We start from the raw sequence: 46,667 nt of genomic DNA, 5'->3' as shown, positions 1-46,667 counted from the left end.
GTCTCGATTAGTCCGAAAAACCTTATCGTTTTCCAAGTCCTTAGAGAATCACATTGGTGCCATTTGGTATTTTGTGCATGATTACAATGCATCATTACTTGTTTAGCACCACCCGCTTTTCTTAGCCCGTTTTAAAGCGACTGGGAAAATCAGATGTGTAGCTTCATTTTCCCAGTTATTCACCCCGCAGTTATTCGGTGGCTATCCAACGCACGTAGGGAAGCCCTGCTGACAAACTTCTAGATGTGATTTGAGTAGTTCCATCAGCCCAACCAAGATCTACGCGAAAATAAACTTTGCCATTGCCTAAGCGGAAGCGGTACGCCCGCAGTTCTGGGGAAGTTGCTTGACCGACACAGGAGGCGTAGGCTTTTTGTAATGGGGCTTCGTATTCTACGAACTTCTTACCCGAACTCGAAACCCTGGCAGATCCTGCGATCGCGCGAGTGTTTGCTACAACCGTATGCTCCGCGCCGCCTTCAAATGGAATTAATAATGTCGTCAACCCGACTTTTTGAGGACAGGTTCCATATTGGCGTTTTACAGTCAAGTTGGTGCTGCTTCGCGCTGGCGAACTAGCGGGCTGGGAAGGCTGGGCTAGAGTCGAAGTAGATGTACTAAACACTAGCACCGATAACAGTCCTAAAGTGCTGGCGAATTTCACCGGGTGAGAAAATTTACTTTTGGTCAAATTTAGAAGTTTCATCTTAGACGTAGGGAAGCGTACCAAGACTTAGTGAATAGTCTTTATATAGAATGACTTTATCCAGAGGCAATCAAACTCATACAAATGGATCATCCAATCGGGTGAAAAATAAAGTTTTTTCAGAAATATGAAGTTTCAATGATGAAGCATTGAAGAGGAATTTGTTCCCAGGTTCATCAATTTTAACTTTTGCCTTCTCGACTCCTAGTGAGTCTGGCGGCAATAAACTATTGTTGGCATGAATTATACCGGATTACCAGCAATATAGAAAGAGGCTTAAAGCATGAAAGAAACTATCGGTAACATTCAAAAACACTGCTTTAATTTGCAGGCTGGGGGTTCAGTAAACACTTCAACCAATCTAGTTAAGGCGGAAAGATTGCCTAATACTCAAACCAGACTAGAAGTTTTTTATAATGCAACATTTGAAGCCGTTTTGATTCATGAACAAGGGAAGATTTTAGATGTTAATCCTGCCGCAGAAACATTATTTGGCTATTCAACAGATGAATTGATTGGTAGGGCGCTTTTGGATGTCGCAGCCCTTCCTTCCCACGAAACGATTAGACAAAGATTGTGCTCACCTTCAGATCAACCTTTTGAAGCGATCGCGTTGAGAAAAGATGAAACAACTTTTATCGCAGAGGTTTCTGCTAAAAGTATTCTTTATCAAGGTAGATTGGTTCGGGCCGCTAGTGTTAGGGATATTACAGAACGCAAGGAAGCGGAAGAAAGGGTTAAAAAAAGTGAAGAGAAAAATCGCGCCCTTTTAAATGCGATTCCAGATTTGATGTTTATCTTCAGCAAAGACGGAAAATATCTGGATTTTAAAGCAGAGAAAGCCAGCGATTTGATAGTTCCGCCTGATGAAATCGTTGGAAAATTTTTGTGCGATTTAATGCCAACAGATGTAGCTCAATTATTCATGCACCATATTGAGCAAGCAATCTCGACACGAGAAACCCAAAACCTAGAGTACCATCTGCATCTGAACGGAACCAAGCGCTATTGGGAAGCGCGGCTGGTGTCTCTTGGAGAAGAGGAAATTGTGGCAATTGTGCGCGAAATCACTCAGCGCAAGCAGGTAGAAGAAGCGCTACGGGTTTCAGAAGAGAAATTTAAGAAAGCTTTTAGTTCTAGTCCTGAGTCGATTACGATTTCTACAGTTAAAGATGGGCGATATATTGACGTTAACGAAACTTTCTTAGATATTTCCGGCTACACACGCGAGCAGGTGATTGGTCATAATTTAACTGAATTGGAAATCTGGGTTAATCCAGAAGAACGCCTGCAAGTTATCAAGTTATTGCAGGAACATGGGGCGGTTCGTAACCAGGAGTACGAGTTTCGCAAGCAGTCAGGCGAAGTGGTAATAGGACTTTTTTCTGCGGAAATTATTAACTTGGGCGGCGAAGAATGTTTGCTTACTGTAGGGAACGACATTACTGAGCGCAAGCAGGCGGAAATCCAGCAACGTATGACGCAAAAACGCGATCGCTTATTAGCAGAAACTCTAGGGCGCATCCGTTCATCGCTGAACCTGGAGCAAATTCTCAACACCACAGTTGAAGAAGTTCGTTCATTTCTGCAAGCTGACCGCGTTTTCATCGGTCATGCAGATGGTAACGGTAAAGGAAAGGTGATTGTAGAATCGGTAGACTCAAATTATCCGTCAATTTTGGGTTGGGTACTTGATGATGAAAGTTCTCTCGCTGACTTGAGAACGATGTTTGAGGAGAATTGCGTCCGAATGGTTGAGGACACAAGTAAGGTACAAGTACCAGAAGCGATCGCATCTTACCACAACGATTATCAAGTTAAATCAGTCTTGGCTGTACCAATTAGCGTACACGGTCAAGGTCTGTTGGGGGCGTTGATTGTCAATCAATGCAGCAGTTCGAGACACTGGGAACCAATGGAAATCGACTTACTCGAACAGTTGGGAACCCAAGTAGCGATCGCAATCCAACAAGCGTCTTTATTCAACCAGGTACAAGCACTCAATGCCAACCTGGAATGCCAAGTGCAAGAACGCACCGCCCAATTAGAGCAAAAAATAGAGGAAGTTCAAGAACTCTATCAGCTTAAAGATATTTTCCTACACGCAGTTTCCCACGATCTGCGAACGCCGATCGTCGGCGGGTTACTTGTGTTGCAGAATTTGTTGATGGCTAATCGCAATGAAGAATTAGCCATTAGCCATCAACAAAACACAATTCCCGTTCCTCGCTCAATTTTAGAGCGAATGATTCAAAGTAGCGATCGCCAACTCCGTCTGATAAATTCCCTGCTAGAAGTTCATACTAGCGACGTGCGAGGCGTTGTCCTCCACCGCGAACCAACCCAAATTGGCTCTCTAGTACAAGCCATTGTCGAAGACTTCGAGCCGCTATGCGCTAAAAACCATGCTTTCCTGACAAATCAAGTCCAGGCTGAATTGCCCAGCATCAATGCAGATCCGCTTCAGCTGCGGCGCGTGTTTGAAAATCTGCTCACCAACGCCTTGAACCACAATCCACCTGGACTCAAAATGACCATCAAGGCGACAGTTGAGAATCAGATGATGCGCTGCACTATTGAAGATGACGGCGTGGGGATGAATCAAGAAAATTGCGATCGCGCCTTTGAACTTTATGCCCGTGGTTCCCAAGCTAGACGCTCAACTGGCATCGGTTTGGGATTATATCTTTGTCAGCAAATCATCATTGCTCACGGCGGCGAAATTGGTGTTATTAGTTCACCTGGAGACGGTGCAACTTTCTGGTTTACTTTACCTCTGGATTGAGTCTTTGGATTGTGGATATTAAATGAGCTTTTTCCACAATCACCCAATCGGGTGAATCGCCGGAAGGATGTGAACAAGCGATCGCTTATTGTAAATTAAAAAGATGAGATTTAAGAATCCCGACTGCATTTGTCCACGGTTTTAGGGAACACTAAAAGAAGGATGAAGTGTGAAGGAGGGACTGGGGACTCTTAAGACCTCACGAATAAATTTCTAGTTCCCAAGCTCAGCTTGGGAATGTATATTTGTGAGGCAGAGCCTTACACTACCTTTGTAATTTATGTCTTCCAAAAGAGGTAGGCCCTCAATAATCGCATTCCCATCCCCAGCCTGGAAACAAAGGCTTAAATTACCCTTTTCATTCCCACCAGAACCCAAAATTTTATCCTTAATAATTCATACTTTTTAACCTGTCAATTTGGTGCAACTCTTGAAAAATTATTGAGTTAAAACAAAGAGATGTGATTTCTAATGCCTGAATATCTACAAGCGATCAGAGAATGTTGTCGGGATGAAGCCGCCTTTGAAAGGCTCCAACAAATCTTGGCTGAAACTGGCATTCCGAATCTTGAGGAAACTAAAGACAAGCTACAAAATAGCGAGTTTAAATTCCCTAGAATGGCTGACAATTTACCAGGTATGATTTACCAATACCTGCGGACTCACGATGGTCACGAGTCGCTAGTCTGTGCTACTTCTGGCTATCGAGAATTGTTTGAGTTAGAACCAGAAAATATGGAGGCTAATTTTCAACTGCTCAAAGAGTTAATTCATCCGGATGATTTAAAAACTTATGAAGAATCTGGAGATATTTCTGCCGCCACTTTGCAACCTTGGGCTTGGGAAGGTCGCATTATTACGCCTACTGGAAAAATAAAGTGGATACAATGCGCTTCTCGTCCAGAAAAGCAGCGTAATGGCGATATTATCTGGGATGGCTTGGTGATGGAAGTCACGCAAAGCAAAGCTGCCCAAGAAGCGCTGGAGAGAGAACGGCGACTTTTCATCGCTGGGCCAGTCACAGTTTTCCGCTGGGTTGCACAAGAAAATTGGCCTGTAGAATACGTCTCGCCTAATGTGGCTCAGTTCGGCTATCAACCAGAAGATTTTTTAACTGGTAGAGTGCCTTATGCCAGCATTGTTCATCCCGATGACTTGGCTAGAGTTGATGCTGAGATCCAAGCTTATAGCGCCGCGAAAAGTGTTAGTTCTTACGAACAAGATTATCGACTGATTCGTTCAGATGGCTCTGTGCGTTGGGTTTATGACTTTACCACTGTCGTCCGCAATGAAAGTGGGGAAATTATACACTATGACGGATATGTTTTAGATGTCACTGAACGCAAAGCTGCGGAAGCGCAATTAGGAGTTGCTGCTGAACGCGATCGCTTACTAGGAGAAATTGCCCTGAGAATTAGGCAATCGCTCGATCTCGATCAAATTCTCAACACTACAGTTGAGGAAGTCCGGCAATTTCTGCAAACAGATCGGGTTTTTATCGGACATCTTAATGACAATTGTCAAGGAAAAGTTTTAGCAGAATCTGTTGCCCCAAATTGGCGCTCAATTCGTGGATGGGTCACGAATGACCGCCACTTAAAAGAAATAAAATCACTTTTTAAACAAGGTCAGGTTAGAGCAATTGATGATACTCAATCAGTAGCAAAATCTCGATTTCATGCTGCATACTATACCAAATATCAAATCAGAGCCAGTTTGTGCGTCCCTATTATGGTTGGCGACCAGTTTTTTGGGATGCTAATCGCCAATCAATGCAGCGCACCGCGTCACTGGCAGCAATTTGAAATTGACTTGCTTTCTTCACTGGCGACGCAGGTAGCGATCGCTATCCAGCAAGCACAACTTTATGAGCAATTATCAGAGCTTAATGACAGTTTGGAAACTCAAGTCTTGGAACGCACAGCAGAATTACAGCAGGCTATTACAAAATCCCAAGAGTTGAATCGCCTTAAAGACGTAGTTTTAAATACTGTTTACCACGAACTACGCACCCCCGTCTTGGGTAACTTATTGTTGCTAAATAATTTTCTTAAAAGCCCACAAGATACGATACCGATCTCTCGCCATATTTTAGAGCGGATGATTCAGGGTAGCGAGCGCCAACTCGGTATGATTAATTTATTACTAGAAATTTCTCAAGAGCAAGCAATTGTCTTGCATCGTGAGCCGCTGCAATTAAATACACTTTTAACACCAATGCTCAAAGATTTGCAGCCAATACTCAAGGCAAATCAAGCGAATATAACTAATCTGATTTCAGAAAATTTACCATTGGTAATGGTTGATGCGGCTAAGTTGCAGCGAGCGTTGCAAGATTTATTTACTCATATTTTGAAACATAATCCCCCTGGAATAAGTTTAACTTTGAGCGCCACGATTGAGGCAGGGATGCTACGCTGTACGATTCAGGATAACGGCGTAGGGATGAGCAAATCAGAATGCGATCACTTATTCGATCTCCACGTCCGCGATGCCAGAGACAGCTGCACGACAGGTATTGGGCTAAAATTGTATCTCTGTCGCCAAGCGATCGCAGCCCACGGCGGCGGAATTGGCGCGATTAGCAATCCCAATCGCGGCTCAACTTTTTGGTTCACATTACCAATTAAAAACTAGAAAGGCAAAATCAAAAACTCAATAAATTTTCTAACTATAATTAAAAATAAACTAATATTTTTAATTATTTAAAGTAAGATCACAATAATGACAAATAAAAATATTTACAATTTCAATTTTCCAACTGGGTATTCTCACGCACCAACAGCGAATTGACGCTAACTCTAACGCAAGAGAGTTTGCAAGGCTGGAATTGACTCATAAATCATCATTTTTTTGAGTTAAGAGTGTTGAATTAATAACTTATAATTCAACACTCTTAACTGTTTCTAGTGAGGAACTTTGCTCAGAGCGTGCCAAGTGCGATCGCCCACAATGCCATCCACAACCAAATTAAACCGCTTCTGGAAGGCTCTCACCCCTGCATCTGTGCGCGGGCCGAAATTCGGGCTAGTCTCAGTATTAAAATCGCCTGTTGTCTGTAAAAGACGCTGAAGCATTACCACTATTTCACCTTGGCTACCTTTTTTCAGCACAGGCATATTGACTGGCGCACCAGAATAAAGAGCTTGCCATGTCACGTTTCCCACAACACCATCCTCTTTCAAAAAGACCCGGTGCTGGTAGGCTTTAACGCCATTTTCTACCACTATATCGAAGATACCGTCAATATCCCCAAAGTAAGTTTCCCAGCGATTTAAAAGTCTTTGCAGTTCCTGAACCGCTGCTCCTGTGGAACCGCGCTTGACTACAGGTTTGTTTATTTGGGCATTAGCTTGAGCGTTGAAAGTATTAGTTGGAGCTGTCATGGTTTTGGTTCCTTTAATTTGTGTTTTTTGAATTAGTGTTGTGTTCCTTACACTTTCTAAGGTAATTGTTATTTCCCAGCTCCCACTTCACCCAACCATCTCATACAAAAGGATGATATTCATTAATTTTATATTCTTAAAAACTATTTCAATTCATCCCTATAGTTTCCCCATTTTTCCCACCTCATCCAATCAGGTGAATCAATAGTATGAATTAATTTCGCCTGGAGTTTAAACCCTAGGCGTATAACTAAAGTCGGTTAAACCGACTAACAATAACAAAGTTCAGTTTTTTTAATGCTAGTTAGCTATGAACCAGAGACTTAAGTCTCTGGCGGACTAAAGCGAAGACGAAGAAATAGCTTGTTTTCACCCAGCCAGGTGAGACAACGGCATGAAGTGCGATCGCTCTTACCCGTCGTACTTTAAGTCTGACGCTGAATTCAATGGTGCCTAGTTATGGGGTTATTCTACTTTTACGCACAACGCCTTGGTATTGTTTTAATTGAGCCAAAGGCGATTACAAAACATCCTCTCACCAGCAGAAAATTTCCCAACCGACCAGAAGCGGAAGTTTCTAATCATCAACATGGGGCAAAATTGACACAGGATATTGATCGAATCACCCACATCTATCACTTGGAGCGCCGGACTTTTTTGTAGAAAGACTTTCCTAAAAGCGTCTTTAGGCTACACCAGCCCCGAACGAAGGGCAACAACAGCTGCCTGCACCCGGTCATCGACAGACAATTTATTCATAATCCCTCGGACGTGAGTTTTCACAGTGTTGGGACTTAGGTAGAGGGCCGCAGCAATCTCCGGATTACTTTTGCCCTCTACCATCAGTTTCAATACTTCTAATTCCCGTTGGGATAAATTTGAGACGGTGTTGCCCGTGGAAGGCGGTTTAAGATGGTCAATTACTCGACGCGCAATTTGCGGATCGAGGTAGGTGGCACCTTCTTGGGCCGCAGTGATTGCTGCTAACAATCGCTCTACACTAGCACCCTTGATGCAGTAGGCATCGGCACCGCTAGAGAGGGCAGCAATGATTTCTGTTTCTGTGGTGTGGGATGTCAGGACAACCACCCGGACATTAGGAAGCGCTGCCTTAATTTGCTGGGTGGCAGCAATTCCATCCAGTCGCGGCAGACCAATATCCATCACAATCAGATCCGGTTTCAGTTTCAGAGCAGCTTCTACGCCTAAGTATCCATCTTCAGCTTGTCCAACGATGGTGAACTGGGGGTGAGCGGCTAATGACTGCTCCAAACCCAGCTGCATCATCGGGTCGTCTTCCACAATCAAAACCCGCAATGGGTGAGATTCAGTGGGTGTATTCAATGGTGATTCTGTTTCTGGAGGCATGGAATTAAAGGATTGTTTTATTGGTTTTATCTACGACAAAATTACACGGTTTGGGCATTTTAATGAAATAAAGCCTCATTCCTGAGACTGATTTTAAGCGCTAGGGGAATTAAAAAAGCAAAATTAAAAATTAAAAATTGCCGAATCTCGATTTTAAATTTTTAACTTCTCATGCTCAGCCAGATCCTGGGAACGAAGGTTAGGAGGCTCAGCCTCTATTAAAACTTGCATAATTCCCATTTTTAATTTTTTATTTCAGGAATGCGGTATTGACCAGCAACGTAATAGAAGAAGCGATAATAATCGTCAAATTGTCCAGAGGGCGATCGCCCTTGCCAGTAGTAGCGTATCCTTCCCTGAATTAAGGTCAGTCTCATCAAACTAATATCAGAACGCAGTTCTACTTGCAGCTTCCCGCTTATCCCCTGTTGGGTAGTAAAGTTCTGCTGCATGGATGTATGAGGGTGTTTTTGTCCCGGTGGTGCCAGTTCAATTTCTGGCAAACTAGCACCCGCTACTCCCAGTATTTCTACCTCTGGGTTCTGCGGATCTCTAAACGCCCGCCCATCTCTATTGTCTGGCATCGGGGCGGCAATCCAGTTACTGGGATAAGGAAACTCGAAGTCATAGCGCGGGTTGTTATATATTTTCCAGGTTGCTGACTGGTTATCGGTAGCGCGACAACCCCACAGCATCATCATGAGAGCGATCGCATATATTGCGATCGCTCTCGTGTTGCCACAATTGGCTTGCCAACTCTGACTCCCGACTCGGCTGGAATATTTGTACACCTACGCCAATATCTCCGTTCTGGCTGCTTTTATTCATTCGCCAGTCCCCCATCCTCTGCCGGACAATCGGGAGAAATATTAAGTAATGTAACAATATTGCCGTCATGCTGGCTTAACGTCTTGACAGCCCGGAATAAGACAGATAACCTGTGAAATATACCCGGGTAGGACGACCGATAAAGTTATATGCAAGATAAGCAAAAGGTTACGTTATATCTTCCTCCAGGTCTTCATCGTCAGCTCAAAATTCGATCTGCTGTTGACTCGGAACCGATGTCATCAATGGTCGAAAGAGCGATTGTTTTCTACCTGACAAACCCGGAAGTGGTGGATGAGGTAGAGGCAAATCACGGGGGGACGCATCGGGTATATTCTTGTCCGGAGTGTTCTAGTTCCGTGGTAGTGCGAGATGGAGAAATGGTTGCCCTTGGTGATCAGCCTGGTGTAATGGCTGAGGAGCTAACCACCCTTGAAGGTACCAGAAGTGAAGTTGGTACTGATTCTCAAGGAGAACAGGAGTTGGTTCCCTGCTAAGGTTCCTCCTCTATGAGCGGGTGCCTTGCTCGAATCAAGGAAAGCAGTGCGAATGTTGGCTAATGGTTGTGCCGTCTCTAATGGGTCGATAGATTATGAAAGAAGAGCTAGATATTCTGGTTCAAGCTCAATATCCCCTAATCTACCTGGTGACATCCGAGGAAGAAAGGGCTGAACGAACAATTGCAACAATTGCTCAAACAAGATCCCAGCAGCGGCGTGTGTTCATATGGACAGTCACCCACGGCATAGTCGAGTACGGCCAACCTCGCAATATTACCCAACATAATACTGTTTCTCCAGAGGCAGCGATTGAATGGGTAGTACGCCAAAGAGAACCAGGTATCTTTATATTCAAAGATTTACACCCGTTTATTGAATCACCAGCAACAACTCGGTGGCTGAGGGATGCGATCGCCAGCTTCAAAGGCACGCAAAAAACCATTATCCTCATGTCACCCTTCCAACAGATACCGATCGAGCTTGAAAAAGAAGTAGTAGTTTTAGACTACCCCCTGCCAGACCTGGCAGAACTCAACCAAGTATTGACCAGTCAACTAGAGCAAACTCGCAACCGTCGTACAACGACAGAAGCGCGGGAAAAAATGTTAAAAGCCGCCTTGGGTTTGACCCGGGATGAAGCTGAAAAAGTTTATCGTAAGGCATACGTTAAAACAGGTCGCCTAACTGAATCAGAAGTAGATATTATTCTTTCTGAAAAAAAGCAATTAATCCGTCGCAACGGCATATTAGAATTCATTGAAGAAGACGAAACTATTGATGCAGTTGGCGGTTTAGAAGAGTTGAAGCGCTGGCTGAGACAGAGATCTAACGCTTTCACAGAAAAGGCAAGAGAGTACGGTTTGCCTCAACCCAAAGGAATGTTAATTTTAGGGGTTCCTGGCTGCGGTAAATCCTTAATTGCCAAAACAACTTCCCGCCTCTGGAGTTTGCCACTTCTGCGCCTGGATATGGGCCGAGTGTATGACGGCTCAATGGTAGGTAGGTCAGAAGCTAACTTGCGGAACGCCCTGAAAACAGCAGAGTCGATTTCTCCGACCATTCTCTTCATCGACGAACTAGACAAAGCCTTTGCTGGTACTTCGGGATCTGCTGACTCAGATGGCGGTACATCCAGCCGGATTTTTGGTTCCTTCCTCACCTGGATGCAAGAAAAGACTTCTCCGGTGTTCGTGATGGCAACTGCCAACCGGGTTGAACGTTTACCAGGCGAATTTCTTCGCAAAGGACGTTTTGACGAGCTTTTCTTCGTCGATCTTCCTAACGCAGAAGAACGTAAGGATATTTTTCAGATTCACCTTGCCAAGCGGAAGCGCGACCTTTCTCGCTTTGATCTAGACCAGCTGGCTAAGGTTTCTGATGGATTTTCCGGGGCAGAAATCGAGCAGGGATTGATTGCGGCAATGTACGAAGCATTTGCCCAAGAGCGCGAATTTACCCAGCTTGATATCATTGCGGCAATTAAAGCCACGCTGCCGCTTTCCCGGACAATGAACGAGCAGGTTACGGCCCTGAGGGACTGGGCAAGACAGCGAGCGCGACCTGCTGCGTCCTCCGTCGCTGAGTATCAGCGAATGGAGTTCTAAAAGCTTTCTCCTGCTCCCAACAGGAGGAAAGACTAGCAAATTGCTAGTAGTTTGATAAAAAAGCCGCCAAGTAATTTCCCAAGGCGGTAGTCTCGAAACAAAAAAGTTGTCGTTTCTCTTAACTCTCTACTGGAGGAAATCCCAATGTCTCACTTTAGCACCCTGCGTACCAAAATCACCGATGCCGAAATCCTGAAGGCTTCTCTCCGTGACCTGGGTATCAGCGTTAAGTCCGAAGCTGATGTTCGTGGTTACAACGGTCAGCGCGTTCGTTCCGACATCGTTGCAGTTTTGGAAGGCGAATATGACCTGGGCTGGTCTCGCAATAGCGATGGTTCTTTCGACCTGATCGCTGACCTGTGGGGCGTTGCCAAGAAGCACAACCAAACCGAACTGATTAACTCGATTAATCAGAAGTATGCCGTTAACAAGACCTTGGCAGAAGTCAAGCAACGCGGTCTTGCCAACGCCAACGTTAAGTTGGTTGTGCAAAAGTAATTATTGTGCGCGTTCCCAAGATATCGGGTTAATCAACTATAGATTAACCCGTTTTTCCTATCACTAACCCAGCTCTTAGAGAGGTGGGTTTATTTTTATTATGGAATGGCGCGATCGCGTTGAGGCAGTAAAATGACCTACAATCCAGACAAACACCATCGTCGCTCCATTCGCCTCAATTGTCGTCAATAGTCTATTATTTTCCCCCGAAAGCTTCGCCAAGTTTTGCAATCTCTTCATAAATCCTCCTTTGGATAGCTGTGTAGATAAGTTATCTTAGAAACATCAACCTTTTTAAGGGGTTTTGGGGCAAGTCGTATGTCTTTAGGAAAAGCAGGTTTGGTGGTAGCCCTTATCAGTGCTGTGATTGGTGCTGCTGCCTTGGCAAACGATGTTATTAATGGCAAGAAGCCGCCAGAACCACCAGTAATATTCACCAAAGAAGACCGCTTTACTTGCGAACTCCAACCTTACCCCAACGAAGGTGAGATTTGGACGGTGGTTTATCATAACGACAAGGGTAAGCAGCCTTGGCTGAGAATGGTAAAAACCTTTGGTGGTGACTGGAATACTTCAAAACGTTGTGACGATATTGAAAGACGGTTGGAAGGTTATCGCCAAGATGGTCTGATTGCATTTGATTATCGCCCTGACCCCAACACCCCTAGACAATCTGTTATCTGTGCCAAAACTAAACTGAGTGCGGATAATTGCAACCTATTGGTGACGCTGGATGTCGGTGCTGACGGCTATGAGTCTCTGAGCAAGATGATTAAGGCTTTAGAGAATAAAACTACTGTGGATCAAAATAGTAACGGTGAGTCATCTGCTCCTCTTTTGTCTCCAGCTTCGCCATCTGTTCATTTGGGAAACTTTTTGGCAGATGAGGATCTGAAAGCTAGAGAAACGGCTAAAAAATAATCTGTTGTGACTGGGACAACATAGACACTTACAACTATTGTGCATAGGCGCTAATTAAGAAAATCCGAAGCTCCTGTCTATGACAATTTATAAGTTTGACGATGTTGTCCTAATAAATCTCCGCTATTTTGAGCGTCCCAACTGGGTTAGTAAGTCCTTGCGATTATTTATTGCTAATTGGTAGTCAGGCTTGATTTTAATCGCTTTGTCATAGGATGCGATCGCCTCTTGGTACTGTTTCAAGTACCATAGCGCAATGCCTCGACCAGCCCAAGCTTGATGGTAGTCAGGCTTGATTTTAATCGCTTTGTCATAGGATGCGATCGCCTCTTGGTACTGTTGCAATTCATCTAGCGCAATGCCTCGACCATACCAAGCTTCATGCTTGTCAGGCTTGATTTTAATCGCTTTGTCATAGGATGCGATCGCCTCTTGGTACTGTTGCAATTCATCTAGCGCAATGCCTCGACCATACCAAGCTTCATGCTTGTCAGGCTTGAATTGAATTGCTTTGTCATAGGATGCGATCGCCTCTTGGTACTGTTGCAATTCATCTAGCGCAATGCCTCGACCATACCAAGCTTCATGCTTGTCAGGCTTGAATTGAATTGCTTTGTTATAGGATGCGATCGCCTTTTCGTACTGTTTCAACTTCCTTAGCGCCAGGCCTCGACCATACCAAGCTTCATGGTCGTCAGGCTTGATTTGAATCGCTTTGTCATAGGATGCGATCGCCTTTTCGTACTGTTTCAACTTCCATAGCGCATAGCCTCGACCATACCAAGGTTCATGCTTGTCAGGCTTGATTTGAATCGCTTTGTCATAAGATGCGATCGCCTCTTGGTACTGTTTCAAGTACGATAGCGCCAGGCCTCGACCATACCAAGCTTCATGGTCGTCAGGCTTGATTTGAATCGCTTTGTCATAGGATGCGATCGCCTTTTCGTACTGTTGCAATTCATCTAGCGCATAACCTCGACCATACCAAGCTTCATGGTAGTCAGGCTTGATTTGAATCGCTTTGTCATAGGATGCGATCGCCTTTTCGTACTGTTTCAACTTCCATAGCGCATAGCCTCGACCATACCAAGGTTCATGCTTGTCAGGCTTGAATTGAATTGCTTTGTCATAGGATGCGATCGCCTCTTGGTACTGTTGCAATTCATCTAGCGCATAGCCTCGACCAGTCCAAGCTTCATGGTAGTCAGGCTTGATTTGAATCGCTTTGTCATAGGATGCGATCGCCTTTTCGTACTGTTTCAACTTCCATAGCGCATAGCCTCGACCATACCAAGCTTCATGCTTGTCAGGCTTGAATTGAATTGCTTTGTCATAAGATGCGATCGCCTCTTGGTACTGTTTCAACTTCCCTAGCGCAATGCCTCGGTTATACCAAGCTGAATCTGGAGTTATGTTGCCCCATTCACCTTTGGCTTGAATCGCTTTGTCATAGGATGCGATCGCCTCTTGATACTGTTTCAACTCCCCTAGCGCATAGCCTCGACTAAACCAAGCCAGAGAGTAGTTTGGCTTAATCTCAATAGCTTTCTCATAGGCATCAATGACTTCTTCATAGCGTTGTGAGACTAACAAATCATTGCCGACTTTCAACCAGTCTTCTGCGGTCTTGGGTGCAGATGAAGCAACGACAGCTTCAGAGGGAATATTGCTCTTATTTGCCAGATAGACATTGCTAGGGATGCCCCATTTAAACGTGTTCTGTGCCTCCCCGTCAGATGAGTTTACACTTTGTGCAGACTGCTGTTGTGGCGGTAAATCTCCGCCTGTGAGTTCTGCCTTTTTAACAAGTTCTCTCTCACTGCGTCCATGAACTGCAATTATCTTCCCTGCTGTATTTAGCACTGGCCCCCCACTCATTCCCCCTGCGGTTATAACAGGGTAAGAAATCCCATACCCATCAGATAGCTTGCCAAGTGCCGATACCGTACCCGGTACAAACTGCGGTGCAGAGGAACCGCCTGGGAAACCAGTAATGTAGATGCCGTCTCCCACCTTTACTGTGTCCGAGTCGCCTAATTCGAGAGCCTTATAGGGGCAATTTTCCCTACCTGGATCGAAAGTGATGAGTGCTAAATCTTGGTTGGGGAACTTTTGAATAGTCGCGGAGTTCCAAAATTTTCCGTCATTGGTTTGCAGCTTCAATTTACTACTGGGTGCTACCACATGACGCGCTGTGAGTAAGGTGCAGGCTTTATTTTCTCCCGAAACGAAAAAGCCGCTGCCATTTCCGGATTTGTCTGCGTAGGTAATCAAAACAATGCTATTTCCGGCTTGTTGGGCAATCTCTCCAGAGGTGAGTTGTTTAAAACAGCCGGACGGTAACAAAGTGATCAAGCCAGAAGCAATCAACCAACGCCAAGAAACCATATCCCACCTACAGAACTTAGCTTTTAAGATGTCCGCAGCCTGTAGGCTGGGGTTACACAAACAAAGCCTGACAAAAGCAGGCTTGTCCTATTGTTCTTTTATTGTGGCATCAAAAACCTATCTGAGGGTAGAGGAAAGCGATCGCATTTTGCGAATTTCATTCACTGCAACACAAACAAAATCCGCGAAGGTGGGTTATAAGAATCCGCGAAGGCGGACTTTGTTTGTGTAGACGCGGTTTCAACCGCCCAGTAGAATGCACATTTTAGTAAAAATGTCAAATATGATTATAGAGCGATCGCATTTCATAACTTATCAAAGCTAGCGAACCGACAGGTCGGCGCTTCGCTATCGCATTTCCAATACCTGTGGCATCAGACTTGATCCCCCCGCCTGCGGCGACCCCCTTAATAAGGGGGTTTTGAAGAATCTAGCCGCCTTTTTAAGGGAGGTTGGGGGGATGTACCGGGAGCGATCGCATTCCATAACTTATCAAAGGTAGCGATCGCCTAAAATAAGTGCTGGGTTTCGTTCCTGAACCCAGCCTACAAATCTACAAATTTCTTTTCCCCCTTCCCTCTGAGGGAAGGGGGTTAGGGGGTTAGGTTCTAAGCCAAAACAACAGCAGGTTCAGGCCAGCGACCTACAGCTTTGCCAATTACAGACATCTCTTGCATCAAGCGGTCGAAACGCTCTGGTGTCAGAGATTGAGGGCCGTCAGAAAGGGCTTTCTTCGGGTTGGGGTGGACTTCAATCATTAACGAGTCAGCACCAGCAGCGATAGATGCCATCGCCATTGCAGGCACATATTCAGACTTACCAGTGCCATGACTGGGGTCAATCATAATCGGTAGGTGAGTCAAAGTTCTCAGGACTGGAATTGCTGACAAATCCAGCGTATTCCGAGCATATTGACGGTCAAAGGTGCGGATACCGCGTTCGCACAAAATCACATTTGGGTTGCCAGCTGCCAAAATGTACTCCGCCGCCATCAACCAATCTTCAATCGTCGCTGCCATTCCCCGCTTCAGCAGCACAGGCTTTTCCTGCGCTCCTACTTTCTTCAACAGGGAGAAATTTTGCATATTTCTGGCACCGATTTGGATCACGTCGGCAAATTCTGCCACCACATCCAATTCAGGGCTATCCATCAATTCCGTAATAATACCTAAGCCTGTCGCTTCCCGTGCCGCCGCCAGCAAATTCAAGGCACTTTCACCGTGTCCTTGGAAAGCATAGGGCGAAGTCCGAGGCTTATAGGCACCGCCGCGCAGAAACTGCGCTCCCGCCGCCTTAACTCGACGTGCGGTTTCAATAATCATTTCTTCATTCTCAACCGAGCAAGGGCCAGCCACAACTACTAAAGGATGGTGTTCGCCAAAAGTAACAGCGCCGTTAGGAGTTGATACTACAACGTCGCTGGCTTCACCGTGACGATAATCGCGACTTGCTCGTTTAAAGGGCTGCTCAACTCGCAGAACCTGTTCAACCCAAGGGCTAATTTCTTGCATCTGGAGGGGGTCGAGGTCAGCAGTTTCGCCGACAAGACCCAATACTACCTTGTGCTTCCCTACTATTTTTTCTGGTGTCAGTCCCCAAGTGCCGAGTTCCGAGCTAACGCGCTCAATCTCGACCTCTGGAGTACCAACTTTCATGACTACAATCATTTTTTCAACTCCATGATTCGGTTGCTTGTGTGCTGATCTCGCTCCTCAAAATTTACCAGCGATCGCAATAGCAACTTTACATACATAGATTGCCATTTAAGCGATCGCCCGTAACAAACAAAAATAGCCTGGGATTTTAACCCCAGGGGAAGAGTGAAACCGATGTTAGTGTTTTCTAACAACTTATAACTAAAACTCACCTTCAAACTGTTAGCGTTGCAGCTGGATGTAATTAATCTTTTTGCCCAGCCGACCGCCATGCCGATGTCAGTCGCCCCCAGTTCGTGGTGAACTCTTTCCAGCCTAGTTTACTCCCAGGTATCTCTTCATCCCAAGAGGCGGAAATCACCCCGTAACTTAATCCCAGGACACCCAGACCAAAAAAGCCCATACTCACAAGTACAACTGCGACGTTAGGCAACTTTAACCATTGTTGGCTAACTACTACATAGCTAACGATAAAAGTCAAGATGCCTAACGCAGTGGGAATCCCGCAAAAAAGAGCTATCCGGCTCACCATGCGCTTGCTCACCACTTCTGGCACTGCCGTTGACTCAGGCTTTTGGTTCGGCTGCTGAGGATTCTCTTTAGCAGTGCTAGAGGGTTTCGCTGGGGTTTTCGCCGCTTTTTTGCGATTCTTCTTGGGTTCAAAAGGTAAGCGATCGCGTTGGGATTCTTCAGACATAGGTAAAAAGTTCTTTAACCGCGAATACCGAGACGGCCAATTAAGGCTTGATAGCGTGGTCTGTCTTCCTTTTGCAGATAGGACAAGAGACGCTTTCTGGTACCAATCATCTTTAACAGACCCCGCCTTGAAGCATGATCTTTCTTGTTTGCTCTCAGGTGAGTGCTAAGACGATTGATGCGTTCCGTCAGCATGGCAATCTGGAGATCGGTCGATCCGGTATCGGTTTCGTGAACCTGGTACTCGGTCATAATTTCGTGTTTACGCTGTTGCGGCAGAGTCATGGGGAAAGTAATTTAATAGAATGCAGCAATCTCTCATATTACCACTTAATTTGGTTAGTCATCAGCCATTAGTGATTGGCTAGGCGATAAGGATAACTTCCTAAGTTTTGTGCGACGCTCATCTAACCAGCGTTGCAAGATCAAAGCTGCTGCCTTACGGTCAATCAGAGCCTTGTTGTGAGCAGGCGATCGCTTCTCTTCTCTGATCAGTTCCTCTGCCTCATAGGATGTCAGCCGCTCATCCACATACTCTAGAGGTAACTGGAGAGCTTGAGCCATGCGTTCGGCAAATTTCTGCACCTGCTTCGCCTGGAAACCCAGCGTCCCATCCATCGAATAAGGTAAGCCCACAACAAGAACTTGCGCTTGTCGCTCCTCAACCAGCTGTTGCAGTTGCTCTACATCTCGCTCAAATGAAATGCGCTCAATTGTGGCAATCCCAGTGGCAATCAAACCAGTGCCATCACAACCTGCCACCCCAACGCGCTTTTTACCGACATCCAACCCCAGGGCCGAGATTCTCTCCATTATCTTTTCCCCGGTCGTTCGGGTTGGTTTTTGTTGCCTCCAGATTCTGTGAGTTTAGCACTGTTGAACCGTTTAACGGCAATGGTGAATCCTTCGGAGCCTCGGCTGGTATCTGCTTCTTCTGCTTGGACTTGAGCCAAGACATCCGCCCCGGTATTGGTTTATGTGCCGGCTGAAGACCTTGGAGCATTTCAGCTAATTGTAGCCCTTCTAAAGAGAGCGGTTTTGCCTCACGCAGCTTGTGCCAGACGGAACGAGACATCAGTAGGGAATGGGAAATCCGCTCGGCTCCCAACTGTTCCAAATATTCTTCGCGTTCTGGCTGATAGTCAGCAGAAGCCAGTTGCAGGGATTGTGCGGGGTAATCCTTGACAATTTGAGCCATTTGTGAAAGCAATTCTGGGTACAGCCAGGTGTAGGCTGGATGTACGGTCAACTCGGCGACATGGGGTTGAGAGCCATCGCGCGAGAGAAAAATCTGAAAATAGCCAATTGCCGCCTTGCGCTGCGGTTCAAACACATAGCCACTAACACTGTGTGTTTTGCCCAACCAGTGCTTCAGATTAGTCAGGAAACTGTTAACAACGCTGGTTTTGAAGTCATGGATGTTGCGGTCAAACACCTGACGCAACAAAGGCGGCATAGAAACTGTATCCAACTGGCATAGCAGTTGGGCATCAGCGTTACTTACCGGAAGGAGATTGGGTAAATCGGGTTCCCGATCTTGTAATGACGAGAGCAATTCTGGCGCGATCGCCCAGTAAGTTAGCTGCGCCAAAGGCTGAAAACCGTTCTGTCGGTAAAGAGCCAGTCCCGCTTTATTGTGGATATTCACTTCCAGCAACCAGGTACGAGCTTCGACGATCGCCTCAAAGCAATGACGCAAAAGCCCGGAGCCTATTTCCGTCGGGCTTCCTGTCTCCACCAACACCCGTTCAACCCGCCAAGTGCTGCCTGTGCGGTTAAAAGGTGACACCTGAATCGTGCCGCGAATCTGGTTATCCTGCTCCGCGACATAAACATTAAAGGTATGCTGACAAGGGTTGGGAAACCAACTCAAAAACTTCAGCGGGCCAAACCAGGGTCTAACACGATGTACCTGCGTAGCAAGAGCCGTTGAGGAGGCTGGGTTCCCTCCCTCAAGTTCTTCGGCGGCAAGCTGTGCGATCGCATCCAGATCGCGGTATTGAACTGGGCGGATCGCTGTTTTGGTTTCTTTAGGCAGAAATGAAGTCATGTTGGAAGAACCATGAAGCAGATGGTGTAGGCTAAGCTGCACGGTAGAGCCAGCCTAGAACAGAGACAACCAACAGTTTTTTTTGTGAAAAAGCCGCTGGCTCTTACTGGGTGTTGCTGCCAATATCTTAACTGCTTTCTCCTCCTGTCCGCCGAAGATGACGAACTGATTGCAACTGTTATGGGTTGTCGCTAGAGGTTGAAAGGTTTGAAGGTTGGAACTTTCCAACTGTTCTCTGACTATTGACAAAAGCGGCAGGGGCTTTTATTAGGTTTAGTTGACAAACATTTGTAAACTACTATTAAGAAAATATCAACTTAGAATTTTGCAATGAAGCAACTTGTCACTGTCGAGCGTTTCTGCCTGATTGGTCATATTGTAACGATGGTTTTTGGACTGGCGGGACTGGTGCTGGTCGTACCCCATCCTGAACTAATTATGAATTTAGGAGAAACGGGGCAGACTGCATTCCAGTGGAGTATGGCTGGTGGTGGCGTGGTTAATATCGTCTTGGGAACCATCGCCGTTGCCATTTATGCGTACAGAAAGCTGGGGCTATGGCACTGGCTGACTTTCATGTTGCCAGCGGTGTGTCTGTCTTTGGGTAGCGAACTGCTGGGAACCAGTACAGGCTTTCCCTTTGGGGACTACAGCTACCTGAATGGCTTGGGGTATAAGATTGGCGGACTGGTGCCTTTCACTATTCCCTTGTCCTGGTTTTATATGGGATTAGTTTCCTATTTAATTGCTTGTGCGGGTCTAAAAACTCGGCAAAATCCAAGTTTGGTTCGCTATGTGGGCGCGATCGCTCTTGCGGCTATGATGTTCACTTCTTGGGATTTTGCCCTAGAGCCAGCTATGAGTCAGACGATGGTGCCTTTTTGGTATTGGGAACACCCAGGAGCCTTCTTTGGCACACCCTACCGAAACTATGCGGGTTGGTTTGGCACTAGCTCGCTATTTATCGGTGTGGGAGCAATGTTGTGGAGAAAGACACCGATTCTATTGGAGCGCAATCAGCTGGGTTTCCCACTAACCGTTTATCTAAGCAACTTTGGTTATGCAGCTGGATTGAGCTTGGCAGCTGGGTATTGGATACCAGTCTCGTTGGGCGTTATTGTCGGTGTCATTCCGGCTTTGACACTATGGCAGATGGCAAAACCAGCAGATGTAAAAGAATCCACAACTGAAACTCCTGCCAGTATGAAGCCAGAAATTCCAGTTACTCAAGTCAAAGTGGCGGTGAAGTGAGCGTCGATTGGTTAATACTACAGAGCGCAATATCGCTCTTGCTGCTGTTGATTCAAGCACCAGCAGCATTTATTCTGCTTTCGCGGCTGTTGAAAGGGCCTTCTAGGCGATCGCCTGTTGAACCCCACACTGCCACGCCGGAACTTTTCGGTGCAGTCAGTGTGGTGGTTCCTACTTTAAACGAGGCAGAGCGAATTAGCCCTTGTTTAGCAGGGTTAACGCGCCAAAGCTACGAAGTTCGAGAGATTATCGTCGTTGATAGTCGTTCCCAAGATGGAACGCCAGATTTAGTAAAAGCAGCACAGCAGAAAGACCCCCGATTTCGACTAATTAATGATGACCCTCTCCCTTCTGGCTGGGTGGGTCGTCCTTGGGCTTTGCATAATGGCTTTTTGCATATGGCAGGGTTGGGGGCTGGGGACAAGGGACTGGGGACAAGGGACTGGGGACAATTCCCAATTCCCAATTCCCAATTCCCAATTCCCAATTCCCAATTCCCAGAATGGTTTTTGGGTATTGATGCCGATACTCAACCTAGTCCGGGCTTAGTTGCTGGTTTGGTAAAGGCAGCAGAGGCGGAAGGTTACGATTTGGTTTCTCTATCGCCGCAGTTTATCCTCAAATATCCTGGGGAGTGGTGGCTGCAACCAGCGCTGTTAATGACTCTACTCTACCGATTCGATCCGGCGGGGACAAATACTCAAGATCCGTCGCGAGTGATGGCGAATGGTCAGTGTTTCCTGTGTCGTCGCTCGGTTTTAGAGGCTGTGGGGGGGTATACCAGTGCTAAGAGTTCTTTTTGTGACGATGTGACTCTTGCTCGTAACATCGCTTCCGGTGGCTTTAAGGTGGGCTTTCTCGATGGGGCTAAGGTCTTGAAGGTGCGGATGTATGAGGGAGCAGCTGAAACCTGGAATGAGTGGGGGCGATCGCTTGATCTCAAAGATGCGTCATCAAGTGGTCAGATATGGGGCGATTTGTGGTTGCTTACTTGCACTCAAGGTCTACCCCTATTAGCATCCTTTATTTTGCTAAGTTGGCTAGTAATGGGGAATTCTTCAATACCTGTCCTAGCGGTAGCTGGGTTGAACTTATTTCTGCTTGTGATTAGGTTTGCCTTGCTGTTAGCGATCGCGCCCTCATATGAAAGCTTCATGCGATCGCCCCATGTCGCCCCCTTAAACGATCGTGTAGAGACGCGAAATTTTCCGTTTCTGCATTTACCTGTTTACTTTTATCTTTCTCCTCTGGCAGATCCCTTGGCAGTATTGCGAATTTTCTTGTCTGCCTTCCGCACTCCAAAGCAGTGGCGGGGGCGGAATTATGGATAAACTAATAGCTAATGGCTGTTGACAATTAGCCATTAGCTATTAGCACTTGTTTCAAAATTACTGTTTACCTCATCCACTCGTTCCAGCTGCCAGAGAATTTGATTTCCCTCGCGGCGCACCCGTGATACCACCCAATTGCGCCAACCCCAGTTGTCGCCGCGACTGGTGACAGCACTGGCATTGACATCCATTAGATCGGCTAATTCAGAGCTAGTAATCAGATAGCCTTTAGCAGCTATTTCGTCAGCTACATGGAGAGTTTCTATCAAGTTGCGAAGTTGGGCGACTCTCACTTCACGGGGCAGATTGTCCAGAGAATCAAGAGACGGAGGAGTAGTAGAGTCTACCATGACAAGGCCGAGGTTAGGAGGGTCAGAAGATACGTCACTCGATTGTATCGTTTCTCGATCGATGGAATCGGTAGCCTGTGAACTAATTAAGGCATCTGGTTGTGTTTGTTGCAGGTCGGGGGGGCGACCAAGGGCAAAAGCGCGGGCGATCTCATCGCAGCGCTCATTTCCTTCATTTCCTGCGTGACCCCGCACATACCGCCACTCGATATGCTGGGAATTGAGTTCATCGAGAATTTCCCAGAGGTCCTTGTTGAGAACGGGTTTACCTTCAGAGGTTTTCCAACCCTTCTTTTTCCAGCCTTTAACCCATTTGGTAATACCATTTCTCAGGTATTCGCTATCAGTGTAGAGTGTGACTGGTTCTTGTTGTCCGGTGGCAGTAACAAGTTTTAAGGCACCAATCGCTGCTTGCATTTCCATGCGGTTATTTGTGGTTGCAGGATCTGCGTCGCCCATTTCATAGACCGATCCATCATTAAAATAAACCACAACGCCCCAGCCGCCAGGTCCAGGGTTGCCACGGCAAGCTCCATCGGTGTAAAGAGTTTTGATTTTACGTGAGAAGGGCATCAAGGTAGTTGTTAGTTGTTGATTGTTAACAAAAAGTTAGATGCTGCCAATGATGGGAAAATCTGCCCAGTCGTTGGAGTGAGTGTTGGACTTTTAGGTTGGTTCTATTTTACTGACGTCAGCCAATTCTATTAAAAAAATTGAACTATGGGCGATCGCAGTCGCATTTCAATTTAACCGGGTGAGGAAATATCGTCATTTGTTTCCCCTAAAGCCAGCTGAACTTGCTGGATGTCTTGCAAGATCGCCTGGTACGCATCTGGAAAATTTTCTTCTGTAAGGGTTTTTAGCGCCTCTTGGTATTCGGCTAAGGCTTGGTGAAAATAGGGATCGATCATAAAATCTCGCTGCCCTTTCTGATGGTGAGCATTGCCGATAGCTTGATGTAATATGCCCCAGCCGACCGGATCGCTGTCTTGGGTGACATATTTCAACCCTTCCTGATAGCAAGCTATTTGCCCTTCAAAGCCGCGCTGGTTCAAATTTGGATTGTTTTGAGCTAATTGACTTAAGGAAGCCAACAGAGGGTCATAACTAACTGAATTGGCGGCACAATTGCCGCGACCTATCCAAGATTGCCAGTCGTCAAGCTTGAATTGCAGCGCTTGGTCTAAAGAAGCGATCGCTTCTTCATATCGGTTTAAGTTTTGTAGGGCAAATCCCCGCAGGTTCCAGGCTTCGGGATAGTTGTGTTTGAGTTGCAGAGCTTTGTCTAAAGCAGCGATCGCTTCTTCAAAGCGTCCTAAGTGCGATAGCGCTATACCCTTGCTGTACCAAGCTTCCTCGTTGTCGGGTTTAAGTTGGGTGGCTCTCTCAAAACTGGCGATCGCTTCTGGAAAATTTTCTGCCAGAACTTGCTGAACGCCTTGGTTTAACCAAGCTTCTGCTTCGTCTGATACTTGCTGGGATACTTCCTCTGCTGGTTGGTCTGCATTCTCTTGATCGGCAGCATTGAATTGATTAACCAATGCTTGAATAATCACTTGTGGATCGGTTGTGTCAATTTGCAGTTGCTCGGCGACTTGCTGGCGTAACCCAGCATCCTGCTCTAACATTACAAACAACTCATCCAACGTGACTGTCTTGAGTTCTGGGCTTTCCTCTGGCTGGTTATTTTCTGGCGGAGCTTCTTGAGTGCGCTCGTACTCCTCGTACTCCAATATCTCAGAGACAGGCTCAGAAACAGGCTCTCTTTGTCCCATTCGTGCCGGAGAACGGGTCAATAGCTGCATCCCAATCTCATAGGAAACATCGCTAATTTCGCCGCACCCCATCTGACCCAACTGCACCATCCGCGCTGCTAACTCATTATTTGGCACAGGTGAAGCCAATAATCTATCGCCAAAGCGACGCAACCATCCTACCCATTGGGCTTGGCTGCCGCGATCGCCCAAACTTTCAAAAAAACGCAAAACTCGTGGCTGCTGCCAACCATGCGTCACACCTTCGAGCAGTTGGGTATACAAAAATTCATAATCTGTATCGGACAGGGGTTTAGGGGTTTCCGGTTGAAACGAAGACGGTGTAGGCTTCCGCCTGTTGTCGGAACCAAATAAACGCTGAAACCACCTTACAAGCGATCGCCATATTTGCTTTAACATTTGCCCCATTCCCGTCGCACTTCCTCAGATTCTACCCAACTGGCTTGAACTGATGATAGTGCCGCATATACTTGCCCATCATACCTTTTGTCCAGTTAACTCGAATAAAAGTTTCAAGAAAACCGAACCAAATCAAATAAAGCAACAGTAGATTAACACAGCAGGGTTTAACCAGACCAACACGCTAGACTTTTATGGGCAACTGTTGCTCTAGTCCTTGTCTTTCTGAATGCCGTGACCTACGAACCCCTGCATCACAAGTATCGCCCTCAGACGTTCGCGGATTTGGTGGGACAAGAAGCGATCGCCCAGACTCTCACCAACGCCATCCGCAGCGAACGCATTGCCCCTGCTTATTTATTCACTGGCTCCAGAGGGACGGGCAAAACTTCCAGCGCCCGGATTCTGGCAAAGTCGCTCAACTGTCTTTCTAGCAATATTCCTACAGATCAGCCTTGTGGAGTTTGCGATGTCTGCTTTGGAGTTACCAAAGGTTCCGCGCTGGACGTGATTGAAATCGACGCCGCCAGCAACACAGGCGTAGACAACATTCGGGAAATCATCGAACGCGCCCAATATTCCCCAGTCCAGTGTCGCTACAAGGTTTATGTAATCGATGAGGTTCATAGCCTCAGCACGGCGGCGTTCAATGCCTTGCTGAAGACGCTGGAGGAGCCACCTAAGCACGTGGTCTTTGTCCTGGCGACAACAGACCCCCAGAGGGTGTTACCGACGATTATCTCTCGCTGTCAGCGGTTTGATTTTCGTCGTATTCCCCTAGAGGCGATGGTGGGTCATCTCTTAAAGATTGCCCAGCTGGAAAATATTAATATCACCGTGGAGGCGATGACTCTGGTGGCGCAAGTAGCTCAGGGAGGCTTGAGGGATGCGGAAAGCCTCCTCGACCAACTGAGTTTATTATCCGGTCAGGTGACGGTGGAAGCCGTTTGGGACTTAGTGGGGGCGGTGCCAGAAAGAGATTTAATGGATTTGTTGCAGGCGATCGCATCTAACAATCCGGAAGCGGTTCTCGACAAGACACGCAAACTCATGGACAGGGGCAGAGAGCCTTTGATTGTCCTTCAGAATTTTGCTGGTTTCTACCGCGATTTGTTAATAGCGAAAAAAGCTCCTAACCGCCCTGATTTAGTTGCTTTGACTGCCCCAACTTGGAAAGCGTTGTGTGAGTTTGAAGGTTTAGATATTTCGACAATTTTGCTGGGGCAAAAGCACCTTAAAGACAGCGAAGTTCAGATTAAAAATACCACTCAGCCGCGTCTGTGGCTAGAAGTGACGCTGTTGGGATTATTGCCGGATTCTCTTCAAAGTCAAAAATCGGTCGCCCAAATTCCGGAGTTTAGAGTCAACAATCAGCAGGCGAAACCGGAAAGCCCGAAATCGGTCGGATTAGCGACACCACCCCAACCCAGCCCGTCTGCCAATTTATCCCAGAAAGAGCAGACACCGCCCCCACCGAGTGAAAATCCACAACCCGCTTCCCCTGTTTCTGCGCCTGCTGTTAGCGCACAAGCCGAAAGTGTTACACCAACGACGCCAAGTACGGTTGTTGGGCAACAATCTGAACTTGAGCAAGTTTGGCAACAGGTGCTGGATTGTCTCCCACTCCCAGGTAAAGCCCTTTTCAGCCAACACGGATATCTATTGAATATCAAAGGTCAAATAGCCTGTGTCGGTATCAGTTCGCCGCAATTGCTCAACAACTATGCAAAACCCAAATTAGCTAGTCTCGAAGCTGCTTTTCAAGAGGTTCTTCAGCATAAGGTGAAGGTTAATTTTCAAGTTGGGACTGCGACTGATTCGCAATCAGCTACCCAGTCACGAACTTCCAGTCAGGGGACAACACCGCCTTCTTTGGAGGTGAAGGAGGATAGTGCTGCTAACTATCAAGCAAAGCCTTCACAAAACCAGATACCGTCACAGGTTCCACCCCAGGAGAGGATAGAGGCTAACAAAAAAGATTCAACAGCTGAACGTACTCCACCCTCAGTGCAGGCACCTTCTAGCTGGCAGGAGGATGAACTGGCGGTGCGTTCTGACACTCAAGCTGTAGCGATCGCTGCCAAACGGCTTGCCGACTATTTTCATGGTGATATTGTTAATGAAAATGGCGATTTAGAGTTAATCGAACCTGAAATTCCGCAGCCGCCAGCCCAAGATATTATTTCTCCTGCCCCTGAGCCTGAGCAAGAGTGGGAAGATGATGACTATGTAGATTTTTAACGAGAGCAAGTCATCTATAGCAGCCCTAAATGATTCGTTAAGGCGAGATACCCGACTTCTTAGAGAAGCCGGGTATCTGAAGGGGTGCCTCACAACTCAAATAGGATTGCTATAGCTAATTTTTGCCATTAGACACTAGCTAAAGAGATTAAAACTCCAAACTTTCGTCACCAGTGCCATGATGCACAGTTTTGACCCATTTCAAGCGCTTTGGTCGCACGGACATCCGGGCGGTGGTACTAGCCATTATCAGTATCCAGTGGAACAGATAAAAAACGCCGCGCAGGGTAGCAACTAGGGTATCGAAAAAGTTGGATGTTCTGAATTTCTCCTGTTTACTAATCCGGCGCAGTCCGATGAAAATCCCTAGTAGGGGAAGAGTGATGGCGAAACTGCTGATAGGAGCGAGGACGGGGGGACGATTCCGGACAAGAGCCATTAAGCAGTCTGGGACGGCCGCGGCGGGGAGGATGTACTGAATGATTGTAAATGAGAATAAATCCAGGGTTTTTAAAATTCCCATGCGGTTTGATACCAAAAGCCGCCAATAGTCTAGATAGCGTTGGTATCCGCCTTCTGCCCAACGGTTGCGCTGATGCCAAAGAGCGATCGCATTTGTAACGCCTTCCTCCTGTACCCCTGGAAAGATGACGAAATCAATATCCCACTGGTCAAGGTGTAAGCGGAAGGTTAAATCTAAGTCGTCGGTGATAGTTTCCTCGTTCCACCCGCCGCAGCTTTCCAGCGCAGTTCTACGGACAAACTGACCGTTACCGCGCAGTTCCCCAATACCGCCAATGGCGATCCGTTGCTGCTGGAGAAAGGTGTCGAAGGCCATTTCTGCCTTCTGACCCCTCGTCCAGAAATTGAGAGAGGCGTTTGCGATCGCTTTTCGCATCTGCACTGCTCCCACCGCTTCCCGCTGGAAACTGGGACATACTCGCCGCAGCATATCGGTTGGCACTTGAGCATCAGCATCAAACACCCCGACAATTTGTCCCCGTGTCAAAGGTAACACCTGATTAAGCGCCCCCGACTTGCCGCCACTCGCATTAGCAGGTCGCCGCAGCACTTTCATCTGACGATATTCTTTAGCCAGTTGCTCTAACAATAGCGGCGTTCGGTCAGTGCTGTGATCGTCAATCACCCACACTTCATACCGGTCTACGGGGTAATCTTGATTACACAGTGTCCTCACCAATCTGCCAATAACGGCTTCTTCATTTTTCGCCGCCACTAACAGGGAAACATAAGGCCATTCGTCCTTTGTTTCTTCAGATAAAGGCTCCGGGAGCTTTAAGGGGCGAGCAAACACGACGCGCAACGCCTGAATAAACAGCAACGCTGTCAGTCCCACAACTAACCATGAACCCCAAACGATAAAATGCAGAGCAACAGTACTGCCCCAAATTACCGTTAAGGCAAACGCCGCTTTGCGGCGGCGTCCTGCTAGTCCCTGAAAAAACTCGCTCTCAAATTCTTCTGTAGAGACGCCCTGAATTGCGTCTCTACATTCAGACAAGAGAGAATCGAGCGGTTCAAGCTCGTTGTAAGAATCGTTTTCGGGCCAGGAATTCTCCGGCATATGTTACTTGATTTAACCACCAATACTTGTCTACACCCATAAAGAAGCTGGGTATTAGGTAACACCAGACAGTGCAGCCTTCACACACCGACAGCTTGCCCTGAGATTTGCGGTATTGTTCCACTTCCTCCGACTGGCGATAGAGGTCGTAAAGTTTACCATCAATGGGAACGCCTGTTTGGGCAAAGTGATAGCAAGGCAGGAGTAGCTTGTCGTCAGGAGAAATAGCAATTACAGCATCCACCGCTTTACAACGGGGATTTTTGGTATCATTCCCCCCAGCTTCAATAAAAGCCAGTGCTGCCTTATTGTACCCAACATTCTTGTATTTCTTAGCACTTGCTTGAATTGCGGCTACTATCTCAGGGGTGGGATTCTTTTTGGAATTGTAGTTGTCGTGAGCGGTGAAGGCTGGATTGAGCCATACCCTGGCACCCAGACGTTGACCCAGTTCTCCTACTTGATCGATGTGGGGGTAGTTCTGGGCAGTTACGGTGTGATTTAGAACGGGTTGTTCGCCCAAGGCATGGGCGATTTCCACCGACTCGACCAAAGTGTCAAAAATCTTCACCCCCCGTGAGGAGTCATGAGTTTCGGCATCGGCACCATCCAGGGAGAAATTCAAAAAGTCAACTAACCCCTTAATTTCATGAGCTTTTTTGGGGTAAAGAATTGTGTTTGTCGTCATGCTGGTCCAGAATCCCTGCCGCTTAGCCTCAGAATAAATCTGTCCTACATCGGCACGCAGCAGCGGTTCTCCACCAGTAAAATCTACATACTTGACACCCAAGCGCCGCAAGTCCTGTAAATTGTGTTGAATCGTGTTGAAGTCAGCTTCTAGGGGTGGTTCTAACGCCCAGATGTTACAAAAATGGCAGCGAGCGTTGCAGCGATAGGTCAAGTAGTAATTAGCAACCAGAGGAGTCATAGATTTCGCCCATGAGGTATTCCATAGCATTCTTCAGCCAGAGTAAACCAATCGGCAGCAGATGGGAAGTTTTATTTAGGGGACTGGAGAATTAGGAATTGAGAATGGGAAATTGAGGAATTGCTTGTGTTTTCTTTTTTCGCGAATTTATCTGTGGACAGAAGGCGGGAGCGGTATATTAAGGTAAAATCTCCCTTAACGCCACTTTCCAACGCAAAAACTCTAAGCTAATCTGTTCTCAATCGGATGCTGGCTTGGCAGACAATTAAGGAAGACCCGACTGCCAAATAGACGGAAATTGAGGAAAGTTTCAGTATGTCAATCGACCAACTTCAGCCTGCACCCCAAGGGGATGTCAGTGTTTATATGCCCTACTACCAGGGTACCAAGCGTAATATGTTACCCTTGGCAATTAGCTTGTATCAAAAAGGATCTTTAGAAGGTAATCGCAAAATAGAAGGCGGCGAAAGCATTCCTTTTGTTGCCACCTGGTATGTCTCTAAAATGCCCATAGAGCTTACCCGTTGCAGATTGCAGTTTGATGGGAATGCGGAGCTGAGTTACGAAGTGATGATGGCAAATTCGGAGTTGGTCGATTTTTTAATCGACGTAATTATGAATTACAAGCGCACTCGCTCAATCGACTTTTCTCAGGCGTTCTATCGCAAGCTGCTACGTGCAGACAGTTGAACACCGTAAAAATTAGGAGTGAGGGTGTGCCAAAATCAGCTAAATATTTGCTAATTGGGTCAACAGAAGCTTACAGTGGCAAGTCAGCGGCAATCTTAGGGATTGCCCACCAGCTCAAAGAAAGAGGAGTGGATATCGCCTACGGTAAACCACTAGGTACTTGTTTAAGCGAGTCGCAAACGGATGCGATGGAGGAGGATGTCCGGTTACTGGCAACTGTGTTGAAATTACCAGATGACCGGGTTTGCCCAACTCTGCTGTCTCTAGATGAGGAGACAATTCAAAGACGCTTATCGGGAGTTGACCAGAGGGATTATCGCGAGTCTCTGGAGCAGTATCGCATAGTGCCTGGGGCAAAGTTGGTGTTGTTGGAAGGTCCTGGTAATTTGGAGGAGGGGAGCTTGTTCGACTTGTCTTTGGGACAGGTCGCTGCTGCTGTTGACGCGGCGGTTTTACTGGTGGCGCGTTTTCACTCGGTGTTGTTGGTGGATGCTTTGTTATCAGCTAAGGAGAGGCTGGGCGATCGCTTGCTGGGTGTTTTGATTAACGATATTCCCTCTGCTAATTTGGAGGATGCCCAGAAGTTTGTGCGTCCTTTTCTGGAACGGCAGGGGATTCCGGTACTAGCAATGTTGCCACGCAGTGAATTGCTGCGGAGTGTCAGCGTTCGGGAACTGGTACACCAGCTGAAGGCAGAAGTGCTTTGCCGTCCGGATCGGTTAGATTTGATGGTGCAAAGCTTGACAATTGGCGCAATGAATGTTAATTCAGCGCTGAAGTATTTCCGCAAGGGAATGAATATGGCGGTGGTAACTGGAGGCGATCGCACAGACATCCAACTAGCCGCCCTGGAAACTTCTACCCAGTGTCTGATTTTGACTGGTCAACTGCCGCCGCAACACTTTATCCTCAGCCGCGCGGAAGATTTAGAGATCCCGATTCTCTCGGTTGACCTAGATACACTAACAACTGTAGGAATTATCGATCGTGCCTTTGGTCAGGTACGGCTACACGAACCGATCAAAATAGAGTGTATCCGCCAGATGATGGCGGAACACTTCGACATTGACCGCCTTATGGGGACTTTGGGTTTGGAAGCAGCAGTGACGGTGCAATAAACAAAGTTGCTAATGGTTAATAGCTAATGGCTAATTGTCAAAAGCAACTATTAGCAATTAGCAATACTTCCATCATGAGCAAAGTAATTGTCTTCGGCAGCATTAATATGGATTTGGTAGCGCGATCGCATCGGTTGCCAGTCGCCGGGGAAACGCTGCGGGGACATGACTTTTTTACCGCCGCTGGTGGCAAAGGGGCGAATCAAGCGGTAGCAGCAGCGCGACTGGGGGTTCCAACTGAGATGGTGGGGCGTTTGGGCGGCGACAGTTTTGGGCGCGAACTCCTGGCAGGTCTTCAAGCTTCTAGCGTTGATACCGGGGCGGTGTTGGTGGATGAGGCAGGTGCTTCTGGTGTCGCTATTATTACTGTGGATGACGCTGGAGAAAATAACATTATCATCGTTGCTGGTGCTAATGGGCGCGTGAACGAGAACGATGTTGAACGCCTGAAAAATTTGTTACCTGAAGCCGCCGCCTTACTCTTACAGTTAGAGATACCGATGAGTGCTGTTTTAGCAGCAGCCGAGGCAGGGCGACAGGCTGGTGTCCGAGTTATTCTCGACCCCGCACCAGCATCATTGGATATCCCACAGCAGCTTTATCCGTTGGTTGACATCATCACCCCTAACGAAGTGGAAGCGGGGCAGTTGGTGGGTTTTCCCGTAGATGGGCAAGAAGCTGCTGATAAAGCTGCCACAATTTTACTTGGTTGGGGTGTGGGAAACGCAATTGTAAAGTTGGGCGATCGCGGTGTCTTTTGCGCGACCTCTCAAGAGAAGTTCTTCGTTCCAGCTTTAAGAGTCCAAGCGGTTGACACAACTGCCGCCGGAGATGCCTTTAATGGTGCTTTGGCTGCGGCTTTGGCTGAGGGGCGTTCTCTACGTGAGGCGGTGGTGTGGGGTGCGGCGGCTGGTGCTATTTCTGCAACTACTGCTGGCGCACAGCCTTCTCTGCCTAATCGGGAGATGTTTGACAGGTTTCTGGGCGAGAGAGGTATTTTTTAAATACAAAGGTACGCAAAGAAAGAGAGGAATTTCTCTTTTTTAGTTCCAGAGTCGGTGCGAGATTTTATTAATAAAAATCACTTTTCCTAGTAGTAGAAAAGTTGATAATGCGATATTTCTTCCTTATCAGAATGATTATATCATAAAAAGTTAACGGTTTCAACTGACTGAGAATAAAAAATTTTTCTTTTGATTAAGAGCAACCTAACGATTACTTTCCAATATCCTCATTCCACAACTGCGGATTTTTCTGGATAAAATCGCTCATTAACTGCTTACATTCATCCAAGTTTAAATCTATCACCTCAACGCCGTGAGATTCCATAAATTCTTTTGCACCGGAGAAGGTTGCAGACTCACCAGCGATAACTTTTTTAATCCCAAATTGGACGACGGCACCAGCACAGAGGTAACAAGGCATTAACGTAGAATAAAGTGTTGTATCCTTGTAATTGCCGATTCTGCCAGCGTTGCGTAAGCAATCAATTTCGGCGTGGGTAACGGGGTCGCTATCTTGGACGCGCTTGTTGTGTCCTCTACCGACAATTTTCCCATCCTTTACTAGAACTGAACCGATGGGAATTCCTCCCTCACCGAGTCCTTGTTTTGCTTGTGCGATCGCATCTGTCATAAACTCATCCATAAGGCTTCACTTCTCACAGTTAGTTTTTTTTAAGGATACTGCTTGGGAACGCGATCGCTCAAGTTTTTGATATCTTCGTCCTCCAGTTTTAAACATCTGGAGGAGTAGCTAATAGTGTAGATGAGGCTGCAACTGGAGAGAAGTTCCCATTGCAGCCTCTAAACGACAGATTGCCAATCTATCAAAAATTTTACACCAATGCGCTTCCTCTTTCACTAAGGTAAGACTTAAACTTCTCTGATAGGTATCCGGGGCTACTTTACCGATATAAGGTGAATATTTTCGGGAAACGCTTCACCAAGATAGATAATTCTCTGCTTAATTCAAGCAAATGTCTATGTTAAAACAACTCGTATTAATGGATCATGATGGCGGCGTTGATGATTATCTCGCCACGATGCTGCTGATGACGATGGAGAATGTGCAACCACTCGGTATTATCGTTACGCCAGCTGATTGCTATGTTGAACCTGCTGTCAGTGCAACACGCAAAATTCTAGATTTAATGGGATGTTCTCATGTACCAGTGGCAGAAAGTACAGTGCGAGGAATTAATCCGTTTCCGCGACTTTTTCGCCGGGATTCTTTGGTTGTGGATCATTTCCCAATTCTCAACGAACGAGAAACAATTGAAACACCCTTGGTGAAAGAATCTGGTCAGGAATTTATGGTACGGATATTAAAAGAAGCATCAGAACCAGTGACATTAATGGTAACAGGTCCATTGACGACCGTAGCAGCTGCACTAGATTTAGATAGGGAAATTGAAGGGAAAATTAAAGAGATTGTCTGGATGGGGGGTGCGCTGAATGTTCCTGGTAATGTTAGCAAAGATATTGAGGCGGGACAGGATGGTTCGGCTGAGTGGAATGCTTATTGGGACCCTATTGGTGTGAATCGAGTTTGGCAGACTTCAATCCCGATTATCTTGTGTCCTTTAGACCTGACTAATAATGTGCCAGTGACATCAGAAGTGGTGCGCCAAATGGGTCGTCAGCGTCAATATCCTGTTTCTGATTTGGCGGGACAATGTTATGCACTCGTTATCCCCCAAGATTATTATTTTTGGGATGTTTTGGCTACAGCATATCTCGCGCATCCAGAGTTCTATGAAGTGGGGGAAAAAGAGACAATGATTGTCACAAGTGGCAAGAGTCAAGGACGAACAAAGGTGGAAACTGGAGGTAGAAAAATTCGCGTTATGGAGAAGGTGGATAAGCAGCGATTTTACGATTATATTTTGCAGCAATGGGCGCGTTAATGTATGTATGCAGGGTAGAGGAAGCCTGCCTTACAAATCTCTTAGTTGTCTAAGTTAAGTAATTGTGCTGAATCGACTCAGAGGGGAAATCCTTAATTTTGCCTAAGTTTCAATTACCGTTGTATTTCAGCTACGGGATATTACGCACGAGGGATGACTAAGCAGAGGTAGAAGAAGCGATCGCTTGGCTCTAATCTAAGGTGAGGGTATGATTTTTTAGGTTCCCCGGCTCAGCCTCCTTAGGAGGATAAAAGCACGACGCGATCGCATTTTTGACCCTTGGTGGATAATCCTGTGTTTTTGTCAAGGCACAAAATGGATAAATTTATTTATGAGAAACATTACATTAGGTTAACATTTATATACATAATGATTCATTATTTGCAAAAACCAGGGAAAATACTGATAAATTAATTTTGTGAAGAGTTTGTAGAAATTCTGTAAAGAATTTGTAAAGTCTGTAGCAAATTAAATATTTTTTGTTCCGTGTAACGTCAACCGTCTTCCCTGTTATATCTCGGCTTGATTTTTATAACTAAAGGCTATGGGCGAAGTCCATAAGCCAATAGCGAGGGGAATCCCAGACATAAAAGCTGGGATTGGTAGATTTGAATACCTTTTGATAATTTTGGATGTTTTATGACCCCCTTATCTGCATCGGCTAAAGTTCAGTCTCTTGCTGTTTCTACCTCCAAGCCTCAACTCGTTGAAAGTTTTTCACCCGCCTCTACCCGCAAATCAACAAAATCAAACGTGCATTCTCTAGCAGCCCTGTGGGCGCGAAAGTATTATGTTGCTGTTACTGCGGACTATGATGCTCAGGAGCTAAGAAAAAACGAAAGTTTAAAAGAAATTACATCTGCTGAAGGTCGAGCTGAAACGGCTAAAAAGCTCTTAGATAACTTGAGTTTAGCCAGTGCAAGAGCTTGGTCTAAGACTGAAACGCTCTTATCACAAGAGATTCGCCGCCACGGTATTAACCCAGACTTAATCAATCCCTTAGAAATTGCCGCAGATACTCGCGACTTATTTCAAAAAGTGCTGGATGGCTATGCTGAGAGAGTAACGGCGCATCGTGTGTCAGTGTCTGCGGGGTCAGACTTTGGTCGGGTGCGACAGAAATATACCAAGGTTGATCCTCGCGCCATTGGCTTCGTGAGTATGCAGTTTCATTACACGGGTCAAATGTTACTTGAGTGGCTTTCACCGCCAGAGCAGGCGCTGTGGATGCCGTACTTAAAAATGATGGATGACCATATGTATATGCCGCTACGGGCTGCCTACGAAGCTGCGGCTAACCATAACATGGATTCTCCAGCACTCAGAGCAGTTCAGAATCTTCTACCTGTCAGCACCAAGATTGCCCACGCGGTTTGTAACCAAGTTTGCCGTCAACACCCCAACTATCGCACCTACAGCGGTAACTTGAGTGAAGATATTGTCAAAACCGCCAGTATCCGCGATGCTGAGATGTTTCAGGTTTATCTATGTCTGTGCATTTTGCAAGACAATATGCAAGCAGTGCAGCAAGAACTCTTTCCTTTGTGCGTGATGTTATACCCTCGCTTGAACGTGAGCTGGAGACTGGTGCAACAAATGCTACAAACTATGGGTTGGCAAATGCACAATCTCCTAAATCCTGAGGATATGGCAACTTTGTTACCTTATCTACGCACGATGACAGATATGTTTTCTGATGAGGTGTTTAGTCATTAGTTCTTAGTTATTAGTCAAGGGTGCATCCAATGAGAGCAGCCTACACTCTAAAGGGTGTGGCTACACAAACAATGCCTGCCAATGCAAAGGCGTTGTTTGTTCTCCCTTGACTTTAGTCTTCAGGTGTTTTAAGGGCTATTAATTACCGCAGCTTTGACCCTGACAATCAACTCTAACGGCGCGAATTATGCCGTCATCTTTATATTGCTTGGTTTGGTTAAACTCGCCGGATGCTGAGGGATAAACTCCTACCAAGCTGTTATCTCCAAAGGAACCAAGGCGGAAGGCGATATTCTTAGCAGGCTCATTAGCAAAGCTGACGTATTCTCTACCTTCTACTGCGGTGTTGTAAGACAAAGTGGCATCTCCGTAAGCTGCTTCGGCTTGTTTGAGTGTTGTGCCGGAACCTACTCCTTTTTCAGTTCGATAAGCGGGATTTTCTGTTAGCAAATATTCGATTTTATCGGAGTCAGTTAGGGGTTTTGCAGCTGGGTAGAGGACATAATATTGTACTTTTCCATTTTGACTGACTGCGATCGCATCAAAATCTACAATATAAGGCGACATTACCTTAAACTCAGCATTCGCTCCCAACTGTTTTTTGAGTTGTCCCAGAGTCATCCCCAGTTTGGCAGTACCCATACCCTCTGGTGAGATTTTAAAGTTCGCTGAGACAGAAGACAATTTTACAGATGTTGGTGCTGGGGTGGAAGTTGGCGACGGCAGCGTTGTCGCCGTGGTGGTGGGTGAAGGCGTGCTTAAAGAGGTTGGCTGTTTTGTTGACGTAGTACAACCCGTAAGTGTTATCAGAAAAATTAAGTAACCAGAGAAGAATTGGGTTTTCATATTAAATTGGGGAATTGGTAATTGGGAATGGGGAATTGGGTAGACTTCGGGAAAGCTTCCTAATACCCAGTCCCCAGTCCCCAATCCCCAGCCCCTAGTTTTCTTCTATTATTTCCGCTTCGGTGTTGGGAATAACCGGAATTTCTAAAGCTAATTGATAGATTTGGCGGCGAGGGATGGAAGTAGCTTTTGCTAATTGGCGACTAGCTTGCGATCGCGATATTCCTTGATACAATAGCTGCTGTAATTCTGCTTTCAGCGCCTCTTCTGACAGCAACGGTGTTACCAACTCACCACCAGCGACGACGAGAGTAAATTCTCCTTGCGGTTCGCGCTGAGTATAGTGAAGAATTGCTTCCCCAATTGTTCCCCGCCAAAACTCTTCGTGCAACTTTGTTAACTCTCTGGCTAATACAATTTTCCGGTTTTCTCCTAGTACAGCGGCTAAATCTTGCAATGTTTGCCGCAGTCGGTGGGGTGCTTCGTAAAATATGAGAGTTCTGGTTTCTGTTTGTAAACTTTCTAAATGTTGTTGCCTGTCTGCACCTTTTGCTGGTAAAAAGGCTTCAAATACAAATCTATCTGTAGGTAATCCAGCAGCACTTAGGGCAGTTGTTACAGCAGTGCAACCGGGAATAGGAACTACGGGCATTTCTGCCTCAATACAGGCTTTAACCAGTTCGTAACCTGGATCGGAGATTCCTGGCATCCCAGCGTCAGTGACCAGCGCGATCGCTTTCCCCATTTTCAACTGCTGCAACAACTCTGGAATGCGCTGTGCTTGGTTATGTTCGTGGTAGCTAATTTGAGGCGTTTTTATCTGAAAATGCTGCAAAAGCTTCCCAGTGTGGCGCGTGTCTTCAGCTGCGATCGCATCCACCTCCTGCAAAATTCGCACCGCCCGAAAAGTCATATCTTCCAGGTTGCCAATTGGAGTTCCTACAACATAAAGTGCTATAGGAAGACTATCTGCTTTTCCCATATATTCAAAATTCTGAAGTTAGATGGCACTTGGACTTTTTGTAGGATTAGTTACTTTAGATTTTGTTTATTTAACGGCAGGTTTGCCTCAAAAAAATCAAAAAATGGCGGCATCTGACTATACTGTGGCAGCCGGTGGGCCTGCTACCAATGCCGCAGTAACTTTTAGTTATTTGGGCGGAGGTGCAACGCTTTTGGGTGTAGTTGGCAGTCATCCGATTAATTGCTTAATCCGGAGTGACTTGGAAAGTCACACTGTTACACAAATAGACTTAGCACCCATCCACGACGAGCCGCCGCCCATATCTTCTATTATCGTTACTCAAGGGACAGGCGATCGCGCTGTCGTTTCGCTGAATGCTACCAAAACTCAAGTTAGTTGCGATCGCATTCCCAAAAATATCTTGCAAGAGGTTAATATCGTCCTCATTGATGGGCATCAAATGGCAGTTGGACAGGAAATTGCCCGAAAAGCCAAAGAAAATTATATCCCTGTGGTCATAGACGGCGGCAGTTGGAAGCCTGGATTTGAGAATGTATTGCCTTTTGTAGATTACGCCCTTTGTTCGGCAAATTTTTATCCACCGGGTTGCAATACAACAGAAGAAGTTTTTTCTTATTTATCAGAAATGGGAATCCCCCATATTGCCATTACCAACGGCGAAAAACCGATCCAATACATTTCGCAAGGTACAAATGGCCGGGTGGAAGTTGCCAAAATCAATCCTGTGGATACCTTGGGCGCTGGTGACATTTTTCATGGTGCCTTTTGCCATTATATTTTGGAGGAAAATTTTACAGATGCGATCGCTCTAGCGGCAAAAATTGCCTCCCATTCCTGCCAATTTTTTGGCACTCGGCGATGGATGCAGCAAGGCAGCATATAATTAAGGATTAATTAATTTTATTGACTTCCCACCAACTGCCGATCGAGGAATCTTAAAGTGACATTAAAATCATTGGGCGAAAACCAATATGAAGGGCTAGAAGAAATTGTAGCGATCGCCCGAACTGTTGGCTGGGGTGCCGCCGATATCCTACAGTCTTACTATCGCGGCGATAAAAGCGTCGGCAACTTGGAAATTCAAGACAAAAAAGATGGGCCAGTTACAGCTGCTGATGTGGCTGTAAATCAATACATTCTGCATAACTTGCAGGCATCTTTAGGTACCCAAGATTTCGGATACCTCAGCGAAGAAACTTATAAATCTCAGACACCCATACCTACTCAACCTTGGGTGTGGATTATTGACCCCCTGGATGGTACGCGAGACTTTATCGACCGTACTGGGGAATACGCCGTTCATATTGCCCTAACCAATGCAGAACGACCAGTGGCGGCAGTGGTAGTAGTGCCTGAAGCTGGAAAATTGTATTACGCAACCATTGGCGGTGGCACGTTTGTAGAAAACCGTGACGGGGAAGTAACGGCAATACGAGTATCCGAACGCAACACGATTGAAGATTTAACCGTAGTCGCCAGTCGTACCCATCGGGATGAGCGCTTCGATAAATTATTGCAAAACCTGCCCTTTAAAAATAAACATTATGTGGGCAGCGTCGGTTGCAAAATTGCTACTATCATCGAACAAACAGCAGATGTTTACATCTCGCTATCTGGAAAGTCTGCTCCCAAAGATTGGGATATGGCTGCACCTGAGTTAATTTTGACAGAAGCTGGCGGAAAGTTTACTCATGTTGATGGCAACCCTTTGAAGTACAACACAGGGGATGTAAATCAATGGGGTTGCTTGATAGCTAGTAACGGTAACTGCCACGAAGAAATTTGTCAGCAGGCATCAGAAATTTTGGCATAGATGGGGGTTGGGGGTTGGGGACTGGGGACTAGGGACTGGGGACTGGGTAAGATTCTTACCGAATTCCAATTCCCAATCCCCAATCCCCAATCCCCAATCCCCAATTCCCAATCCCCAATTCCCAATCCCCAATTCCCAATTACCTTGGATGAAGATGTCGCCGGGGTGAGATACCTGGATTCACTAAAGCTGCCAACTCGTCTTGCTTCTTCGACAAATTGCTTAACGCAGTATCTAATTCTTCTGGTGAGAAAATATAGCTACGTTCTTTGGCAATCTCCACCAAAGTTTCTGGTTCTTGTGCTGCTTTAACTTTTTCTTTTAATCGTTGATCTTGTTTTACGCTTTCCAAAAATTCTCTAACAGTTTCTATTGCCATGACAGTAAATCTCCTTTGAATCTTTGATTCAATCGCATAGTGCATTGGAGTCGGCATGGGGTTGGGGGAGTAGAGACGTTAAGATAAAACGTCTTTACAACGGTTATCGGTAAACAAATTATCTTATCCAAACCGTATTGGGAGAGAAGCGATCGCCCCCTACCCCTCACGTCGGCTTTATCAGATACTCTTAAGAATAAGTATTTCTGTGCTATAAATCACAAAATAGTGACAAAAATTAAAGCAAAAAAAATAGAGTGCATCCCAATATTGCATCTATTAAGTGGATATGCGAAATAAATTACATATCAAATCCTATTGAAAGCCTTATGTAGCAAGGCAAGGTTGTGTAATTTATTCTACAGAGTTACTTGGCCACATTGCTTTAGCCTTGGCTTTTGCGTACTACGCCCGCGCAACGCGAGGCTTAAAATTAAAGCCCGCGAAGGCGGGCTTTGTTCGCGAGAGTCGCGACTTTAGTTGTCGAGCTTAAATTTCCGCTGAGGCGCGTTCAATCAAACGACGAGCCAGGGTTTGAGTCCCAGTGTGTTCGTAGTAGTTAGTTGTCACATCTAGAAAAGCACCCAAGTAGTCTAACTTGTCGTTAGAAATTTCTACAAAATTGTGCAGGTTGCTAACAACTTTTTGTGGTGTCAAACCGCGAGAAGTAACCAAACCGCTCATCCAGCCTTTGACTGAATCAAAGCTTTGACCAATGAAGTTTAGCTTACCTTGAGAACTGCCACCTGGAATCAGATCGTGGACACGCTGATAGGTCTGATTTTGTTCTAATTCTGAGGGATTTGTCTGATTTAAGCTGGAAGTAGCTTGCAGGAGGAAGTCAGGGCCAAGAGGAACCAGACCATCAAAGCAAACCAGCGCCACCATCCGCATCAGAGATTCGCCGCTATAGTCACTCAAAGAGGTAACAAAATCGCCGATGCTGTCTCCAGGTATGCCGTTGATTTGGCAGAAAGCAACTAACTCAACTACTAATTTTATGGTCAAATCAATAGCTTGAGCTTTGTTAGCTTTGGGAGTAAGGCGGTTTAAAAGTCCCAGAAAGGGAATGTTTTCACCAACTTTGTTGGCTAGAGCCGCTGCACCCAAGGCTTTATCTGCATTATCAACAGTTTGATAAAGCCACATGGCTCGTTGATAACCTTGCGACTTGTCGTTATACAAATAAACAGCGCGTTCGCCAATTTGCTGAATAAAGGCGGCGTCGGTTTCTCCGGTGACAGCGCGAATGGTGTTGTCGAATCCAACTATATTTTGCCACTCGCCAGGAACTACAAAATCAAGCGCTCGTAGCGCTCTCGTGGTCATGTTGTTGGTTGGTAGTTCATCAACCAATTCAAAAATAGCTTTGCTCACAAAAGTCTCCTTGTTTAGTCAATCAATGGTCATTAGTCATTAGCTAATGGCTAATCATTTTTCAACGATTAGCCATGCTAACGATAGCAACAGACTACTTACTTCAGTCGTGCCAGACCACTGAGATTAAATCTTTGTAACCATGCTTCGCGATCGCTTTGGGTAAAGGAAGCATCGCGGGATTGCACTTTAACTTGGTAGCGATCGCCTACTAAAATAGCAGTGCCGTTACTGCCCTGATTAACTGCTGGATATCCAGCGATTTTTTGAGTGCTGCTGTTGAATTTCCCTGCGGCTGTAGGTGTGCTAACTGTGTCATTGATAGACAGCACCGCTACATCCTTGCCGCCTTGTTTCAGCTTATACTCAGCAAAGCCTTTTTTCTCTTGAGCTGGTACGGTCTGGAAGCCACCGCTACCTTTTGGAAAGAATTTGTTAAATTGGCTACCCTGTGTAGCATCTTTGGCAACTGCTGAAGGGGCATTTCTCTGGGTACTTTCCTTTTGCGCCTGAGCATAAGGAGAGGGAGCCTGAGTTGCACAAGATGTCACCAGCAGCAAAACTGACAGTAATAAAGCCGCTAAAATTCTACGCCCGTTTTGGAAAAACATTACCGCCTCCTGATAGCTTTAATTTCTACACTTAATCCCCATGTTGGCATTTTTGCGATCTTACCTGGGGAAATTTCCACTTAGCTTAAAGCCGCTGACTTACTACAGCATAGAAAGGATCGCCGCCAGCTGCACCCATCCACTGGAGGAAATTGGGAGTGCTGGATTTGCGGGTAATGACTTCAGGCGGACTAAATCCTGGGACTGAGGTAAAGTAACTTTTAACCAACTCAACGCGGCTAGATTCTGAACCATCCCGCCATGCAGCGATCGCTTTTTGGTAAAACATCCGGTTAGAAAAGCTGATAATGGCAATTCCGCCCGGTTTCAGAACCCGGTGAATCTCAGAAAACACCGCATCTGGGTATTGGAGATACTGCACCGAAACGCAAATGAGAACCGCGTCAAAATCACCATCTGGCAAGGGTAACTTCGGATTTTTGTTTAAATCTTGTACAAAGTAATGATCTAGACGGGAATTGCGTCCCAGTTCCTCCTCGTTGAGTCCGTGTCCTTCGATGTGAGCAAATTCCATCTCTGGTAGATGGGAAACCCAGCTGCTCATCATGTCCAAGATGCGAGTATTTGGCTTCAGCCGTTCTCTATATAAATCTGTCAGCTGTTTAATGAAGCCTTCGTCTACGTGCGTCACAAAGCGCGGGTAGGAGTAGAACAGCGTATCATCCGTATCGTCTAACTTTGTGCGTTGATTCGGTTTGAGGAACATAAGATGCAAGATTACAATATCTTTACATTTCTCAGTTTAGGAAATGTCAAGGAATTTAAACGCAAAGCAAGCATTCAATACTCACACGCCGTCATCAGCTGGTTAAGGTAAAAACAAAACGCGAGAGACTTCTGTCAGTTTCTCGCGTTGTTAATTATCAAATTTAATAGTTGGGACTCAGCAAGCTCTCAACGCTCTTTTCTTTTGCCTGAGAGCATGAGAGCCTTTAATTACACTTTCGTAGCTGCCAGAGGCTGGCTCTTTCCAGAAGTTAAGCGCTCATATGTCGCCCGCATTTTCAGACCTACTAACACTTGGAACAACCCAGTACCATTGTTAGAGCCTGGATACTCTCGGTGATGAAGCAACAGTTCTGTCAGTTCGCCGTGGTACTTGGCAGAAGTCTTGCTGAGGTGGCTTTCGATGTAGATAACTTCCTCTAGCTTTTCAAACTGACCATCCACTTCCAGAATCGAAACCTCGTGACCATAATAGCTATCTGGCCCGTAGTACATCTTGATGCCAGGATAGCCGCAGGTAAGTTTGCGTCCGCAGGGTCTCCAATCAATTGTTGACCCTTCATCAAATAGGTAAGCTGGCTCAAAGCCTTCCACACCATCTCGCTGAATTAGACGCACCCGGAGAATCTTGCCTTCCTTTTCCTCCTTGACTAATTGAGTCGGCAAAACCTGGATCACAACGTCAGCGTGTTCCTTCTGCGGCTCAATGTAGGCGGTAAAGTCGGGGCGGCGAGAGTTGATGGCAGCCATGACATCAGCGTAGGTGTGTCCACGCTCAGCCATATCTCGCTGAATTTTCCAGGCGATTTTGACTTCATCGCTGATATCTAGGTAAACGCTGAAGTCTAGAAGCGATCGCACCCGCTCATCATACAACGGGTGAAGTCCCTCGATCACGATAATGTGGTTAGGGTTTACTTGCTCTGGTGGATCAATCGCGCCGGTTTCGTGGTTGTAAATTGGCTTATCGATACTCTTACCGTTCTTCAGCGCTTTGATCTGCTCGTACATCAGATCGAAGTTATTCGCCTTCGGGTTTAGCGCTGTAATTCCCGTTTCTTTGCGCTGCTTACGATCCAAACTGTGGTAATCGTCCAAGCAGATCACCGTCACAAAATCTTCCCCGAACAAATCTGTCAATCGGCGCAAAAATGTGGACTTACCGCATCCGGAGTCTCCAGCAACACCAATTAGAACCACGCGATCCAGCTGACTGGTCATAGCTTCCCTCTAACGCAAAAAATTTTCTTTTCAGTAGTTTTAAGCAATCTAAATCCCTAGCCAAGAGGTTCCCCTCGGTTTTTATGCGGTGGCATAAGCACTAAAGCATAACCATTTTGAACATACAGCACAGCTGAAAGCTGTTGCCCGTTGGGGACGACTCAAGCCCAGTCCAGTAAGTATTTAATACTAGCTGCTACACTGTATCTTACCAGAATGAGATAGACGCTACAAGGCTGACTGTGATTAGAATTATCTCGCTCAGTTCTTATGCTACGCTTACAAGCGCATTTTTAGAAAGAAAAAATTAAATTGACTCAATAGCGACATTCTCTGCTGGGATGACTATGTATTGTGGAAGTGCAAACATTGGGTTCTCGGCTAAGAAACTAGGCGATCTCCCAGTGGTGACGGCCCCAAAGTGAGCGATCGCGCTCCATTTTGATCAATCGCTAAGTACAGCTGGTATGTGCTTTAAGAGTGCGCTTTGTAGCAGAATGTTAAGTGAACCTGGGATCGGAGGAGATATTTAACAGCTAATGTATAACTCAAGCACAGGCAACGGTACTGCGAATACAGAATCTGGGAGCCGCGTCTTTGTTTATGAAGTAGTGGGTCTGCGTCAGAACGAACAAACTGACCAACTGAACTACCCCATTCGTCGCAGTGGTAGCGTGTTCATCACAGTGCCATACAGCCGCATGAACCAAGAAATGCGGCGGATCGCTCGTATGGGTGGCAAAATTGTCAACATCCAGCAACTGAGTGTTGACAGCAGCATGAATGGCTCTTTAGCCAGCCGCTCTGTGGCGCAAACAAGCGAAGCGAATGGGCAAGCCACTTCTTCACAACCCGCAGCACAGGACAAGAAAGCAGGAGAAGAAAGCAAGCCTATGACTCAAGCGAAGGAAAAGACTGAAAAAGATATTCCCGTTAATATCTACCGTCCGAATAATCCCTTTATTGGTCGGTGTATCAGCAATGAAGAAATGGTTCGTGAGGGTGGAATCGGCACTTGTCGTCACGTCACTTTCGATATTTCTGAGGGGGATTTGCGATATTTAGAAGGTCAAAGTATTGGTATCATCCCGCCGGGAATCGACAAGAAAGGCAAACCGGAAAAGCTCAGACTTTACTCAATTGCTTCAACTCGTCACGGTGACGCAGTTGATGACAAGACTGTATCCCTGTGCGTCCGGAGACTAGAGTACAAGCATCCTGAGACTGGCGAAATGGTCTATGGTGTCTGCTCTAGCCACATCTGCGGTCTCAAGCCTGGGGATGAAGTGAAAATCACCGGGCCAACTGGTAAGGAAATGCTGCTTCCAGACGATCCGAATGCCACGATTATTATGATGGCAACAGGAACTGGAATTGCTCCATTCCGCGCTTACCTATGGCGGATGTTCAAAGATGCCGAAAGAGCAGCTAACCCCGACTATAAGTTCAACGGTTTGGCATGGCTCTTCTTTGGTATCGCTACAACTCCCAACATCCTCTACAAAGAAGAATTGGAAGAGTTGCAGGATAAGTACCCAGACAACCTCCACCTGACCTACGCCATCAGTCGCGAACAGAAAAACCCCCAAGGCGGCAGAATGTACATCCAAGACCGGATTGCTGAGAATGCTGAAAAACTTTGGGAACTGATGCAGAAAGATAATACCCACACCTACATCTGTGGATTGAAGGGTATGGAAGGTGGCATTGATGAGGCGCTTTCTGCCGTCGCCTCCAAGGAAGGGGTGAACTGGACTGAATACCAACGAGCGATGAAGAAAGCTGGTCGCTGGCACGTAGAAACCTACTAAGGTTGAAACTGCCCCGAAAGGCTTTCATTCTCATAATCTAAATTGGCTATATTGGCGCGTCGGCTTCTCGTGGCTTAAACCTGGGAAGCGGGCGCGTCATACCTTTTTGGATTATTGTTTGATTTAGCGATCGCGAGGAAACGTATAACAATCCTGTTTTAGTTGTGAGGTGCCAGCCCTTCAGATACCGGACTTCTCTAAGAAGTCGCGTATCTCGCCTTCACGAATCATTTAGGACTGCTATATACCTCAAAAGCTCTTTTTATAAGTTAGGGCGCGATATGTAGCCGATCATTCCAGAAACCCTATTAAAGGCTGCTGGCTATCTCCAATGATCAAAGCAAAATTCAAAAAATTAACCCCCTTGTTGTTATTGACAATTTACGTATGTTGTAGTATCAGATAGCCATTAGTTGCCCTAATCCTGAGAATTAAGTTAAATTTGATTAAGTTCAACGTTAAAATGTTTACTAACGCCTCACTCAGGCTCGCCAGATTGCACTGGTGAAAAAAAACAGCAAAGATACTGCGCTCATTTAGTCTTTTTCATGACTCCAGAGCTGGATTGAATCTGCATATATTAACCGTTTGGAGACGCCGCTAGCTTATGAAATTTTCTTGGAGAATATTAGTTCTTTGGACATTACCAGCCTTGGTGATCGGGTTTTTCCTGTGGCAAGGGGCATTTGCTGCCGCTCCTGCTGACATGGGTAAGAACACCGCCAGCACCCGCATGACCTACGGGCGCTTTTTGGAATATCTCAATGACGGTCGCTTAACCAGTGTTGACCTATACGATGGCGGTCGGACGGCAATTGTGGAAGCCGTCGATCCAGACTTGGATAACCGAATACAGCGGCTGCGGGTAGATTTGCCATCAAATGCTCCAGAACTGATTTCTCAGCTCAGAAAAGCTAATATCAGCTTTGATACCCATCCAGCCCGTAACGACGGCGCTATTTGGGGATTTCTGGGAAATTTGATTTTCCCGATTCTGTTGATTGCTGGGCTGTTTTTCTTGTTCCGTCGCTCTAGCAACATTCCTGGTGGCCCCGGTCAAGCGATGAACTTTGGCAAATCCAGAGCCAGATTCCAGATGGAGGCGAAAACAGGAATCAAATTTGACGATGTAGCTGGGATTGAAGAAGCAAAAGAAGAACTAGAAGAAGTTGTTACCTTCCTGAAGCAACCGGAACGGTT

General features: G+C 46.3%; 45 protein-coding genes and 1 pseudogene. 21 read left to right on the top strand and 25 right to left on the bottom strand.

Annotation, left to right across the window (positions count from 1 at the left end; translation table 11 throughout):
* A pseudogene (locus tag H6F63_RS12125) lies at nucleotides 1–106 on the top strand (IS1 family transposase); the annotation flags it as partial.
* A gap of 84 nt (nucleotides 107–190) precedes the next feature.
* On the opposite strand, the gene H6F63_RS12120 reads toward H6F63_RS12125, so the two are convergent.
* The gene (locus tag H6F63_RS12120; RefSeq protein WP_190637659.1) at nucleotides 191–706 is read right to left on the bottom strand and encodes a hypothetical protein; all 516 of its coding nucleotides are present in this window, start codon (nucleotides 704–706) and stop codon (nucleotides 191–193) included.
* 283 nt (nucleotides 707–989) lie between these two features.
* Here H6F63_RS12120 and H6F63_RS12115 point away from each other — a divergent pair, with 283 nt between their 5' ends.
* Together H6F63_RS12115 and H6F63_RS12110 are read left to right on the top strand one after the other, a co-directional pair.
* Nucleotides 990–3,491: a PAS domain S-box protein gene (locus tag H6F63_RS12115; RefSeq protein ID WP_190637657.1), complete on the top strand. Its 2,502-nt coding sequence runs from the start codon at nucleotides 990–992 to the stop codon at nucleotides 3,489–3,491.
* 471 nt (nucleotides 3,492–3,962) lie between these two features.
* Nucleotides 3,963–6,128, top strand: a complete 2,166-nt coding sequence (locus H6F63_RS12110) for a PAS domain-containing protein (RefSeq protein WP_190637655.1) — start codon at nucleotides 3,963–3,965, stop codon at nucleotides 6,126–6,128.
* A gap of 269 nt (nucleotides 6,129–6,397) precedes the next feature.
* On the opposite strand, the gene H6F63_RS12105 is transcribed toward H6F63_RS12110, so the two are convergent.
* The gene (locus H6F63_RS12105) at nucleotides 6,398–6,877 is read right to left on the bottom strand and encodes a peptidoglycan-binding protein (RefSeq protein WP_190637653.1); all 480 of its coding nucleotides are present in this window, start codon (nucleotides 6,875–6,877) and stop codon (nucleotides 6,398–6,400) included.
* Between the two features lie 459 nt (nucleotides 6,878–7,336).
* On the opposite strand from H6F63_RS12105, the gene H6F63_RS12100 reads away from it, so the two are divergent.
* Entirely contained in the window at nucleotides 7,337–7,540 is a 204-nt protein-coding gene (locus H6F63_RS12100; RefSeq protein WP_190637651.1) for a hypothetical protein, read from the top strand.
* A 27-nt stretch (nucleotides 7,541–7,567) separates the two neighbouring features.
* On the opposite strand, the gene H6F63_RS12095 is transcribed toward H6F63_RS12100, so the two are convergent.
* The 3 genes from H6F63_RS12095 to H6F63_RS29365 form a co-directional block, all read right to left on the bottom strand.
* Entirely contained in the window at nucleotides 7,568–8,245 is a 678-nt protein-coding gene (locus H6F63_RS12095; protein ID WP_190637649.1) for a response regulator transcription factor, read from the bottom strand.
* A 242-nt stretch (nucleotides 8,246–8,487) separates the two neighbouring features.
* On the bottom strand, nucleotides 8,488–8,946 hold the full coding sequence (locus tag H6F63_RS12090) for a hypothetical protein (RefSeq protein ID WP_199297974.1): 459 nt from the start codon (nucleotides 8,944–8,946) through the stop codon (nucleotides 8,488–8,490).
* Entirely contained in the window at nucleotides 8,912–9,142 is a 231-nt protein-coding gene (locus tag H6F63_RS29365; protein WP_199297973.1) for a hypothetical protein, read from the bottom strand. The genes H6F63_RS12090 and H6F63_RS29365 overlap by 35 nt, the downstream gene beginning before the upstream one ends.
* 80 nt (nucleotides 9,143–9,222) lie before the next feature.
* Between H6F63_RS29365 and H6F63_RS12085 the strand changes: the two genes are divergently transcribed.
* From H6F63_RS12085 to H6F63_RS12075, 3 genes are all read left to right on the top strand, one after another.
* Entirely contained in the window at nucleotides 9,223–9,570 is a 348-nt protein-coding gene (locus H6F63_RS12085; RefSeq protein WP_190444405.1) for a hypothetical protein, read from the top strand.
* Between the two features lie 95 nt (nucleotides 9,571–9,665).
* The gene (locus tag H6F63_RS12080; protein WP_190419621.1) at nucleotides 9,666–11,177 is read left to right on the top strand and encodes an AAA family ATPase; all 1,512 of its coding nucleotides are present in this window, start codon (nucleotides 9,666–9,668) and stop codon (nucleotides 11,175–11,177) included.
* Between the two features lie 144 nt (nucleotides 11,178–11,321).
* Entirely contained in the window at nucleotides 11,322–11,675 is a 354-nt protein-coding gene (locus tag H6F63_RS12075; RefSeq protein ID WP_190419624.1) for a DUF1257 domain-containing protein, read from the top strand.
* A gap of 75 nt (nucleotides 11,676–11,750) precedes the next feature.
* Here H6F63_RS12075 and H6F63_RS12070 read toward each other — a convergent pair whose 3' ends face one another.
* Complete coding sequence (locus H6F63_RS12070; protein ID WP_190637645.1) at nucleotides 11,751–11,915, bottom strand: hypothetical protein; 165 nt, start codon at nucleotides 11,913–11,915, stop codon at nucleotides 11,751–11,753.
* Nucleotides 11,916–11,993: 78 nt separating this feature from the next.
* Between H6F63_RS12070 and H6F63_RS12065 the strand changes: the two genes are divergently transcribed.
* Nucleotides 11,994–12,596 (top strand): COP23 domain-containing protein, encoded by a 603-nt coding sequence (locus H6F63_RS12065; RefSeq protein WP_190637643.1) that lies wholly within the window; start codon nucleotides 11,994–11,996, stop codon nucleotides 12,594–12,596.
* A 123-nt stretch (nucleotides 12,597–12,719) separates the two neighbouring features.
* On the opposite strand, the gene H6F63_RS12060 is transcribed toward H6F63_RS12065, so the two are convergent.
* From H6F63_RS12060 to H6F63_RS12030, 7 genes are all read right to left on the bottom strand, one after another.
* Nucleotides 12,720–14,984 (bottom strand): serine protease, encoded by a 2,265-nt coding sequence (locus H6F63_RS12060; RefSeq protein ID WP_199297972.1) that lies wholly within the window; start codon nucleotides 14,982–14,984, stop codon nucleotides 12,720–12,722.
* Nucleotides 14,985–15,592: 608 nt separating this feature from the next.
* Nucleotides 15,593–16,651 (bottom strand): 3-deoxy-7-phosphoheptulonate synthase, encoded by a 1,059-nt coding sequence (gene aroF / locus H6F63_RS12055; protein ID WP_190637641.1) that lies wholly within the window; start codon nucleotides 16,649–16,651, stop codon nucleotides 15,593–15,595.
* Entirely contained in the window at nucleotides 16,648–16,851 is a 204-nt protein-coding gene (locus H6F63_RS12050; protein WP_190637640.1) for a hypothetical protein, read from the bottom strand. Before H6F63_RS12050 ends, aroF begins: the two co-directional genes overlap by 4 nt.
* Before the next feature lie 32 nt (nucleotides 16,852–16,883).
* On the bottom strand, nucleotides 16,884–17,336 hold the full coding sequence (locus tag H6F63_RS12045) for a PAM68 family protein (protein WP_190637638.1): 453 nt from the start codon (nucleotides 17,334–17,336) through the stop codon (nucleotides 16,884–16,886).
* A 14-nt stretch (nucleotides 17,337–17,350) separates the two neighbouring features.
* Nucleotides 17,351–17,620: a 30S ribosomal protein S15 gene (gene rpsO / locus H6F63_RS12040; RefSeq protein WP_190419641.1), complete on the bottom strand. Its 270-nt coding sequence runs from the start codon at nucleotides 17,618–17,620 to the stop codon at nucleotides 17,351–17,353.
* A gap of 54 nt (nucleotides 17,621–17,674) precedes the next feature.
* Nucleotides 17,675–18,148 carry a Holliday junction resolvase RuvX gene (ruvX, locus tag H6F63_RS12035; protein ID WP_190637636.1) on the bottom strand — a complete coding sequence of 158 codons (474 nt, stop codon included), beginning with the start codon at nucleotides 18,146–18,148 and terminating at the stop codon, nucleotides 17,675–17,677.
* Nucleotides 18,111–19,385 carry a GNAT family N-acetyltransferase gene (locus H6F63_RS12030; protein WP_190451561.1) on the bottom strand — a complete coding sequence of 425 codons (1,275 nt, stop codon included), beginning with the start codon at nucleotides 19,383–19,385 and terminating at the stop codon, nucleotides 18,111–18,113. Before H6F63_RS12030 ends, ruvX begins: the two co-directional genes overlap by 38 nt.
* Before the next feature lie 330 nt (nucleotides 19,386–19,715).
* On the opposite strand from H6F63_RS12030, the gene cruF reads away from it, so the two are divergent.
* Complete coding sequence (gene cruF, locus H6F63_RS12025; RefSeq protein WP_190637634.1) at nucleotides 19,716–20,636, top strand: gamma-carotene 1'-hydroxylase CruF; 921 nt, start codon at nucleotides 19,716–19,718, stop codon at nucleotides 20,634–20,636.
* On the top strand, nucleotides 20,633–21,967 hold the full coding sequence (locus H6F63_RS12020) for a glycosyltransferase (RefSeq protein ID WP_190637632.1): 1,335 nt from the start codon (nucleotides 20,633–20,635) through the stop codon (nucleotides 21,965–21,967). Before cruF ends, H6F63_RS12020 begins: the two co-directional genes overlap by 4 nt.
* A gap of 32 nt (nucleotides 21,968–21,999) precedes the next feature.
* Here the strand turns inward: H6F63_RS12020 and rnhA are convergent, their stop codons facing one another.
* Together rnhA and H6F63_RS12010 are read right to left on the bottom strand one after the other, a co-directional pair.
* Nucleotides 22,000–22,890, bottom strand: a complete 891-nt coding sequence (rnhA, locus tag H6F63_RS12015) for a ribonuclease HI (protein ID WP_190637630.1) — start codon at nucleotides 22,888–22,890, stop codon at nucleotides 22,000–22,002.
* 173 nt (nucleotides 22,891–23,063) lie between these two features.
* Nucleotides 23,064–24,491: a tetratricopeptide repeat protein gene (locus H6F63_RS12010; protein WP_190637629.1), complete on the bottom strand. Its 1,428-nt coding sequence runs from the start codon at nucleotides 24,489–24,491 to the stop codon at nucleotides 23,064–23,066.
* Nucleotides 24,492–24,725: 234 nt separating this feature from the next.
* Here H6F63_RS12010 and H6F63_RS12005 point away from each other — a divergent pair, with 234 nt between their 5' ends.
* Nucleotides 24,726–26,732, top strand: coding sequence for a DNA polymerase III subunit gamma/tau (locus H6F63_RS12005; protein ID WP_190637627.1), 2,007 nt, complete (start codon nucleotides 24,726–24,728; stop codon nucleotides 26,730–26,732).
* A 148-nt stretch (nucleotides 26,733–26,880) separates the two neighbouring features.
* Here the strand turns inward: H6F63_RS12005 and H6F63_RS12000 are convergent, their stop codons facing one another.
* Together H6F63_RS12000 and H6F63_RS11995 are read right to left on the bottom strand one after the other, a co-directional pair.
* Nucleotides 26,881–28,317 (bottom strand): glycosyltransferase family 2 protein, encoded by a 1,437-nt coding sequence (locus H6F63_RS12000; protein ID WP_190637625.1) that lies wholly within the window; start codon nucleotides 28,315–28,317, stop codon nucleotides 26,881–26,883.
* Nucleotides 28,271–29,245 carry a radical SAM protein gene (locus H6F63_RS11995; protein WP_190419661.1) on the bottom strand — a complete coding sequence of 325 codons (975 nt, stop codon included), beginning with the start codon at nucleotides 29,243–29,245 and terminating at the stop codon, nucleotides 28,271–28,273. Before H6F63_RS11995 ends, H6F63_RS12000 begins: the two co-directional genes overlap by 47 nt.
* A gap of 315 nt (nucleotides 29,246–29,560) precedes the next feature.
* Here H6F63_RS11995 and ebsA point away from each other — a divergent pair, with 315 nt between their 5' ends.
* Genes ebsA through rbsK form a run of 3 tightly spaced genes read left to right on the top strand, consistent with a single transcriptional unit; the run spans nucleotide 29,561 to nucleotide 32,057 of the window.
* Entirely contained in the window at nucleotides 29,561–29,935 is a 375-nt protein-coding gene (ebsA, locus tag H6F63_RS11990) for a type IV pilus biogenesis protein EbsA (RefSeq protein ID WP_190419663.1), read from the top strand.
* A gap of 26 nt (nucleotides 29,936–29,961) precedes the next feature.
* Nucleotides 29,962–31,053 carry a DRTGG domain-containing protein gene (locus H6F63_RS11985; protein WP_190637623.1) on the top strand — a complete coding sequence of 364 codons (1,092 nt, stop codon included), beginning with the start codon at nucleotides 29,962–29,964 and terminating at the stop codon, nucleotides 31,051–31,053.
* Nucleotides 31,054–31,079: 26 nt separating this feature from the next.
* Nucleotides 31,080–32,057 (top strand): ribokinase, encoded by a 978-nt coding sequence (rbsK, locus tag H6F63_RS11980; RefSeq protein ID WP_242019697.1) that lies wholly within the window; start codon nucleotides 31,080–31,082, stop codon nucleotides 32,055–32,057.
* A gap of 211 nt (nucleotides 32,058–32,268) precedes the next feature.
* On the opposite strand, the gene H6F63_RS11975 is transcribed toward rbsK, so the two are convergent.
* Nucleotides 32,269–32,700, bottom strand: a complete 432-nt coding sequence (locus H6F63_RS11975) for a nucleoside deaminase (RefSeq protein ID WP_190637621.1) — start codon at nucleotides 32,698–32,700, stop codon at nucleotides 32,269–32,271.
* A 337-nt stretch (nucleotides 32,701–33,037) separates the two neighbouring features.
* Between H6F63_RS11975 and H6F63_RS11970 the strand changes: the two genes are divergently transcribed.
* Complete coding sequence (locus tag H6F63_RS11970; RefSeq protein WP_190637619.1) at nucleotides 33,038–33,961, top strand: nucleoside hydrolase; 924 nt, start codon at nucleotides 33,038–33,040, stop codon at nucleotides 33,959–33,961.
* A 639-nt stretch (nucleotides 33,962–34,600) separates the two neighbouring features.
* Nucleotides 34,601–35,677 carry a hypothetical protein gene (locus tag H6F63_RS11965; RefSeq protein WP_190637617.1) on the top strand — a complete coding sequence of 359 codons (1,077 nt, stop codon included), beginning with the start codon at nucleotides 34,601–34,603 and terminating at the stop codon, nucleotides 35,675–35,677.
* Nucleotides 35,678–35,815: 138 nt separating this feature from the next.
* Here H6F63_RS11965 and H6F63_RS11960 read toward each other — a convergent pair whose 3' ends face one another.
* Entirely contained in the window at nucleotides 35,816–36,319 is a 504-nt protein-coding gene (locus H6F63_RS11960) for a hypothetical protein (protein WP_199297970.1), read from the bottom strand.
* Here H6F63_RS11960 and H6F63_RS11955 point away from each other — a divergent pair.
* Nucleotides 36,306–36,500, top strand: a complete 195-nt coding sequence (locus tag H6F63_RS11955; RefSeq protein WP_190637615.1) for a hypothetical protein — start codon at nucleotides 36,306–36,308, stop codon at nucleotides 36,498–36,500. The genes H6F63_RS11960 and H6F63_RS11955 overlap by 14 nt on opposite strands.
* A gap of 117 nt (nucleotides 36,501–36,617) precedes the next feature.
* Here the strand turns inward: H6F63_RS11955 and rsmI are convergent, their stop codons facing one another.
* Nucleotides 36,618–37,505: a 16S rRNA (cytidine(1402)-2'-O)-methyltransferase gene (gene rsmI, locus H6F63_RS11950; RefSeq protein ID WP_190637613.1), complete on the bottom strand. Its 888-nt coding sequence runs from the start codon at nucleotides 37,503–37,505 to the stop codon at nucleotides 36,618–36,620.
* 22 nt (nucleotides 37,506–37,527) lie between these two features.
* On the opposite strand from rsmI, the gene H6F63_RS11945 reads away from it, so the two are divergent.
* Both H6F63_RS11945 and H6F63_RS11940 read left to right on the top strand, forming a co-directional pair.
* Nucleotides 37,528–38,391 (top strand): sugar kinase, encoded by an 864-nt coding sequence (locus H6F63_RS11945; protein ID WP_190637610.1) that lies wholly within the window; start codon nucleotides 37,528–37,530, stop codon nucleotides 38,389–38,391.
* 57 nt (nucleotides 38,392–38,448) lie between these two features.
* A complete protein-coding gene (locus H6F63_RS11940; protein ID WP_190637608.1) occupies nucleotides 38,449–39,321 on the top strand; it encodes an inositol monophosphatase family protein in 873 nt (290 codons plus the stop codon).
* A 139-nt stretch (nucleotides 39,322–39,460) separates the two neighbouring features.
* Here H6F63_RS11940 and H6F63_RS11935 read toward each other — a convergent pair whose 3' ends face one another.
* From H6F63_RS11935 to H6F63_RS11915, 5 genes are all read right to left on the bottom strand, one after another.
* Nucleotides 39,461–39,700 carry a Nif11-like leader peptide family natural product precursor gene (locus H6F63_RS11935; protein ID WP_190419684.1) on the bottom strand — a complete coding sequence of 80 codons (240 nt, stop codon included), beginning with the start codon at nucleotides 39,698–39,700 and terminating at the stop codon, nucleotides 39,461–39,463.
* A 489-nt stretch (nucleotides 39,701–40,189) separates the two neighbouring features.
* Nucleotides 40,190–41,077, bottom strand: a complete 888-nt coding sequence (locus H6F63_RS11930; protein ID WP_190443814.1) for a hypothetical protein — start codon at nucleotides 41,075–41,077, stop codon at nucleotides 40,190–40,192.
* A gap of 98 nt (nucleotides 41,078–41,175) precedes the next feature.
* Complete coding sequence (locus H6F63_RS11925) at nucleotides 41,176–41,688, bottom strand: hypothetical protein (protein WP_190637605.1); 513 nt, start codon at nucleotides 41,686–41,688, stop codon at nucleotides 41,176–41,178.
* An 85-nt stretch (nucleotides 41,689–41,773) separates the two neighbouring features.
* Nucleotides 41,774–42,415: a class I SAM-dependent methyltransferase gene (locus H6F63_RS11920; RefSeq protein ID WP_190637603.1), complete on the bottom strand. Its 642-nt coding sequence runs from the start codon at nucleotides 42,413–42,415 to the stop codon at nucleotides 41,774–41,776.
* 230 nt (nucleotides 42,416–42,645) lie between these two features.
* Entirely contained in the window at nucleotides 42,646–43,656 is a 1,011-nt protein-coding gene (locus H6F63_RS11915) for a phosphoribulokinase (RefSeq protein WP_190637601.1), read from the bottom strand.
* 539 nt (nucleotides 43,657–44,195) lie between these two features.
* On the opposite strand from H6F63_RS11915, the gene petH reads away from it, so the two are divergent.
* Together petH and H6F63_RS11905 are read left to right on the top strand one after the other, a co-directional pair.
* Nucleotides 44,196–45,467: a ferredoxin--NADP reductase gene (gene petH / locus H6F63_RS11910; protein WP_190637599.1), complete on the top strand. Its 1,272-nt coding sequence runs from the start codon at nucleotides 44,196–44,198 to the stop codon at nucleotides 45,465–45,467.
* Nucleotides 45,468–46,074: 607 nt separating this feature from the next.
* A partial coding sequence (locus H6F63_RS11905; protein WP_190637597.1) for an ATP-dependent metallopeptidase FtsH/Yme1/Tma family protein occupies nucleotides 46,075–46,667 on the top strand: 593 nt, incomplete at its 3' end.

The sequence above is a fragment of the Trichocoleus sp. FACHB-40 genome (assembly GCF_014695915.1).
GTDB lineage: Bacteria > Cyanobacteriota > Cyanobacteriia > Cyanobacteriales > FACHB-T130 > Funiculus > Funiculus sociatus.
Note: the sequence above shows the minus strand (reverse complement) of the source record. Positions and strands in the feature narration are given on the sequence as shown.

Excerpts from the sequence above, each read along its gene's own strand:
- H6F63_RS12120 (WP_190637659.1), bottom strand. The coding sequence starts at position 706 with ATGAAACTTCTAAATTTGACCAAAAGTAAATTTTCTCACCCGGTGAAA.
- H6F63_RS12115 (WP_190637657.1), top strand. The coding sequence starts at position 990 with ATGAAAGAAACTATCGGTAACATTCAAAAACACTGCTTTAATTTGCAG.
- H6F63_RS12110 (WP_190637655.1), top strand. The coding sequence starts at position 3,963 with ATGCCTGAATATCTACAAGCGATCAGAGAATGTTGTCGGGATGAAGCC.
- H6F63_RS12105 (WP_190637653.1), bottom strand. The coding sequence starts at position 6,877 with ATGACAGCTCCAACTAATACTTTCAACGCTCAAGCTAATGCCCAAATA.
- H6F63_RS12100 (WP_190637651.1), top strand. The coding sequence starts at position 7,337 with ATGGGGTTATTCTACTTTTACGCACAACGCCTTGGTATTGTTTTAATT.
- H6F63_RS12095 (WP_190637649.1), bottom strand. The coding sequence starts at position 8,245 with ATGCCTCCAGAAACAGAATCACCATTGAATACACCCACTGAATCTCAC.
- H6F63_RS12090 (WP_199297974.1), bottom strand. The coding sequence starts at position 8,946 with ATGATGATGCTGTGGGGTTGTCGCGCTACCGATAACCAGTCAGCAACC.
- H6F63_RS29365 (WP_199297973.1), bottom strand. The coding sequence starts at position 9,142 with ATGACGGCAATATTGTTACATTACTTAATATTTCTCCCGATTGTCCGG.
- H6F63_RS12085 (WP_190444405.1), top strand. The coding sequence starts at position 9,223 with ATGCAAGATAAGCAAAAGGTTACGTTATATCTTCCTCCAGGTCTTCAT.
- H6F63_RS12080 (WP_190419621.1), top strand. The coding sequence starts at position 9,666 with ATGAAAGAAGAGCTAGATATTCTGGTTCAAGCTCAATATCCCCTAATC.
- H6F63_RS12075 (WP_190419624.1), top strand. The coding sequence starts at position 11,322 with ATGTCTCACTTTAGCACCCTGCGTACCAAAATCACCGATGCCGAAATC.
- H6F63_RS12070 (WP_190637645.1), bottom strand. The coding sequence starts at position 11,915 with ATGAAGAGATTGCAAAACTTGGCGAAGCTTTCGGGGGAAAATAATAGA.
- H6F63_RS12065 (WP_190637643.1), top strand. The coding sequence starts at position 11,994 with ATGTCTTTAGGAAAAGCAGGTTTGGTGGTAGCCCTTATCAGTGCTGTG.
- H6F63_RS12060 (WP_199297972.1), bottom strand. The coding sequence starts at position 14,984 with ATGGTTTCTTGGCGTTGGTTGATTGCTTCTGGCTTGATCACTTTGTTA.
- aroF (WP_190637641.1), bottom strand. The coding sequence starts at position 16,651 with ATGATTGTAGTCATGAAAGTTGGTACTCCAGAGGTCGAGATTGAGCGC.
- H6F63_RS12045 (WP_190637638.1), bottom strand. The coding sequence starts at position 17,336 with ATGTCTGAAGAATCCCAACGCGATCGCTTACCTTTTGAACCCAAGAAG.
- rpsO (WP_190419641.1), bottom strand. The coding sequence starts at position 17,620 with ATGACTCTGCCGCAACAGCGTAAACACGAAATTATGACCGAGTACCAG.
- ruvX (WP_190637636.1), bottom strand. The coding sequence starts at position 18,148 with ATGGAGAGAATCTCGGCCCTGGGGTTGGATGTCGGTAAAAAGCGCGTT.
- H6F63_RS12030 (WP_190451561.1), bottom strand. The coding sequence starts at position 19,385 with ATGACTTCATTTCTGCCTAAAGAAACCAAAACAGCGATCCGCCCAGTT.
- cruF (WP_190637634.1), top strand. The coding sequence starts at position 19,716 with ATGAAGCAACTTGTCACTGTCGAGCGTTTCTGCCTGATTGGTCATATT.
- rnhA (WP_190637630.1), bottom strand. The coding sequence starts at position 22,890 with ATGCCCTTCTCACGTAAAATCAAAACTCTTTACACCGATGGAGCTTGC.
- H6F63_RS12010 (WP_190637629.1), bottom strand. The coding sequence starts at position 24,491 with ATGTTAAAGCAAATATGGCGATCGCTTGTAAGGTGGTTTCAGCGTTTA.
- H6F63_RS12000 (WP_190637625.1), bottom strand. The coding sequence starts at position 28,317 with ATGCCGGAGAATTCCTGGCCCGAAAACGATTCTTACAACGAGCTTGAA.
- H6F63_RS11995 (WP_190419661.1), bottom strand. The coding sequence starts at position 29,245 with ATGACTCCTCTGGTTGCTAATTACTACTTGACCTATCGCTGCAACGCT.
- ebsA (WP_190419663.1), top strand. The coding sequence starts at position 29,561 with ATGTCAATCGACCAACTTCAGCCTGCACCCCAAGGGGATGTCAGTGTT.
- rbsK (WP_242019697.1), top strand. The coding sequence starts at position 31,080 with ATGGCTAATTGTCAAAAGCAACTATTAGCAATTAGCAATACTTCCATC.
- H6F63_RS11975 (WP_190637621.1), bottom strand. The coding sequence starts at position 32,700 with ATGGATGAGTTTATGACAGATGCGATCGCACAAGCAAAACAAGGACTC.
- H6F63_RS11970 (WP_190637619.1), top strand. The coding sequence starts at position 33,038 with ATGTTAAAACAACTCGTATTAATGGATCATGATGGCGGCGTTGATGAT.
- H6F63_RS11965 (WP_190637617.1), top strand. The coding sequence starts at position 34,601 with ATGACCCCCTTATCTGCATCGGCTAAAGTTCAGTCTCTTGCTGTTTCT.
- H6F63_RS11960 (WP_199297970.1), bottom strand. The coding sequence starts at position 36,319 with ATGGGTACTGCCAAACTGGGGATGACTCTGGGACAACTCAAAAAACAG.
- rsmI (WP_190637613.1), bottom strand. The coding sequence starts at position 37,505 with ATGGGAAAAGCAGATAGTCTTCCTATAGCACTTTATGTTGTAGGAACT.
- H6F63_RS11945 (WP_190637610.1), top strand. The coding sequence starts at position 37,528 with ATGGCACTTGGACTTTTTGTAGGATTAGTTACTTTAGATTTTGTTTAT.
- H6F63_RS11935 (WP_190419684.1), bottom strand. The coding sequence starts at position 39,700 with ATGGCAATAGAAACTGTTAGAGAATTTTTGGAAAGCGTAAAACAAGAT.
- H6F63_RS11925 (WP_190637605.1), bottom strand. The coding sequence starts at position 41,688 with ATGTTTTTCCAAAACGGGCGTAGAATTTTAGCGGCTTTATTACTGTCA.
- H6F63_RS11920 (WP_190637603.1), bottom strand. The coding sequence starts at position 42,415 with ATGTTCCTCAAACCGAATCAACGCACAAAGTTAGACGATACGGATGAT.
- H6F63_RS11915 (WP_190637601.1), bottom strand. The coding sequence starts at position 43,656 with ATGACCAGTCAGCTGGATCGCGTGGTTCTAATTGGTGTTGCTGGAGAC.
- petH (WP_190637599.1), top strand. The coding sequence starts at position 44,196 with ATGTATAACTCAAGCACAGGCAACGGTACTGCGAATACAGAATCTGGG.